At 37.2% G+C, this 56,066-nt stretch carries 57 protein-coding genes and 1 pseudogene (1 of these 58 running past the window's edge); 23 read left to right on the forward strand and 35 right to left on the reverse strand.

Annotated elements, in window-relative coordinates:
- The 3 genes from OQZ33_RS08280 to fcl form a co-directional block, all read right to left on the reverse strand.
- Positions 1–162, reverse strand: the 5' end (the start) of a protein-coding gene (locus OQZ33_RS08280; protein ID WP_265798574.1) for a glycoside hydrolase family 3 protein. Its footprint begins 1,539 nt before the window's first position; 162 of the gene's 1,701 nt are visible here — the first part of the coding sequence; it begins with the start codon at positions 160–162; its stop codon lies off the left edge, out of view.
- Between the two features lie 230 nt (positions 163–392).
- Positions 393–1,325, reverse strand: a complete 933-nt coding sequence (locus OQZ33_RS08285; protein WP_265798575.1) for a hydrogen peroxide-inducible genes activator — start codon at positions 1,323–1,325, stop codon at positions 393–395.
- Between the two features lie 65 nt (positions 1,326–1,390).
- Positions 1,391–2,317 (reverse strand): GDP-L-fucose synthase, encoded by a 927-nt coding sequence (fcl, locus tag OQZ33_RS08290; protein ID WP_265798576.1) that lies wholly within the window; start codon positions 2,315–2,317, stop codon positions 1,391–1,393.
- A gap of 116 nt (positions 2,318–2,433) precedes the next feature.
- On the opposite strand from fcl, the gene trmB reads away from it, so the two are divergent.
- From trmB to OQZ33_RS08315, 5 genes are all read left to right on the forward strand, one after another.
- Positions 2,434–3,084 carry a tRNA (guanosine(46)-N7)-methyltransferase TrmB gene (trmB, locus tag OQZ33_RS08295; RefSeq protein ID WP_265798577.1) on the forward strand — a complete coding sequence of 217 codons (651 nt, stop codon included), beginning with the start codon at positions 2,434–2,436 and terminating at the stop codon, positions 3,082–3,084.
- Positions 3,084–3,413, forward strand: coding sequence for an MGMT family protein (locus OQZ33_RS08300; protein ID WP_265798578.1), 330 nt, complete (start codon positions 3,084–3,086; stop codon positions 3,411–3,413). The genes trmB and OQZ33_RS08300 overlap by 1 nt, the downstream gene beginning before the upstream one ends.
- A gap of 82 nt (positions 3,414–3,495) precedes the next feature.
- Entirely contained in the window at positions 3,496–3,849 is a 354-nt protein-coding gene (locus OQZ33_RS08305; protein ID WP_265798579.1) for a carboxymuconolactone decarboxylase family protein, read from the forward strand.
- A gap of 166 nt (positions 3,850–4,015) precedes the next feature.
- Positions 4,016–4,264: a four helix bundle protein gene (locus OQZ33_RS24275; RefSeq protein ID WP_265798628.1), complete on the forward strand. Its 249-nt coding sequence runs from the start codon at positions 4,016–4,018 to the stop codon at positions 4,262–4,264.
- Between the two features lies 1 nt (position 4,265).
- Positions 4,266–4,853, forward strand: coding sequence for a DNA-3-methyladenine glycosylase I (locus OQZ33_RS08315; protein ID WP_265798580.1), 588 nt, complete (start codon positions 4,266–4,268; stop codon positions 4,851–4,853).
- A 6-nt stretch (positions 4,854–4,859) separates the two neighbouring features.
- Here OQZ33_RS08315 and OQZ33_RS08320 read toward each other — a convergent pair whose 3' ends face one another.
- A complete protein-coding gene (locus OQZ33_RS08320) occupies positions 4,860–5,540 on the reverse strand; it encodes a hypothetical protein (RefSeq protein WP_265798581.1) in 681 nt (226 codons plus the stop codon).
- A 46-nt stretch (positions 5,541–5,586) separates the two neighbouring features.
- The gene (locus tag OQZ33_RS08325) at positions 5,587–6,357 is read right to left on the reverse strand and encodes a hypothetical protein (RefSeq protein WP_265798582.1); all 771 of its coding nucleotides are present in this window, start codon (positions 6,355–6,357) and stop codon (positions 5,587–5,589) included.
- Between the two features lie 109 nt (positions 6,358–6,466).
- Here OQZ33_RS08325 and polA point away from each other — a divergent pair, with 109 nt between their 5' ends.
- Together polA and OQZ33_RS08335 are read left to right on the forward strand one after the other, a co-directional pair.
- Positions 6,467–9,274, forward strand: a complete 2,808-nt coding sequence (gene polA, locus OQZ33_RS08330; protein ID WP_265798583.1) for a DNA polymerase I — start codon at positions 6,467–6,469, stop codon at positions 9,272–9,274.
- An 89-nt stretch (positions 9,275–9,363) separates the two neighbouring features.
- Positions 9,364–9,702, forward strand: a complete 339-nt coding sequence (locus OQZ33_RS08335) for a hypothetical protein (protein WP_265798584.1) — start codon at positions 9,364–9,366, stop codon at positions 9,700–9,702.
- 123 nt (positions 9,703–9,825) lie between these two features.
- Here OQZ33_RS08335 and OQZ33_RS08340 read toward each other — a convergent pair whose 3' ends face one another.
- The 6 genes from OQZ33_RS08340 to pdhA form a co-directional block, all read right to left on the reverse strand.
- A complete protein-coding gene (locus OQZ33_RS08340; RefSeq protein WP_265798585.1) occupies positions 9,826–10,503 on the reverse strand; it encodes a metal-dependent hydrolase in 678 nt (225 codons plus the stop codon).
- A 47-nt stretch (positions 10,504–10,550) separates the two neighbouring features.
- Entirely contained in the window at positions 10,551–10,856 is a 306-nt protein-coding gene (locus OQZ33_RS08345; protein ID WP_265798586.1) for a YbaB/EbfC family nucleoid-associated protein, read from the reverse strand.
- A gap of 103 nt (positions 10,857–10,959) precedes the next feature.
- Entirely contained in the window at positions 10,960–12,192 is a 1,233-nt protein-coding gene (locus OQZ33_RS08350) for a serine hydrolase domain-containing protein (protein ID WP_265798587.1), read from the reverse strand.
- Positions 12,193–12,260: 68 nt separating this feature from the next.
- A complete protein-coding gene (locus tag OQZ33_RS08355; RefSeq protein ID WP_265798588.1) occupies positions 12,261–12,812 on the reverse strand; it encodes a cupin domain-containing protein in 552 nt (183 codons plus the stop codon).
- 362 nt (positions 12,813–13,174) lie between these two features.
- Positions 13,175–14,839, reverse strand: coding sequence for a 2-oxo acid dehydrogenase subunit E2 (locus OQZ33_RS08360; protein WP_265798589.1), 1,665 nt, complete (start codon positions 14,837–14,839; stop codon positions 13,175–13,177).
- A gap of 30 nt (positions 14,840–14,869) precedes the next feature.
- Positions 14,870–15,865, reverse strand: a complete 996-nt coding sequence (gene pdhA, locus OQZ33_RS08365; RefSeq protein ID WP_056849234.1) for a pyruvate dehydrogenase (acetyl-transferring) E1 component subunit alpha — start codon at positions 15,863–15,865, stop codon at positions 14,870–14,872.
- Positions 15,866–16,840: 975 nt separating this feature from the next.
- On the opposite strand from pdhA, the gene OQZ33_RS08370 reads away from it, so the two are divergent.
- From OQZ33_RS08370 to OQZ33_RS08380, 3 genes are all read left to right on the forward strand, one after another.
- Positions 16,841–17,398: a C40 family peptidase gene (locus tag OQZ33_RS08370; protein WP_056848253.1), complete on the forward strand. Its 558-nt coding sequence runs from the start codon at positions 16,841–16,843 to the stop codon at positions 17,396–17,398.
- A gap of 97 nt (positions 17,399–17,495) precedes the next feature.
- Positions 17,496–18,617, forward strand: coding sequence for a CapA family protein (locus OQZ33_RS08375; RefSeq protein WP_265798590.1), 1,122 nt, complete (start codon positions 17,496–17,498; stop codon positions 18,615–18,617).
- A 15-nt stretch (positions 18,618–18,632) separates the two neighbouring features.
- Positions 18,633–18,815 carry a hypothetical protein gene (locus OQZ33_RS08380; protein ID WP_265798592.1) on the forward strand — a complete coding sequence of 61 codons (183 nt, stop codon included), beginning with the start codon at positions 18,633–18,635 and terminating at the stop codon, positions 18,813–18,815.
- A gap of 3 nt (positions 18,816–18,818) precedes the next feature.
- Here OQZ33_RS08380 and OQZ33_RS08385 read toward each other — a convergent pair whose 3' ends face one another.
- Both OQZ33_RS08385 and OQZ33_RS08390 read right to left on the reverse strand, forming a co-directional pair.
- Positions 18,819–19,004, reverse strand: coding sequence for a hypothetical protein (locus OQZ33_RS08385; protein WP_265798593.1), 186 nt, complete (start codon positions 19,002–19,004; stop codon positions 18,819–18,821).
- 156 nt (positions 19,005–19,160) lie between these two features.
- Positions 19,161–21,206, reverse strand: coding sequence for a M13 family metallopeptidase (locus tag OQZ33_RS08390; protein ID WP_265798594.1), 2,046 nt, complete (start codon positions 21,204–21,206; stop codon positions 19,161–19,163).
- A 91-nt stretch (positions 21,207–21,297) separates the two neighbouring features.
- Here OQZ33_RS08390 and OQZ33_RS08395 point away from each other — a divergent pair, with 91 nt between their 5' ends.
- The gene (locus OQZ33_RS08395) at positions 21,298–22,230 is read left to right on the forward strand and encodes an SPFH domain-containing protein (protein ID WP_265798595.1); all 933 of its coding nucleotides are present in this window, start codon (positions 21,298–21,300) and stop codon (positions 22,228–22,230) included.
- 68 nt (positions 22,231–22,298) lie between these two features.
- Here the strand turns inward: OQZ33_RS08395 and OQZ33_RS08400 are convergent, their stop codons facing one another.
- The 4 genes from OQZ33_RS08400 to OQZ33_RS08415 all read right to left on the reverse strand — a co-directional run bounded on the left by OQZ33_RS08400 (position 22,299) and on the right by OQZ33_RS08415 (position 27,235).
- Positions 22,299–24,491 (reverse strand): carboxy terminal-processing peptidase, encoded by a 2,193-nt coding sequence (locus OQZ33_RS08400; RefSeq protein WP_265798596.1) that lies wholly within the window; start codon positions 24,489–24,491, stop codon positions 22,299–22,301.
- A 250-nt stretch (positions 24,492–24,741) separates the two neighbouring features.
- Complete coding sequence (locus tag OQZ33_RS08405) at positions 24,742–25,425, reverse strand: hypothetical protein (protein ID WP_265798597.1); 684 nt, start codon at positions 25,423–25,425, stop codon at positions 24,742–24,744.
- A gap of 29 nt (positions 25,426–25,454) precedes the next feature.
- A complete protein-coding gene (locus OQZ33_RS08410) occupies positions 25,455–26,297 on the reverse strand; it encodes an isoaspartyl peptidase/L-asparaginase (RefSeq protein ID WP_265798598.1) in 843 nt (280 codons plus the stop codon).
- Positions 26,298–26,359: 62 nt separating this feature from the next.
- Positions 26,360–27,235, reverse strand: coding sequence for a cyanophycinase (locus OQZ33_RS08415; protein ID WP_265798599.1), 876 nt, complete (start codon positions 27,233–27,235; stop codon positions 26,360–26,362).
- Positions 27,236–27,528: 293 nt separating this feature from the next.
- Between OQZ33_RS08415 and cphA the strand changes: the two genes are divergently transcribed.
- Positions 27,529–30,144, forward strand: a complete 2,616-nt coding sequence (cphA, locus tag OQZ33_RS08420; protein ID WP_265798600.1) for a cyanophycin synthetase — start codon at positions 27,529–27,531, stop codon at positions 30,142–30,144.
- A 67-nt stretch (positions 30,145–30,211) separates the two neighbouring features.
- Here cphA and OQZ33_RS08425 read toward each other — a convergent pair whose 3' ends face one another.
- Positions 30,212–30,667, reverse strand: coding sequence for a PA2169 family four-helix-bundle protein (locus OQZ33_RS08425; protein WP_265798601.1), 456 nt, complete (start codon positions 30,665–30,667; stop codon positions 30,212–30,214).
- Between the two features lie 196 nt (positions 30,668–30,863).
- Here OQZ33_RS08425 and OQZ33_RS08430 point away from each other — a divergent pair, with 196 nt between their 5' ends.
- Positions 30,864–31,553 carry a hypothetical protein gene (locus tag OQZ33_RS08430; protein WP_265798602.1) on the forward strand — a complete coding sequence of 230 codons (690 nt, stop codon included), beginning with the start codon at positions 30,864–30,866 and terminating at the stop codon, positions 31,551–31,553.
- 259 nt (positions 31,554–31,812) lie between these two features.
- Positions 31,813–32,004 carry a hypothetical protein gene (locus OQZ33_RS08435; protein WP_265798603.1) on the forward strand — a complete coding sequence of 64 codons (192 nt, stop codon included), beginning with the start codon at positions 31,813–31,815 and terminating at the stop codon, positions 32,002–32,004.
- Between the two features lie 84 nt (positions 32,005–32,088).
- Here OQZ33_RS08435 and OQZ33_RS08440 read toward each other — a convergent pair whose 3' ends face one another.
- From OQZ33_RS08440 to OQZ33_RS08500, 12 genes and pseudogenes are all read right to left on the reverse strand, one after another.
- Positions 32,089–32,823 carry a ThuA domain-containing protein gene (locus OQZ33_RS08440; protein WP_265798604.1) on the reverse strand — a complete coding sequence of 245 codons (735 nt, stop codon included), beginning with the start codon at positions 32,821–32,823 and terminating at the stop codon, positions 32,089–32,091.
- A gap of 37 nt (positions 32,824–32,860) precedes the next feature.
- Positions 32,861–33,316, reverse strand: coding sequence for a low molecular weight protein-tyrosine-phosphatase (locus tag OQZ33_RS08445; RefSeq protein WP_265798605.1), 456 nt, complete (start codon positions 33,314–33,316; stop codon positions 32,861–32,863).
- Positions 33,297–33,725 (reverse strand): hypothetical protein, encoded by a 429-nt coding sequence (locus OQZ33_RS08450; RefSeq protein WP_265798606.1) that lies wholly within the window; start codon positions 33,723–33,725, stop codon positions 33,297–33,299. Before OQZ33_RS08450 ends, OQZ33_RS08445 begins: the two co-directional genes overlap by 20 nt.
- 105 nt (positions 33,726–33,830) lie before the next feature.
- Complete coding sequence (locus tag OQZ33_RS08455) at positions 33,831–34,265, reverse strand: hypothetical protein (RefSeq protein ID WP_265798607.1); 435 nt, start codon at positions 34,263–34,265, stop codon at positions 33,831–33,833.
- Positions 34,252–34,632, reverse strand: coding sequence for a phage holin family protein (locus OQZ33_RS08460; protein ID WP_056848232.1), 381 nt, complete (start codon positions 34,630–34,632; stop codon positions 34,252–34,254). Before OQZ33_RS08460 ends, OQZ33_RS08455 begins: the two co-directional genes overlap by 14 nt.
- Before the next feature lie 53 nt (positions 34,633–34,685).
- Positions 34,686–34,952: a YtxH domain-containing protein gene (locus OQZ33_RS08465; protein ID WP_056848231.1), complete on the reverse strand. Its 267-nt coding sequence runs from the start codon at positions 34,950–34,952 to the stop codon at positions 34,686–34,688.
- 71 nt (positions 34,953–35,023) lie between these two features.
- The gene (locus OQZ33_RS08470) at positions 35,024–36,073 is read right to left on the reverse strand and encodes an AI-2E family transporter (RefSeq protein WP_265798608.1); all 1,050 of its coding nucleotides are present in this window, start codon (positions 36,071–36,073) and stop codon (positions 35,024–35,026) included.
- Positions 36,074–36,136: 63 nt separating this feature from the next.
- A complete protein-coding gene (locus OQZ33_RS24280; RefSeq protein WP_265798629.1) occupies positions 36,137–36,205 on the reverse strand; it encodes a hypothetical protein in 69 nt (22 codons plus the stop codon).
- Between the two features lie 157 nt (positions 36,206–36,362).
- Positions 36,363–36,677: a hypothetical protein gene (locus tag OQZ33_RS08480; protein WP_265798609.1), complete on the reverse strand. Its 315-nt coding sequence runs from the start codon at positions 36,675–36,677 to the stop codon at positions 36,363–36,365.
- A gap of 3 nt (positions 36,678–36,680) precedes the next feature.
- Positions 36,681–37,063, reverse strand: a pseudogene (locus OQZ33_RS08490) (sigma 54-interacting transcriptional regulator).
- 641 nt (positions 37,064–37,704) lie between these two features.
- Positions 37,705–38,484 carry an enoyl-CoA hydratase/isomerase family protein gene (locus OQZ33_RS08495; protein WP_265798611.1) on the reverse strand — a complete coding sequence of 260 codons (780 nt, stop codon included), beginning with the start codon at positions 38,482–38,484 and terminating at the stop codon, positions 37,705–37,707.
- 3 nt (positions 38,485–38,487) lie between these two features.
- The gene (locus tag OQZ33_RS08500; RefSeq protein WP_265798612.1) at positions 38,488–38,907 is read right to left on the reverse strand and encodes a cobalamin B12-binding domain-containing protein; all 420 of its coding nucleotides are present in this window, start codon (positions 38,905–38,907) and stop codon (positions 38,488–38,490) included.
- A 264-nt stretch (positions 38,908–39,171) separates the two neighbouring features.
- On the opposite strand from OQZ33_RS08500, the gene OQZ33_RS08505 reads away from it, so the two are divergent.
- Entirely contained in the window at positions 39,172–40,827 is a 1,656-nt protein-coding gene (locus OQZ33_RS08505) for a glutamine--tRNA ligase/YqeY domain fusion protein (RefSeq protein WP_265798613.1), read from the forward strand.
- Positions 40,828–41,005: 178 nt separating this feature from the next.
- Here OQZ33_RS08505 and OQZ33_RS08510 read toward each other — a convergent pair whose 3' ends face one another.
- The gene (locus tag OQZ33_RS08510) at positions 41,006–41,842 is read right to left on the reverse strand and encodes an N-acetylmuramoyl-L-alanine amidase (protein ID WP_265798614.1); all 837 of its coding nucleotides are present in this window, start codon (positions 41,840–41,842) and stop codon (positions 41,006–41,008) included.
- A gap of 114 nt (positions 41,843–41,956) precedes the next feature.
- Between OQZ33_RS08510 and OQZ33_RS08515 the strand changes: the two genes are divergently transcribed.
- From OQZ33_RS08515 to aspS, 6 genes are all read left to right on the forward strand, one after another.
- Complete coding sequence (locus OQZ33_RS08515; RefSeq protein ID WP_265798615.1) at positions 41,957–43,636, forward strand: dipeptidyl-peptidase 3 family protein; 1,680 nt, start codon at positions 41,957–41,959, stop codon at positions 43,634–43,636.
- Positions 43,637–44,056: 420 nt separating this feature from the next.
- Positions 44,057–46,498, forward strand: coding sequence for an outer membrane beta-barrel protein (locus OQZ33_RS08520; RefSeq protein ID WP_265798616.1), 2,442 nt, complete (start codon positions 44,057–44,059; stop codon positions 46,496–46,498).
- 106 nt (positions 46,499–46,604) lie between these two features.
- On the forward strand, positions 46,605–47,009 hold the full coding sequence (locus OQZ33_RS08525; protein WP_265798617.1) for a hypothetical protein: 405 nt from the start codon (positions 46,605–46,607) through the stop codon (positions 47,007–47,009).
- Between the two features lie 43 nt (positions 47,010–47,052).
- On the forward strand, positions 47,053–47,379 hold the full coding sequence (locus OQZ33_RS08530) for a type II toxin-antitoxin system HigB family toxin (protein WP_265798618.1): 327 nt from the start codon (positions 47,053–47,055) through the stop codon (positions 47,377–47,379).
- 1 nt (position 47,380) lies between these two features.
- Positions 47,381–47,737 carry a helix-turn-helix domain-containing protein gene (locus OQZ33_RS08535; RefSeq protein WP_265798619.1) on the forward strand — a complete coding sequence of 119 codons (357 nt, stop codon included), beginning with the start codon at positions 47,381–47,383 and terminating at the stop codon, positions 47,735–47,737.
- 90 nt (positions 47,738–47,827) lie between these two features.
- Positions 47,828–49,573, forward strand: a complete 1,746-nt coding sequence (gene aspS, locus OQZ33_RS08540; protein WP_265798620.1) for an aspartate--tRNA ligase — start codon at positions 47,828–47,830, stop codon at positions 49,571–49,573.
- An 81-nt stretch (positions 49,574–49,654) separates the two neighbouring features.
- Here the strand turns inward: aspS and OQZ33_RS08545 are convergent, their stop codons facing one another.
- The 4 genes from OQZ33_RS08545 to fumC form a co-directional block, all read right to left on the reverse strand.
- A complete protein-coding gene (locus OQZ33_RS08545; protein WP_265798621.1) occupies positions 49,655–50,461 on the reverse strand; it encodes a S1/P1 nuclease in 807 nt (268 codons plus the stop codon).
- Position 50,462: 1 nt separating this feature from the next.
- A complete protein-coding gene (locus OQZ33_RS08550) occupies positions 50,463–51,032 on the reverse strand; it encodes a fumarate hydratase (protein ID WP_265798622.1) in 570 nt (189 codons plus the stop codon).
- Positions 51,019–51,375, reverse strand: a complete 357-nt coding sequence (locus OQZ33_RS08555; protein WP_265798623.1) for a hypothetical protein — start codon at positions 51,373–51,375, stop codon at positions 51,019–51,021. The genes OQZ33_RS08550 and OQZ33_RS08555 overlap by 14 nt, the downstream gene beginning before the upstream one ends.
- A gap of 299 nt (positions 51,376–51,674) precedes the next feature.
- Positions 51,675–53,072, reverse strand: coding sequence for a class II fumarate hydratase (gene fumC / locus OQZ33_RS08560; protein WP_265798624.1), 1,398 nt, complete (start codon positions 53,070–53,072; stop codon positions 51,675–51,677).
- A gap of 616 nt (positions 53,073–53,688) precedes the next feature.
- Here fumC and OQZ33_RS08565 point away from each other — a divergent pair.
- On the forward strand, positions 53,689–55,287 hold the full coding sequence (locus OQZ33_RS08565; protein WP_265798625.1) for a sensor histidine kinase: 1,599 nt from the start codon (positions 53,689–53,691) through the stop codon (positions 55,285–55,287).
- The gene (locus tag OQZ33_RS08570; protein WP_265798627.1) at positions 55,288–56,031 is read left to right on the forward strand and encodes a LytR/AlgR family response regulator transcription factor; all 744 of its coding nucleotides are present in this window, start codon (positions 55,288–55,290) and stop codon (positions 56,029–56,031) included.
- Positions 56,032–56,066: the final 35 nt, after the last annotated feature.

Below are 56,066 nucleotides of genomic sequence, written 5' to 3' on the forward strand. Positions count from 1 at the left end.
GAAAAACATTTGGGCAATTTTTTCTCTACGATTAAGTTTTTTAAAAACAGAATCAACCCATTTGGGCTGATTGGCTAACATCTCTAAATAGGTAGGCTTTTGCGCATGAGCTGAATATGCAGCTATGCATAATATTACAATTAGGAATATATTCTTTTTCACGTTGTTTTGTTGTGACTGCTAAATTAATAAGTAATAAGCGAATAAAACAAAAACCAAACCAAGTAATTAATTTAATACAATAGGTTGTAGAGCAAGCTATGCAGATGATTAATGGTTTTGAATCAAAAATTTGGAAGTGAGCATTATGTAACTCTTCTCTAATTGAGTCAGCCGCTAACGGCTATTTATAGAAAGAAGATGGATATTCTAAATCAAAAAACAAGCTATGCTTAAATTCCTACAATGTCTTTTTTCTTTTTTTGCTTCATTGTTTTTGGGATAATGGCTAAAATCTCTTCTTTCAAGGCATTCAACATTCTCATCTTAATGAAGTTTTTGTGTGTAACCAAACTAATTTCCCTTACCGGTTCTGGAGATTTAAAATGACGGATTTTATTGGTTTGTTTGGCATTTAATTCTGCAATGGCCAATTCGGGCAGCAATGTTGCACCACCGTTCAAATCTACCATCCTCACCAAGGTTTCTACACTGCCGGTATTATATTCCAAACCCTGTAATCTGTTGTTTTTTGTTGATCGGCAAATGTTCAGCACCTGGTTTCTCATACAATGTCCTTCATTTAATAACCATATGTTTTCATCGTTAAGGTCTTCAGCATCTACAGCTTTCTTTTTGTAAAGCTTACTGTTCTTGCTAATGTAACTTACAAAGCTTTCGTAATACAATGGCGATTCGATAATGTTAGCATCTGTTAAAGGCGTGGCCAAAATACCACAATCCAGTACACCTGTTTTTAAATGATGAATAATATCTTCGGTAGTATATTCCCAAATGAGGAGTTTTAGTTCAGGGTATTTTTCCAGCATTGCTGAAATCACCTGAGGCAGTAGATATGGGGCCACGGTAGGTATAACTCCAATGCGCAATTCGCCAAGTACATCTTGTTGCTGGCTATTGATGAGCTCTTTTACCTTTCCACTTTCCTGTAAAATGATCCTGGCTTGTGCAATTATTTGCGCACCGATTTCAGTTGGAGATACTGGCTGTTTGCTTCTATCAAAGATTTTAACGCTTAGCAATTCCTCCAACTTTTGCACTTGCATGCTTAATGTTGGTTGCGTTACAAAACATTTCTCTGCAGCAATAACAAAACTCCTGTAAGTATCTACGGCAACGATGTATTCAAGCTGAACTAAAGTCATTATAGTTAAAATTTATTAATTTGCTCAAATATATCAATTTTAACTATCAAAAAATATAGCTTGATTTAATACCTGCTTTGAAAATCCTGGTAGGCCAATTCAATCCCCTCTCTTAATTCTATTTTATGCTTCCATCCTAAATTATGCAATTTAGTTACATCCATTAATTTACGCGGGGTACCATCAGGTTTTGAGGAATCAAATACAAGCTCACCTTCAAACTGTAAAACCCCTTTTATCAGCAACGCTAAGTCTTTTATGGTAAGATCATGGCCAGTACCAATGTTGATCAGGTTAGGCTCACTATAATTTTGCATCAGATAGAAACAGGCGTCAGCTAAATCATCAGCAAATAAAAACTCTCTCATCGGGGTACCCGAACCCCAAACCGTAACGCTTTTATGATCATTTATTTTTGCCTCGTGGATTTTCCTAATTAGCGCAGGCAAAACATGTGAATTTTCAGGATGGTAATTGTCGTTATAACCATAGAGATTGGTTGGCATTACCGAGATAAAATTACAGCCATATTGATCACGATACGCATCGCACATTTTAATCCCTGCAATTTTAGCAATGGCATATGGTTCATTGGTGTGCTCCAATGTGCCGGTTAATAGGTAATCTTCTTTTAATGGCTGTGGTGCCAATTTTGGATAAATACAGCTTGAGCCTAGAAACATCAATTTCTTAACACCACATAAAAAAGCATTATGAATCACATTATTTTGGATGGCTAAATTTTCATACAGGAAGTCTGCCCGGTAAGTATTGTTGGCTACAATACCGCCTACTTTGGCCGCAGCAAGAAATACATAATCTGGTTTTTCCGCCTCAAAAAACTCGGTTACGGCATGTTGATTTCTTAAATCTAATTCAGCAGAAGTTCTGGTGATTAAATTATCGAAACCTTCTGCTTCCAGCTTACGGAGAATCGCCGAACCAACCATACCGCGGTGGCCAGCAATGTATATTTTAGCGCTCTTTTCCAATGTGTTGCTTTTAAATAATCTGCAAAAATACAATTGATAAACTGAAAAGGAATCATTATGGCAGGAAAAACAACTCTGGATAATGTTTTAATTGTAAATTTGCCAAAAAAAAACTTTTGGGTAAAGATAAACTTAGACGTTTTGCTGAGATAGAAACTTTTGCAAACGTATATCAATTAGAGGAAGGGAAAGCGCTTAAAGGCCAATGGGCTGCTGAACATTTCAAAAATGATAATCCCGTCGTACTGGAGCTGGCTTGTGGCAAAGGCGAATACACGGTAAATTTGGCAACATTATTTCCTGAAAAAAATTTTATCGGTGTAGATTATAAAGGCAACCGCATCTGGCGTGGCGCAAAAACCGCCATTGAAGAAGGAATTGACAATGTTGCGTTTTTAAGAATTCAAATCGAGAATTTGTTGGATTATTTTGCTGAGGGAGAAATCGACGAAATCTGGATTACTTTTCCCGACCCTCAACCACAAGACAGCAGAGAGAAAAAACGCTTAACTTTCCCTGTGTTTTTAAATCGCTACAAAACAGTTTTAAAGCCAGGGGGCAAAGTAAATCTAAAAACGGATAACGACCAGCTTTATGCCTACACTTGTGAAAAAGTGGAGGAACTAAACTTGGTTGTACATAAAAATACTGATCATTTGTACACATCTGATTTAGCAGATAACGTGTTATCTATTAAAACTTATTACGAAAAGAAGTATTTGCTTCACGATAAAAATATTAATTACATTCAGTTTTCATTTGAATAATGGATACCAACTTTTACGAAATGGTGTATGAGATTGCCCGCTTAATTCCGAAAGGGAGAGTGACTTCTTATGGCGCTATCGCGAAGAGTTTAGGAGCAGCAAAATCATCGCGAATGGTTGGTCATGCCATGAGTTACGCTGGTACAGCACACCCGAAAGTACCCGCACACCGGGTGGTAAACAGTAACGGTTTGCTTACGGGGAAATTTCATTTCGATCCACCAGAACTGATGGAGGAATTGTTGTTGAAAGAAGGTGTGGAAGTAAAAAATGATAAGGTAGTGAACTTTAAAAAGGTATTTTGGAATCCGATGGATTTGGAGGAGTAGCCAATTTCAGTTTTCAGTTTTCAATTCTCAGTTTTCAAATTCCAATTATCAATCATCAAAGTTTAATCATTCAATAATTATTATGGGAAAGTTAGTAAAAGAATTTAACGGCTATCGTGAAAAAATGAACGATAGAATAATGGAAACTGCCAATACAAACATCAAACGTTTCTTCGCTTTGGATACCACTTCTTATGCCGAAGGCGCCCTCGACGTCAAAACAAAAGAAATGTTAGGTTTGGTGGCTTCAATGGTTTTGCGTTGCGATGACTGCATTAAATATCACCTGGGGAAATGCCATGATGCAGGCGTAAACAGCGATGAAATGAATGAAATCTTTATGATCGCTAATTTAGTAGGTGGCAGTATCGTTATTCCACATTATAGAAGAGCGGTAGAGTATTGGGATGAACTTTCGCTTAGTCCGAAGTCTTAAGTCTATAGTCCTTAGTCTCTTTTCGAAATGCTATATAAGATAAAAAGATAGCATGGGAAAATTTAGAGAACTAATCGTCTACAAGAAAGGATTTTCATTGTTAATGGAAATCTACTTGTTAACAAATGACTTTCCAAAAACTGAACAATAAAGTTTAGTTGATCAAATCAGAAGATCATCAAGATCTGTTTGTAGTAGTGTTGGAGAAGCATATAAAAAGAGAAGATATCCCAATCATTTCATTAGCAAATTAACAGATGCTGACATGGAGAATGGTGAAACACAAGTTTGGCTTAATGTTGCATTGGCCTGCAGATATATAACTATTGAAACATTTGCTGCATTAGATTCGAAATGCGAAGAAATTAGTAAATTGCTGAACTTCATGATTAACAATCGCGCTAAATTCGCGTAATATGACTCACGACTCTAGACTGAAGACTAAGGAATTGCAAACACGCTGCTCATGGGCAACTTCCGACCCGCTCTACATAAAATACCATGATGAAGAATGGGGAAAGCCTGTTTATGATGATAAAATATTATTTGAGTTTTTACTTTTGGAGGGAGCACAGGCCGGCTTAAGCTGGATTACCATTCTGAAAAGAAGAGAAAATTACAGTAAGGCATTTGCAATCTTTGAAGTAGAAAAAGTAGCGGCTTTTGATGATCAAGATGTAGAACGGCTATTGAACGACCCGGGCATCATCAGAAATAAGTTAAAAGTAAATGGTGCGATTACGAACGCTAAATTATTCATCGAAGTTCAAAAGGAATTTGGGAGTTTCTCTAAATATATGTGGGGCTTTATTCCTGATGGAAAACCAATCGAAAATAATGTAGAAAGGATGAGTGATGTTCCAGCAAAAACAGAGTTATCCGATGCCATTAGCAAAGACATGAAAAAGCGTGGCTTCAAATTCTTTGGAACCACAATATGTTATGCTTTTATGCAAGCCACCGGAATGGTCAATGATCATTTATTAAACTGTTGCGCGAGATAAGAGCGGCTACTTTTTTGTCGAGTTGTACGCTTTAATCAACTCAATTACCTCGCGACTATCAAACGATACACTATTCTCCACTTTAGCTCTCATACTTTCATTATCCCCCAATTTTTGCAGCAAAATCGTTTTCACGCTTGCCTTTTTATCATCATCGGTAATGGCTTTCATGGGTACTTCCTGTAACGGCCCGGCGCCTGGCTTTTCAATAAAATAACGCACAGCAGGGGCTCCGGCTGGTCGCTCTGGCGCTGCACTTCTTCCTCCACCAATACTGATTCCTCCACCCATTCCAATACCTCCAAAGCCTCCTGTTCCAGTTCCAATACCCACTGAAGGCCTAAATCTTACTTTTTTATCTTTTGTCGGTGGCATCAACGTTCCTCCTCCAAAAGCATAAAGGTTAACGGCTCCCAATTCAATCACTTTCACAAAACGATATTCAAAATTACGGCCATTAGCAAAGCCCCTACTTAGGTAGCTATCGCCATTCCAGAAAAAATTCTTTACATCCTTCGCTGGAAGTATAACATCAGCTTCGTCATTTGCACTAATCAATACAAAGAAATAATCGGTGCCTTTTATAGTACCACGGATCACCTCATCATTATTTTTAAGAATGAAATCCTGAGCAAAGGAACCTGTACTGACAGAGAGAAATAAAAGAATGCTTAATAAAATTTTCATCGTGACTATGCTTCTCACAAATAACGCTACAAATTACTGAAATGTATTAATTCAAGTTAATTTTAATGTTACCAGCATTTATATCGCTGTGTTTTTGCCGGAAGTTTAAAAACGCATCTTTCATTTTACCATAAGCATAACCTTTAGCATTCGAGAAATTTTTACCCAGGGCATAAAATTTATTAAGCACATAAGTATTAAAGAGAAAATTTTTCAAATCATTATCTGCCTGCGTATCCGAAAATACTTTAATTAAATTCTCTCGGTCAACAAAAGAAGCAATTCCTACCTTAATATTGAGGTACTGCATTTCTTCATTTATCAACTGCTTCGAATCTACAAAGACATCAGCTGTTTTAGCTATTGTTTCAATTTTAAGTAAATGTGGTGCAATTTCCCGTGCTAACATCTCTTTCGTTACCAACACCAATCCTTCAGGAATGTAGTAAAGGGAATCAGTATGGTAGGGATCAACATACAGCACCACCTGCTCTTTGGTAGAAGGATTAGTTAAGACATAACGGTCTACAATTCCAGACTTACCAGCGGTGCTCGATCTACTTGTAAAATCAATTGCAGTACCGTTCGGCCACCTAAACGAACTTTCCAATTTGGCCATGCGCAATTTCAATAAAGATCTATCTGCAAGATTAGTAAATGCACCAGTGGCGATAGGCCTTTCTACCGACGTTCCATAACCTTTGCTATAGCCTTTTGAATTTTCAAAAGTGATGTAAGTAATTAGCGAATCGGAAGGGAGCTGAGCCTTTGCAAAGCCTATAGTAAGACAAAAAATTAGTGTAGGAAATGTTTTCATAAAGCGTTTTTCATTGATGATGTTGAAAATACGTTAATTCAATAAAAGAATTTGTTTTTTGTTGAAAAACCTGGTTACGGTTATGGGGAACTTTGGTTACTTTTATCATATGAATAAAAAACTCTTTCTTTTAGATGGGATGGCGCTGATGTACCGGGCACATTTTGCGTTGAGTAAAAATCCCCGTTTTACCTCAACAGGAATAAATACATCGGCCGTTATGGGCTTTACCAATACTTTGCTTGATGTATTAAAGAAAGAAAAACCAACACATATTGCAGTGGTTTTCGACACCGAAGCGCCTACAGAAAGACATACCTCTTTCGAAGCTTATAAGGCTCATCGGCAGGCTATGCCTGAAGATTTGGCAGCCGCCATGCCTTTTGTAATCAAACTAATCACCGGCTTTAATATCCCAGTAATTACTTCCGATGGTTATGAGGCCGATGATATTATCGGAACATTGGCCAAAAAAGCTGAACAGAAAGGTTACCAGGTGTATTGTATGACGCCTGATAAGGACTTTGCACAACTGGTATCAGAAAATATTTTCATCTACAAACCTGCCCGTATGGGAAATGGAATGGAAATTTTGGGCGTGAAAGAGATTTTAGCCAAATGGGAAATAGAAAACGTGCTGCAGGTTATCGATATTTTAGGTTTATGGGGAGATGCCGTTGATAATATTCCAGGAATACCTGGTATTGGTGAAAAAACCGCGAAAGCGCTCATCAAACAATATGGTTCGATGGAAAATATTATTGCGCATTCACATGAACTCAAAGGTAAGCAGCGAGAAAATGTGGAGAATTTTGCGGAGCAAGGATTAATTTCAAAAAAATTAGCCACTATCCAGCTCGACGTACCCGTTGAGTTAGATGAAGCCAGCCTAGAACTTTGCGACCCTAGTCGCGATTTATTGGAACCACTGTTTACCGAACTGGAGTTTAGAACACTTGGCAGACGGGTTTTTGGAGATGAATTTTCGGTAACTACAGCGAGGTTTCAGGAAGGAACACAAACTGATCTTTTTGGAAATCAATCTGGAGAAGCGATTCAATATACCGATACCATTGAAGAAGAATCGGCGGAGAAACTACCGGTCAAAACGATTGAAAATACCGAACATGATTATGTTTTAGTGGAAACGGCAGCGCAAAGAGCAGATTTAATTAAGCTTTTGCTAGCTGAAAAAAGGATTTCTTTTGATACGGAAACGACTGGCACTGATGCAAACATGGCTGAACTGGTTGGATTATCGTTCTCCATAAAACCAGGCGGTGGCTATTATATTCCCGTTTCGGCAATAAGAGAAGAAGCGCAGGCGGTAGTTGACGAGTTTAGGGTGGTGCTTGAAAATGAGCAGATAGAAAAAATTGGGCAAAATACTAAATATGATATCCTGGTATTGAAATGGTATGGTGTAGAAGTGAAAGGAAAATTGTTTGATACCATGCTTGCCCATTACCTCATTGATCCGGATACGCGACATGGGATGGATGTACTTTCTGAGAACTATTTAGGTTATTCACCAATTTCTATTACCAAACTAATCGGTGCAAAAGGTAAAAATCAGCTCACTATGCGTGATGTACCTGTAATTGATGTGGTAGATTATGCTGCTGAAGATGCCGACGTAACGCTGCAGCTGGCCCATATTTTCGAACCAAAATTAAAAGAGCTGAATGCGGCGAAATTAGCGGAGGAAATTGAAAATCCATTGGTTTATGTTCTTGCTGACATTGAAAAAGAAGGTGTAAGGATTGATATTGACACCCTTATTGCCTACTCAAAAGAGCTGGAAACCGATATCATTAAATTTGAACAAAATGTTTATGATAAAGCAGGGATAAAATTCAATTTAGCCTCTCCGAAACAATTGGGAGAAGTTTTATTCGATAAACTTCAATTAGACCCTAAAGCGAAAAAAACTAAAACAGGTCAGTACCAAACCGGCGAAGATGTACTTACCGCCTTAGCAAGCAAAAGCGACATCGTAAAAGATATTCTGGATTTTCGTCAGTTGCAAAAATTGAAATCGACTTATGTAGACGCCTTGCCTTTAATGGTAAACCCAAAAACCGGCCGGGTGCATACCTCATACAACCAGGCTGTTGCCGCCACAGGGAGGTTGAGTTCTAACAATCCGAATTTACAAAACATCCCTATTCGTACTGAACGCGGTCGCGAAGTAAGGAAGGCATTTATTGCCCGTGATGAAAACCACATTCTGCTTTCTGCAGATTATTCGCAGATTGAGTTGAGGATTATTGCTGAAATTAGCAAAGAGGAGAACATGCTCGATGCATTCAGCAAAAATATTGATATCCACACCGCTACCGCCGCGAAAGTATATGGAATTGGCATTGAAGAGGTTGACAGTACGCAACGTAGAAATGCAAAGGCCGTAAATTTTGGAATAATCTATGGCCAATCTGCATTCGGACTTTCGCAGAACTTAGGAATTCCGCGGAAAGAGGCTTCTGAGATTATCGAACAATATTTCACTCAATATCCTGGCATTAAGCGCTACATGAGCGATACGATGAACTTCGCCCGTGAAAATGGCTTTGTAGAAACCATAATGGGCAGAAGGCGGTATTTGCGTGATATTAATTCTGCAAATCAAACCGTACGTGGTTTTGCAGAACGAAATGCCATTAACGCACCTATTCAAGGTTCTGCCGCCGATATGATTAAGATTGCGATGATCAATATTCACAAAGAAATGAAGGCGCAAAACCTAGAATCAACAATGACCATGCAAGTACATGATGAGTTGGTATTTGATGTATTGAAATCTGAAAAAGAGGTGATGAAAGCAATCATTCAAGATAAAATGGCAAATGCGATTAAATTGACGGTTCCAATCGTTGTTGAAATTGGTGAAGGAGATAATTGGCTTGCTGCACATTAAGAAATTTTATTCCTATCTTCATTAAAACTTCATCCCGATTAATCAATTTTATATCAACAAATAAACGAGTAAAACAAAAAATTAAAGACATGAAAAAATTATTGAGTTTAATCGCAATCGCAGCATTTGGTTTAACTACAGCATTTGCACAAACACCAGCAGCAACGCCAGCTAAAGCTAAAACAGTTGTTAAAAAAGAAGTAAAAACTACTGTTGCACCTGTAAAAGCAAGTGTAAAATCGGAAACTAAAAAGGTAGAAACTAAAACGACTACCACCGCTGCAAAAGTTAAAGCTGATGGAACACCAGATATGCGCTTTAAAGAAAATAAAACAAAAGCTGTAACGAAAGTTGTTGGTCCAACAAAAAAAGATGGAACAGCTGACATGCGTTACAAAGCAAATAAAGCTGCTGCTAAAAAGAATTAGGTTTAGTTTTATAATTTGAAAGGGTTCCTGATGTAAAATCGGAACCCTTTTTTATTTTATCAAAATTTACATAAGCCACAATTTCCAGTTAATAAAAATCTGCAAATCTGTGGCTTACTATTTTTACACTGCTATTGTCTCTCCAACTTTTGGCAACAATAAGGTTTTGCTTTCTCTCTTGAATTTTGATACAGCCTCTTCCTCATCAATGCTGATCGGAGGAAAAGTATTGTAATGAACGCCTATGATTTGATCGCAGTTAATGTACTTTGCTGCAATGATCGCATCATCAACGTCCATGGTGTAATGACCGCCAATAGGCAAAATGGCATAATCCAACTTGTACAAGTCCGCCAAGAGTTTCATCTCAATAGTTAGTGCTGTATCGCCGGCGAAATAGATTTGTTTTCCGCCTAACTCCAATACAAAGCCGGCGGGATTGCCACCGTAACTACCATCGGGATTTGAACTGCTATGCACCGCCCAAACTGTACGTAGTTTACCAAAAGAAAGCTTCTGAACACCAAAATTGATATCAGTTACCTTTTCGATTCCTTGTTCTTTAATCCATTTGGCAACTTCAACCATTGCAATCACCTCTGCACCGGTTTGGTTGGCCAGCTCAACTAAATCTGCAACGTGATCACCGTGCCCATGACTAACTAAAATATAGTCAGCCTCAATTTTAGAGGTGTCAATATCTTTCGCTAAAGGGTTTGATTTGATAAAAGGATCAAAAAGAAATTTTTTGCCATCTGCCTCTAAAAGGAAGCAAGATTGGCCGTAATAAGTATATGTCATAACGTTTATAGAAGGTGAATATAAATTTAGAAGTAGTAAAACTTAATCTATTGACCAAACATTCCGCCCAAACCACCTAACATATCTTTGGCTGAGGCTTGCATTTCTGTCGCGCTCACTTCTTCGGCGTTAGCCAGAGCTTTGTTAATTGCCGTTAATAACAATTCTTCTAACTCTTCTTTATCTGCATTTTCCAAAAATGTTTCATTGATTGAAACGCCTGTTATGGCTTTGTTTGCGGTTGCTGTAATCTTTATGGCGCCGTTCTCCACCTCTCCAAAAACAGAAATAGTATCTAAACGCTTTTTAATTTCCTCCGCTTTTTGTTGCGCTGCTAATAATTTATCGAACATGATTTGTTGTTTTTATTAATAAGTTAAATTTACCTAAAATTGTTTTCGAACGCTATTATAAAAAAACCTCGCAGGTTTTTAAAACCTGCGAGGTCTGGATTATTTAATCTTCATCGCTTCCCGGCAAGCTGCCGTTCCCATGATAAGCACCTTTTCTAATGATCGGCATACCTAAATGTTTGTATAAATCGTCAAGATGCATTAAACTTCCGTTGGTCAAATTCCCCAGAAAAATTACAATAATATTTTTGTCAAGATCGCGAACGTAGATATGTCTGAAACCGTGCCACCAGCCTGTATGATAAACTACCTTGTCCATCTTTTCCCCATCAAACATCCGCCAACCATAACCATAATTAAAGTGCCCGTTAACAGGCTTGTTGCGACCAACATAAGATGAGTCAGTACTTTTTTTGCTAAGTAATCTTCCATTTTTTAGATACTTATCATAAAGCACCAGATCATGAACAGTGCTGTAAATTCCTTTGTCTCCGACTGGTCCATCTAAAAAATTTTGGGCAACAGAATATCTAAAGCTATTGCGATCATGCCCGACTACATCAACAGGAATTTTTTCATATTCGGTAGTGCTGTAAACGTGGGTATTCTTCATCCCTGCAGGTTTGAAAATATGCTCCATCATGTATTGAGAGAAACGTTGACCTGTAACTTTCTCAATAATTGCCCCTAATACCATAAAATTGGAGTTGTTATAGTGAAAGCGATCATCAGGTTTCACGTAACGATTTGGCTTGCGTTCTGCAATAACATTCATTACTTCTTGGTTACTCACCCCTTTTTTCATATTGCGTTTTTCCTTACGCCAAATGTCATCAATGAAATAGACATAATTCATCATTCCACTTCTATGTGTAAGCAATAGTTTTACTGTAATTCCATCATAAGGAAAATTTGGGAAGAACTTTTTTACGTTATCATTTAACGAAAGTTTTCCGGCCTCAACCAGTTGCATAATAGCGGTTCCAGTGAAGGTTTTGGTAATGGAAGCAAGCTCGAATTCAGAAGAAATTTTTAAACTATCGCGATGCAAGTAATCGGCCCAACCTATCGCTTTTTCGTACAGAATTTTGCCATCTTTAGCAACGAGCATATTCCCATTGAAGCCGTACTTTTTATGTAGGTTTTGTACAAAATCGGCGATCCACTTATCACCTTTGGCAGGGTCGTAGGCGATTAGAAGGCTATCTGCTTTATCATCTTCCTTTACACGGATTTTCGCATCGGCAGCTTTTTTATCTTCCGATTTTTTGGTGTTGCAGGCAGTAAATAGGGTAACAGAGAGCGCTAAAGCTGAACAGAAATATCTAAAATTCATTAATATTAAGGATAGTGTATTTAAAACCCGAAAATTAAAGAATTTTAGACGGTTAAATAGAAAGAGTTTTAAACATTTGCGCAATTCTGGTTATACCAGCACTCAAATAAATGACCCTTGCTACCATAAACAGGATCGTTATCTGGATTTTTCACTTTTTCAATGTCTTCATCTGCCTCTGGTCGTTCTTCAGGCTTACCATATTTTATGTTATATTCAAGCCCATTTGGGTAGGCACCAACTACTGTAAAATCTTCACTTGAATTCAATTTCATGTGTGCAACTCCAGCCGGAATAACGACAACATCGCCTTTATCCAGTTCGATGCAAACACCATGATCGCCTCCAAACTGTACTTCTGCTTTACCGCAAAAAACACCCATTACCTCGTGGGTATTGCTATGATAATGTTGATAATCGAAAATACCATCAACCCAGGCATTGGTATAGCCATTTTGCGCAAAAACTTTTTTAATTACTTCTTCTGTATCATCTGGATGAATCAAAAATGCGCCCTTATATATCATTAGAGGTAATTTGGCATTGTTAGGAAAGTTTCCATTTTCTTCTATTGTATGTGATACGAGATAGGCCTCTTGTATTAATTTTTCTTTGTCCATGATTGTAGGTTTTCGTTAATTAACAAAATAAAGAAGAAAGGGTTTAGGATTACTTCAAAAGCATTATCCAATTTACTTTAAATTCATTTTCGTTCCTATAATTATAGAAAGGTACAATGGTTACGTAGGCTAATTTATGCCATTTTTGTCCACATAAAGATAACGTGGGCCAATTATTTAATTTTTGGACCACGTTGTCAATTGCATATCATTAATATCTGATCTTATTAAAATGAGATTGCCTCAGCTTAAGAAAAATAAGCTTCGCAATGACGATAAGTGAAAAAAAAGCCACTCCTGTAAAGGAATGGCTTTAATATATTGCTCAGTTCGAAAACTGAAAATGATAAACTTTAAACTACTTACGCTAACAATCTAATCGGCTCTTCTAATAAACCTTTTAGCGTTTGTAAGAATTGTGCTCCAGTTGCACCATCAACCACACGGTGATCGCAACCTAAAGTCAACTTCATCACGTTACCTGGAACAACAGTACCGTTTTTAACAACAGGAACTTGTTGAATAGCACCAACAGATAAAATAGCACCATCAGGAGAGTTAATGATCGATGTAAACTCATCAATACCAAACATACCTAAGTTGGAAACTGTAAAAGTCGATCCTTCCCAATCTGCAGGTTGTAATTTCTTAGCTTTTGCTTTACCACCAAAGTCTTTTACTTCAGCAGAAATGTGCGATAAAGATTTACCATCAGCAAAACGAACTACAGGTACTAATAAACCATCTTCAACAGCCATAGCAACACCAATGTTAGTATGTTCGTTGAAACGAATTTTATCGCCACCCCATGATGAATTGACGGCTGGATGTTTTTTCAAGGCAACAGCAACTGCTTTAATTACGATATCGTTGAAGGAAACTTTAACAGGCGCAACAGCATTGATTGCCGTACGGGCAGACATTGCGTTGTCCATATCAATACTTACGGTTAAGTAAAAATGTGGCGCTGTAAATAAACTTTCAGCTAAACGTTTTGCAATTACTTTACGCATTTGCGAAACAGGTTGTTCTGTATATTTCACCTCGCCAACAAAAGTTGGGATCACTGGCGCAGCAGCAGTAGTTTTTTCAGCAGCAGCCGGAGCTGATTCTGATTTCGCCGGTGCAGCAGCAGGTTTATAGTTTTCGATATCTTTTTTAATGATACGGCCACCTTCTGCACTACCAGCAACTTGTGATAAATCGATTCCTTTATCTTTAGCAATTTTCTTAGCCAATGGCGATGCTTTTACGCGACTATCAGAAGAACTTTCTGCCACGGGAGCAGGTGAACTTGCTTCAGCAGTTGTTGCTTGTTTTTCTTCTTTCGGAGCTTCTTCTTTGCTTTCAGCTTTTGCAGCCGGAGCAGAACCGCCTGCTAAAATACCACTTACATCAGTTCCTTCCGGACCAACAATGGCGATAATGCCGTTAACTTTAGCCGCCTCACCTTTTTCTACACCAATGTGTAATAAAGTACCAGTTGCATAACCCATCACTTCCATAGTTGCCTTATCGGTTTCTACATCCGCTAAAACATCATCATCCTTAACCTGGTCGCCAACTTTTTTATGCCATTCAGCAATAACGCCTTCAGTCATGGTATCGCTTAGCAAAGGCATACGAATTACGGTAACGCCTTTTGCTGCTAATTCTTCTTCGCTTAAACCACCACCTTGAGCAGGGGCAGCTTCTTCTTTTTTCTCTTCAGCCTTTGGTGCTTCAGCGCTTTCTGCTTTCGGAGCTTCGCCGCCTTTTTCAGCATCTAACGCTGCCTGAAAATCTTCACCTTCTTTACCAATAACGGCCATAACAGCATCAACAGGAACAGCTTCACCTTCTTTTACACCAACGTATAAAAGTGTACCATCCCAATAAGATTCCATGTCCATTGTTGCTTTGTCAGTTTCTACTTCTGCCAAAACATCGCCGCTTTTCACTTTATCGCCCACTTTTTTATGCCACTTCGCCAAAACCCCTTCGGTCATGGTGTCGCTCATTTTGGGCATTTTAATTACATCAGCCATTATATCTAATTAATTGAAATCTTTTTAAAATTAGTCCATTACGTAAGGGTAGTTCTCCGTCATATACACATCTTTGTATAATTCAGATGCTTCCGGCCAAGGAGATTCTTCAGCGAATTTAACCGCCTGATCTACCGTAGCTTTAACTTTAGCTTCTACTTCTTCAATCCAAGCTTGGTCAGCATACTTTTCTTTCAAAATAGTTTCTCTTGCCAATTCAACCGGATCTTTTGCTTTATAATCTTCCAATTCTTCTTTAGTACGGTATTTTGCAGGATCAGACATTGAGTGACCACGGTAACGGTAAGTTCTCATTTCTAAGAAAGTAGGTCCTTCACCTTTACGGGCACGTTGAATTGCTTCATCCATCGCGTTATGTACCGCAACTGGGTCCATACCATCAACCGGAGCACATGGCATATCAAAACCTAAACCAATTTTATAAATATCAGTCATGTTGGTGGTACGTTGTACCGAAGTACCCATTGCGTAACCATTGTTTTCGCAAACAAAAATTACAGGCAATTTCCACAACATAGCCATGTTAAAAGTTTCGTTTAGTGCACCCTGGCGCACCGCACCATCGCCCATATAACAAATATTAACGTTATCTGTTCCTTTATATTTTTCTGCAAAAGCAACACCAGCACCTAGTGGAATCTGACCTCCAACAATGGCATGGCCACCATAAAAATTATGTTCTTTGCTAAACATGTGCATAGAACCACCTTTACCTTTAGAGCATCCAGTAGCTTTACCATACATTTCTGCCATAATACTATCGGCACTAACACCTAAAGCCAAAGCATGAGCGTGATCACGGTAAGTAGTAATCATCGAATCGCCTTTTTGCATTGCAGATATTGCGCCTGCAACTACAGCCTCTTGTCCAATGTATAAATGACAAAAGCCACGAATTTTTTGTTGTCCGTATAATTGGCCTGTTTTTTCTTCGAATTTGCGCATAAGCAACATCGATTCAAACCATTTTAACCAAGTATCTTTATTTATTTCTACTGCACTCATTTTAGGATATTTGTTTTTTTGCGAGAGCAAATCTAATTTTTTTATTGTAATTTTTGGCACTTTTAAGTGTAAAAACATCATACACTTTCATACAATGGTACATTTAACAGTTGTTTTCTTATTAAAAGTTTTTGATACCGCCTATTTCGCTCAAATCATCGATTTTACGGAATTCAAAATCACAGTTTATCAAGCTATCGCTTTCAAATAATAGTAAAATTTAATTTTGCAAAATCCTATTAAGCCCTAATTTATTAATTTTTATTTGAAAGGCAAATACATATGCCTTTAGGTAAAAGTAGCCCCGCCATGCGCATTATCTTTTTTGTCATTTTTTATGATCAAAGGAAAGAATCTACAACAAAAAAGGATAATCGCTGCTGTCGGGCTTAAGTTGGCCTGGCTTTGTGCATGTGATTAAAGGTTTTAAACCACCCCCAACCCCTCCTTGAAAATAAGGAGGGGAGTAGGTTTATGCTAAGAATTTAATATGCTGTTATAAAATAGGGTTTGATGCACCAACCTAACATCTTCGAACAAAATACTGTTAATCAATGGAAACTCTCCTAATTTAGGAGGGGCAAGGGGTGCTTGTTTTTGAAAATTGTATTTTACCAAGAACAAATGAACCCACCAAGGTTCAAACCTGATAGAACGAAAATACTTTTATTGCTTTTGAAAGTTACTAACTCTATTATGTACTGGTTATTTAAAGTTAGTAACTTTGCAATAAAAGATTGTAGGGATAGCAGGGCTACCGGAATCGATGAAGAAAAAAACTTGCTTTTCGAAACAATTTTTGGTGTCTTATATCCGTTTCCTAACAAGCCGAAAACGTTGAAATGTTAATAACTTTCACTTTTTAACAAGTTACATTTGGATAACATTTGTATAATTAATACTTTTGGCAACCAACAATAAGCCCATGTGGTTTACGTTACTGTGTAAGTGAATACCCAAACATAACTGTATAACATGATTAAAAAATTTTTGTTTTCATCCCTAATCGCTATTTGCACGTTCTCAGCCGCATTTGCGCAAACAAAAACAAAAGAATCTGGTAAAGAATTAAACGATCCCGACAATTTAGCATCACAATATTTCTCGCAGGTAATGGGTGTTGCTGTAGATGCGACTTCAAACTTAAAATTATACAAGTTTGTTTACGAATGGATCGGAACGCCATATAGCTATGGTGGCAACACCAAAAGAGGCATCGATTGCTCGGCATTCACTAAAGCGATTTACGACAAAGTTTTCAACACTACCATCAGAAGAAATTCACGCGATATTTTTAGCATGGTAGATCCATTATCTAAAGATGATTTAAAAGAAGGCGATTTAGTTTTCTTCAAAATTAAAAGCAGAAGTATTTCACACATCGGTATTTATTTAGGAGATAATCGCTTTGCACATGCATCAAGTTCTCGTGGGGTGGTAATCAGTAACTTAAACGAACCCTATTACAGCCGCTATTTTTACAAAGGCGGACGGATTTTAGAATCGTTTAAAAAGGAATTCACAGTAGAATAAAGCAAATTACAATCTTAAATTTAAGTTTTTAGATTGAACACATACGATCCTCCTGAAGCAATTTTGGAGGATTTTTTTATACCTTATAAATTGATTAATGAAATTCTCGAGCAGCTTAATTTTATCATTTTTTGTCATATTCATTGTTTTAAGTTGTACCAATAACAAAGCACAGGTGGTTGCAGCTGATACAAAACAAGATACCATCATCAGGAAATTAAAAGATACCATTTCAATTACTGCTGTTGGCGATATCATGCTGGGCTCGGCTTTTCCTTCAAAAATTAACCTACCACCAGATGATGCCCTGAACAGTTTTCAGGCGGTTGATAGTTTATTGAAAGGCGACATCGTTTTCGGAAATTTAGAAGGGTGTTTCTTAGATTCGGGTAATTCAAATAAGTGTAATGGTGTTAACCCCAATAGTTGTTATGCGTTTAGAATGCCAGAACGTTATGCCGGTATTTATAAAAAGGCTGGCTTTAATGTATTGAGTATTGCCAATAACCATGTTGGTGATTTTGATACCAAAGGAAGAAAAAATACTGCAAAAGTTTTGGACTCTTTAAAAATCCACTATGCCGGACAGGTAAATAAACCTTTCGAAATTTTTGAAAAGGACAGCGTTAAATATGGCTTCTGTGCTTTTTCACCTAATGAAAATACAGTTTCTATTAATAAAATTGATAGTGCTAAAGCATTGGTTGCCCGCTTGAAAAAGCAGGTAGATATTGTTATCGTGTCTTTTCACGGTGGTGGCGAAGGCGCCAGATTTGAACACGTTCCACGAAAAAACGAAATATTTTATAGGGAAAATCGAGGTAATGTTTACAAGTTTGCCCATGCCGTAATTGATGCTGGCGCTGACGTTGTGCTTGGGCATGGACCGCATGTAACCCGGGCAGTAGAAGTTTATAAGAATAAATTCATCGCTTACAGCCTAGGGAATTTTTGCACTTATGGAATGTTTAGCCTGAAAGGCAACAATGGAATCGCACCCTTATTACAGCTAAAGATAAATAGTAAAGGTGATTTCCTTTATGCGGATGTAACCTCGATACAGCAGGATAAAGTTAACAGGCTAACTATCGATAATAACCACAGGGCATTTAAGCGAATAAAGGAACTAACTGATATGGATTTTATTGGACATCAATTAAAATTTGAGGACAATAAAATAGTAATGAAAGAAAATTTATCTGTTGACACTCAACCTTAGTCTCAATCTCAAATCATGAAAAAAGGATTACTTCTCCACTATATTATCGGTATAGCCGCAGCGATTTTAGTTTTAGCTGCAGCCTACTACATCAATCAAAATCCAAAGAATTTATTATCTGCAGGAATTATCATTTTAGCCGGATGCCTGGTTGCTTTTAGCCAATATCAAATTATAAAAAGCAAGAAGCAGAAATAATTTCTACGCTTCGTCTTTCGTGTTCTTCACCAAACCAATTCCAGAAACGAAGAAGATCAATCCAATTATACCGTAAACCAACAATCCTCTGGTTTGCTGACTGTGTTGTACAAATCCATATCCAGCATAAATTAATCCAATGATGCCTAAAATGGTCAATATAGTTCCGAAAGTGCGTTTAATATTCATAGTTTTAAAATTATCAGAGTAAATACAATATAAAGCGGTTTTTGTTTTATTCGTTACTTACTCCAAACAGATAAAAAAATAAAGCCACAGATTTTCAGCGTTTAAAGCTAATAATCTGCGGCTTAAGATTAATGATCTGGTTGAACTAACCTGTACTTACCAAACGCCTAACCTATTTGCTGGCGCAACATACATTTTTGCAGTTGTAGGAATATTAAAGGCCTTATAAAATGCTTCCATGTTATATACTGGTCCGTTAACTCTAAACATTTCTGGACTGTGTGGGTCTGTTTTTAAGCGAACCCGCATGCTTTCATCGCGATTTTTCATTCTCCAAACTTGGGCAAAGCCTAAAAAGAAACGTTGATCAGGAGTAAAACCCTCAATCTTGTCCATACCTTTTCCTTGCTTGGTTAATTTAAATGCATCATAAGCGATATTTAAACCACCTATATCCGCAAGGTTCTCACCTAATGTCAGTGCACCGTTTACATGTTGGTTATCTAAAAGTGTAAATTTATCATAAAACGCGGCAACCTTATCTGCTTTTGTTTTGAATTTGGCGGCATCCTCCTTTGTCCACCACTCTTTCAAGTTTCCGGCTGCATCATATTGTCTTCCCTGGTCGTCGAACCCATGAGTCATTTCATGCCCAATTACTGCACCGATAGCTCCGTAGTTAATTGCATCATCGGCGTTAAAGGCAAAAAATGGAAACTGAAGAATCCCTGCAGGGAAAACAATCTCATTAAAAGAAGGATTGTAATAAGCATTGACTGTTGGAGGTGTCATTCCCCATTCTGTTTTATCTACCGGCTTACCAAGCTTATCCATCATCTCCTTGTAAGCGTGTTTTTTCGCTGATTGGAGATTTGCAAAAAAGGTTGTTTTAGAGATCTCTACGTCATCGTATTTCTTCCATTTATCGGTGTAACCGATTTTTTTTACGAAGGCATTTAACTTCTCAAGTGCTTTCTTTTTGGTTTCGGCTGTCATCCAATCTACTTTTTTAATACGTTCTTCATACACCTTTTGAAGATTATCAACCAATTCTACCATTCTCTTTTTAGCTTCTGGTTTAAAATACTCTTCTGTGTATAATTGCCCTAAAAGGTCCCCTAGGTTAAGATCGGTGTTATTAACCATTGATTTCCATCTTTCCGTAGGTAACTGACGGCCTGTAAGCGTTTTATCAAAAAACTCAAATCTGGCATCTCTAAATTTTTGTGTTAATGAATAGGCATTTTCATTTAGAGCATCGAACTTTAATTTCTCCTTCCAAATTTGGATTGGCTGTGTTTTAATTAAGTTTGATAATGTTTGATAATATTTCGGTTGTCGAACAATAATGGTGTCTACGTTAGCGCCTAATTTGGTTAAAACAGACTTGACACTGAGATTTGGAAGCTGTTTTTGAAAATCGGAAACAGCAAACTTGTTATAATTTTTTTGAGGATCGCGTTGCTCAACAGGTGTAAAATGGCTTTGTGCTAAAGCCGTTTCGAGTTTAAGTATATCATTGGCATATTTCACGCCATTTACTGAATCGCCAGAAAGAGCAAATATTTTAGAAATGTACGCCAAATATTGTTCTCTTATTTTTTTAGCTTTTCCATCCTGATCAAGGTAATAACTTCGCTCTGGTAAATTGATGCCTGATTGATAGAAGATCAAAGCATTTTTTTGACTGCTTTTATCATCTGGCTCCACTCCGAAAACAAACAAATCACCTTCTCCATTCCTAAACCCTTCTGCAATAAAATTGATTAATTCGTTTGCATTTTTTATATTATCGATTTTGGATAACAAGGGCTTTATTGGCGTCGTCCCTAATTTTTCAATGGTTAAAGAATCCATTCCACTAGCATAGAAATCGCCTACCTTTTGTTCGGCAGTTCCTTTGGCTGCGTTGCTTTTAGCGGATTTTTCGAGTATATCCCTTAAGTTTTTTAAGTTATCGTTATATAAGGTATAGAAAGATCCCCACCCGGTTTCCGTTTTAGGAATCTGGGCATTTTTCATCCATTTGCCATTGGCATATAGAAAAAAATTATCGCCAGGTTTTACGGTAGTGTCCATCCCAGCAGTGTCAAAAAACACTGTTCGTGTATCTGTGCTACTGGTTGTTTGACGGCTTTTATCATTTTGACAGGCGGCGAGTAGCAACAGTGCCGCGGCTGGCAATAATAATTTATTTTTCATGTATATATTAATTTAGTTGCATAAATACTAAAGCTACAAAACAACCATGTAGTTTCTATGAATTTTTATAACTTCATAAAAAAAACTTATTATGCAATACACGATCTACATTCTCGGTTCCATCGCCATTATTATCTTGTTAAGCTCCTTTGTTACCGTTAAACAAGGAACAATAGCTGTAGTAACGGTTTTCGGAAAATATCGAAGGCAGCTTCGCCCTGGTTTGAACTTCAAAATACCGTTAATTGAACAGATTTACTCTCGTATTTCTATTCAAAACCGTTCCGTAGAATTATCATTCCAGGCAGTAACGCAAGATCAGGCGAACGTTTACTTTAAAGCCATGCTTCTATATTCTGTAGTTAATCAGGATGAGGAAACAATAAAAAACGTAGCCTTTAAATTTGTTGATGCAACGAATTTAATGCAGGCATTAATCAGAACTATTGAAGGTTCCATTCGTGCTTACGTAGCTACGCAAAAACAAGCAAACGTATTGGCTCAGCGTAATGAGATTGTACTGCATGTAAAGGAACAAATTGACCAGGTATTAGATGGATGGGGTTACCATTTACAAGATCTTCAATTAAATGATATCACTTTTGATGAAGAGATCATGCGTTCAATGAGTCGAGTGGTGGCATCCAATAACTTAAAGGCTGCTGCGGAAAATGAAGGTCAGGCTTTGCTAATTACCAAAACAAAAGGTGCAGAAGCGGATGGTAACGCCATTAAAATTGCCGCAACTGCAGAACGTGAGGCTGCTCAACTTCGTGGACAAGGTATTGCTTTGTTTAGAGAAGAGGTAGCAAAAGGGATGACCAATGCGGCACATGAAATGCAGCAAGCGAACCTAGACACATCGGTAATTCTCTTCACCATGTGGACGGAAGCCATTAAACAATTTGCAGAGTACGGCGAAGGCAATATCATTTTCTTAGATGGTAGCACCGAGGGAATGAACAAAACAATGAAGGAAATGATGGCTATGCAATTGAGCCAAAACCCGATTAAGCCTTCTTAATTTTTTTATATTAACGAAAGAAGCCCGAATAGATAATTCTAATCGGGCTTCTTTGTTTTGCTTTTGATTTATAGTTTTGGTGCTGTTGCAATTCCCAAATTCATCACATAATTACCAGATTGCTGCATAAAATCACCCATCACTTTTAAAGATTCATCTTCAATAAAATCAAAGGTATCTTGCTTCGTCACTTTTTCACCCTTCTTAATAGCTGGCAAGCCTCTCAACGCTCTTAATTCATTTTGTCGGGCTAAAGATTTTGCCTCCTGAGCATCACGCTCAGCCTTTAATTTATTCTCATTCAACGTTACCGATACTTCCGCATCACGTTTTTTCAGGTCAGCTATATCTTGTTTAATAAATTTAAAATCTAACGAGTTTGCTATACGCTGTTCGCTGTTTTTTATTAAACCAGCTTTAACTGCTGATAAATTAGCAACCGCCTTAAAGTTCGAACTCGGAATTACATCCCAAGGTAATGCAGATGGCTCTGTATCTTCTCCGATTTTATCCATTGGATAAAGCGATGGAAAAACAACATCCGGTGTTACACCCTTATGTTGTGTGCTGCTACCTGCTACGCGATAAAACTTCGCCATGGTTAGGTTGATCTGACCTAGATTAATATCAGCTGGATTTGCTCCGGTTGGAGAAGTACCAATAGTTTTATCTCTGGTAACTAAACCCGCGATTTTCTGAAGCATCCCTGGGTTAACTAATTTATTTAAATCAATTGACGATTGAACGGTACCTTTTCCATAACTCTGGCTACCCATAATGATTCCTCTGCCGTAATCTTGAATAGCTCCTGCAAAAATTTCTGATGCCGATGCACTTAAACGATCAATCATTACTCCGAAAGGACCATCCCATGCTACGCCAGATGTTTCATCTTCATCTACTTCAATTTTACCTCTTAAATCTTTAACCTGAACAACCGGGCCCTTATCGATAAATAAACCTGTTAATGAAATCGCTTCTACAAGAGAACCGCCGCCATTTCCACGCAAATCCATCACAATGGCATCCACTTTATCGATGTTTTTTAGTGAATCAACTAATTTTCTCACATCACGGGTAGTGCTTTTATAGTTTTTATCGCCAGAGTTTGCGGCTTTAAAATCTGCGTAAAAGGCTGGCAAAGAAATAATACCAATTTTATAATTTTTGCCATTTGAATTGATGGTTTTTACTTTCTTCTTAGCTGATTGATCTTCAAGGATAATTTTTTCCCTAACCAATTCGATAATCACAGGCTTAGAAGACATCTCTTTTCCGACAGGAATAACTTTTAACCGAACTTTTGTACCTTTTGGACCTTTAATTTTCGTAACAGTGACATCCAATCTCCAACCTACTACATCAACAAATTCTCCATCGCCTTGCGCAACTGCAATAATTCTATCCCCAGCGGTAAGTTGTTTTCCTTTAAATGCAGGTCCTCCTGGAATAATCTCCGAAATTTTAACAACTTCATTTTCGAGCTGTAACCTGGCCCCGATACCTTCAAAAGAACGAGACATTTCTTCGTTAAATTCAGTTGCTCTGGCGGGTACAAAATAGTTAGTGTGTGGATCAACTGATTCGGTAAATGCATCCATCAAAATTTGGAATACATCCTGATTATTAGTTTTCGAAGTTTGAGATTGAAGGTTTTGATAACGTTTTGTAAGTGTTTCTACGTTTTTCTCCTGTGCAGTGCCTGCCAAGTTAAGATTGATTAACTCATATTTCACTCTTTTTTTCCAGGTTTCATTTAAAGCAGTTGAAGAAACTGCCCATGGAAGTTTTTCACGGTCGTACACATATGTATCGTTTTGATTAAAATCGTACTTGGTTTTTATTTGCGCTAACGAGTATTTGAAATATTCGTTTAAACGTTTCGCATATACATTGTAAATATAAAATGGACCGCTTAAATCGCCATTCTTGAAATCGTCGTCTAAAGTAGTTCTGTATTTCTCAAATTCTTTGATATCAGAAGCAAGAAAATAATTTTTTCCCTGATCTAGGGCCTTTATATATCTATCTAAAATTAAGGATGAGATAGAATCGTTAATCTGGATTTTTTTATAATTATAACTCTCGATAAGATTTACAACTTCCTTTATTACGAGCTTCTGTTGCTCATCGGGGATTACATTAGTAACGCCTTCCACAATCGGCTGTGGCTTTGGGTCAGCATGGCAAGCCAGTACCGCCGCAGTAAAAATTACAAAAAATATTCTCTTCAACATCTCTTTAAACGATTTAAAATCCATTTCAATATTATATAGCCAATATGATACCATTTTAACGAAAAAACAAAAAAGAGACAGCATTATTACTGTCTCTTGTTAAAAGGCTATCAAATCTAGCTAAAAGCTTTTTATTTAACAATTATTAAATTTTAACGAAAAATGGAGGTAATTGTTTTGCCATTAGGCTGGTAAGTAATTCTGGAATAGAAATTTACAATTGAACTACCTTGTAACCCAAGTATGAGGTGAATGCAAAATAGTTTTGAGGAAACTACGATTTCTTTTGAGCCGTTTTATTTGCGATGGTTTCACGGGCATCGCTAATCTGACCTTTATATTGATTGGTTTTGATTGAGCTAGCTAACCATTCGGCTGTTTTCAGATCTCTTAAGGCAAGGGTAAAATCCTTTTTCTTTATTTTAACCTGTACAATTCCTAAAACCGATTCGATGTAAGAATTATTGCTTTTAAGTTGTTTGGCTAAAATACCTTGCTGGGTATAAAACCACATCGATTGTGTGTATTTACTGTTGGCAAGATAAACTTTTCCTAAAAGCTGATAGGTATTCATTAAACCGCTTCTGCTACCCATCTTCGAATAATTTTTGAGCGCAACATTTAAAAGAATCTGTTCTGCATCGCCGAAACGTCCCAATTGGTAGTGCATATTACTCATCTTGATGATGGCCTGACCATACTTGGTAAAGTTTTTAACGGCATTATATTCGAAAGCAGCTTTGCCAAATAGTGTTAATGCTTCATTAAAATCACCCTTTTTTTCTAAATCTTCAGCATCATCATAAAAAGAATTTCCATCTTCTAAATCGAACTTAGATACTGCAATAGTGATTGCACTTCCTGCATTTGGCTCCTGCATATCAGCTTTATCTATATTTTGAGCTTGTAGTTGAAATGACGCGAACAGGCTAAATAAAGCGAATAAATATTTGGACATGCAACAAAAATAATACTTTATATTCAATATTAGCTAAATACCTGTAAATTAACATCGAAAGATGCCCAAACCATATAGGGATGTGAATCGCAATGGTAGATTTCGCCTGAAGATGTGATGCCAATTACCCCAGCGAAACCATCATATACTTTGAGTTCCAGGAAAGTTTTATCACAGGCCTCTTTTAAGCTAAAGCCATCCGTTACCCGGGTAACAATTTTTGAAGCGGTTGCATTGCTTACAATATCCTCACCTATTCCAGTGCAAGAAATGCCCGCATATTGATTGGCGTAATTCCCTGCTACTGTAGCCGAATCGCTTACCCGGCAAGGAATTTCAAAGCCTTTACCACCAGTTGAAGTACCGACAGCAAGATTGCCATCATCATCTAGCGCTACACAGCCCACCGTGCCTAAATTATTTTGTTGATTTAGCTTTTCTTCGTATTCTGCTTGGCGTTGTTTAGTGATTGGACTGAAAAATTCATGACCATTTTTTCGGGCAAAGTTTTGGGCGCCACTGCCACTCAAAACACGGTCATCATAATTCAAGAGATCTTTAGCAATGTAAATAGGATTCTTTACATCTTCCACATTGATCACGCCACTAAACTTTTCAGTTTTTCCATCCATTAAAGATGCACTCAACCTAACCTTCCCATCGCTTTGGATCTGCGAACCAATGCCAGCATTAAATAGTTCATTATCTTCCAATAATGCCACGGTATAAACTACAGTTTCTAAAGCGGTATGGGTTTTTAAATATTGATAACCAAGCGTAACAATTTCTGCTAAGGCATCTTGCTTTGCTTTCTTTGTTTCTTGATTGGTTGATGACTCACTAAAAAAGCCACCGTGTATAATTAGTTTCATTTTATTGGTATCAAGATTTTTTATTCAGCATCGAGAATGAAAACGCTCAACTAAATACTTATTTAACCTACCGGGATCACTTTTGGATGATGGATCACCAAACTATGGTCAGTTAAGTCGTACACATCACCATCGCACATTACATGTACAACCATATTTTTTATCGATACAGGCTGCCCCATTTCTACGTCTGTTAAATTGGTATCGGCCATTTGGCGGCCATCTACCAAAATTACCATCCCAGATCCTATAGCTTCCATTACATGTCCATCTGAAATAAAAAGACCCGTATCTTCGCCCAAACCTATACCCAAGATACCTGGATTACTGGCTGCAGCGTATAATAAACGTCCAATCCTTCCGCGTTGAACAAAATGCGTATCCACAATTACATCATCAATAAAACCTAAACCACCAGTAATTTTAACTTCACCTTTTAATAACGCATCCTTGCTACTTCCCTGGTAAATCATGTTTTTTGAACTTGCTGCCGCTCCTGCAGACGTGCCTGCAATTACAACTGCTTCGTTTTTATATTTCTCTAAGAGAATTTGATGAATTTTTGTTCCTCCGAATATTGATGAAAGTCTTAATTGATCGCCACCAGTAAAAATAATAACCTCAGCAGCTGCAATTCTTGCATAATTTTCATCAGAGTTTGCTTCCTCACGATTGGTAATATTTAAGACACCAACATTATGAACATCTAATTGCGCATAAGCTTTGATATATTCTTCGCCAACTTTCTCAGGCATTAAAGAAGCAGTAGTAATAATTTCGAAGCGTGATTCAATATCTTTAACTGATTCGGTAGTGATTCTCTTTAAAATCCCACGCTCAAAAAAATTCATGTTCTCTGGTAAACCGAATTGCGTTTCTGCAAAGCTGCCCGTGTTTATTGCTCCACCAATGATGATAAGTTTGCCTCTTGGAACCATTCTTTGTGTATTAGTAATGTATCAAAAAGCCCAAATATATCAGCTTAAGATAAAAAACACGACTTTTTTTGTCAATAATTACTTAATTGTTAACATTAGTTGAAATAAATCTTAATAAATTGGCTATTCTTTTCGCTGAAATAAAACAAATAGCGTTTTATTTTGATTTAGCTATTTGTGGTGTCAATTTCCAAAATAAATGTATAATTTACAATCATCAATTTTATTCCTTAAAATTGATTTAAAAAGGCCATCCCAACGCTAGATTAACTAAAAAAACGACAAAATATTACATGAAGATATCGAACATACAAGTATTAAGAGGGCCAAATATCTGGTCTATTAGCAGAAAAAAACTTATCCAAATGCGCCTGGATTTAGAGGAGCTGGAACAACGGCCAACTAATACAATTGAAGGTTTCAGTGAGCGCATTGAAAAACTATTGCCGAGTATGTTTACACATCGATGCTCCAAAGGTGTGGAAGGTGGTTTTTTCTCCAGAGTAAAAGAAGGCACTTGGATGGGCCATGTTATTGAACATATTGCATTGGAAATTCAAACCATTGCCGGCATGGAAACAGGATTTGGGCGTACACGCCAAACTAAAACCGAAGGAATTTACAATGTCGTATTCAGTTATCTGGAAGAGAAAGTCGGCGTTTATGCAGCAGAAGCGGCAGTTAGAATTGCTGAAGCGCTAATTAACAATGAAGAGTATGATCTGGAACATGACATCAGAAGGATGAAAGAAATCCGTGAGCTTGAAGCTTTAGGTCCAAGTACTGGGTCAATTGTTCAGGAGGCGGTAAGCAGAAATATTCCATGGATCCGTTTAAATAAAAGTTCGTTGGTGCAATTGGGTTACGGTAAAAATCAGGTTCGTTTTAGAGCTACCATGACCGAAAAAACCAGCAGCATCGCTGTGGATATAGCCAGCAATAAAGAAGAAACTAAACGTTTATTAACCGAGGCAGCCATTCCAGTGGCATCAGGCGTTACAATCGCTAATCCTGATGACCTGGAAGCTTCAGTAAATAAGGTTGGTTTTCCTTTGGTTTTTAAACCACTCGATGGAAATCATGGCAAAGGCGCAACCATAAATGTAAAGACAATGGAGGCCGCTAAAGCAGCTTTCGAGTATGCCAAAACTTATTCTCGCCGTGTAATTATTGAGAAATTCATCACCGGCTATGATTTTCGTGTTTTGGTAATTGACCATAAAGTAGTTGCCGCAGCACAACGCGATCCTGCCCATGTAAAAGGTAACGGGATTCATACCATTCAAGAATTAATTGATAAGGAAAATGAAGATCCTCGTCGTGGCTATGGCCATGAAAACGTATTAACAGAGATTTCTGTAGATCGTGACACCCTAGATTTACTTGCTAAAAAAGAATACACACTGGAAACCATTCCAGAAAAAGGCGAGGTGGTTTACTTAAAATCGACTGCAAACTTAAGCACAGGAGGAACATCGATTGATGTGACCGATATTGTTCATCCTCAAAATATTTTCATTTGCGAAAGAATTTCGAGGGTGATTGGCTTAGATATCTGTGGAATTGATATCATGGCGCAAAACCTGACACAACCACTTACGGAAAATGGTGGGGTTGTATTGGAAGTGAATGCGGCACCGGGCTTCCGGATGCACCTGGCTCCAAGTGAAGGATTGCCGCGAAATGTAGCTGCTTCAGTGGTTGACATGCTTTATCCACAGGGCAGATTATCGCAAATCCCTATCATCGCTGTAACCGGCACGAACGGAAAGACCACCACCACTCGTTTGATAGCTCACATTATTAGAAGTAATGGTAAGCGGGTTGGTTTTACTACCAGCGATGGAGTTTACGTTCACAACACGATGTTGATGAAAGGTGACACAACTGGACCAATAAGTGCAGAATTTATTTTAAAAGACCCGACTGTTGAATTTGCTGTTTTAGAAACTGCCCGTGGCGGTATCTTGAGAGCCGGATTAGGGTTTAATGCTTGCGACATTGGCGTTGTTACTAATATTCAGGAAGATCATTTGGGTATTTCCGATATTCATAACCTGGATGATTTAACCCGTGTAAAAGCGGTAGTTATCGGAGCCGTTCGCCGAAAAGGTTGGGCAGTATTAAATGCTGATAATGGTTATTGTGTAAAAATTGCCAGAGACGCCCGTTGTAATGTGGCTTACTTTAGTATGGATGAAAACAATCCAGTTATTAAAGATCATTGCAAAAAAGGTGGAATTGCAGCTATTTACGAAAATGGATTCATCACCATTAAAACGGGTGATTGGAAACTAAGAGTTGATAAAGCCACGCATATTCCTTTAACATTCGGCGGATCGGTTAACTTTATGATCCAAAATGTTTTGGCAGCAACCCTTGCGGCCTACTTGTGGGGCTACAAACCTGAAGATATTCGTTTATCATTAGAAACCTTCATTCCGTCGGCGGCACATACCCCTGGAAGAATGAATGTTTTCAGATTCAAAGACTTTAAAGTTTTGGTAGATTTTGCCCACAATCCTGATGGATTTAACGGCGTGAAGGCTTATTTACAAAGCGTAGAATCAACAGAGCATGTAGGTATTATTTCTGGAACTGGCGACAGAAGAGATGAGGACATCATCGAAACAGCTCGTATCTCAGCACAAATGTTTGATAAAATCTACATCTGCCAGGAGAAATATCTACGAGGAAGACTGCAGCAGGAATTGGTTGATTTGTTAGTGAAAGGAATTCAAGAAGTTGATCCAAATAAAGAGATAATCATCAATAACAAAAGCACAGAGTGTTTACAAATAGCGATTGATAATGCAAAGAAAGGTTCTTACTTAACCATTTTAAGTAACACGATTGATAATACCATTCAACGGGTTACCGAACATTTAGACAGGGAATTGGAAGCGTAACCAGATATAAAAAATAAAACCACCTGATAAATTATCGGGTGGTTTTTCTCATTTGACTAAAGCTAACTTACGCTTGGGAATCGCGTAATCTTTTGATTTCATCGTGTGAAACTCTTAAAGCCGCTTTCTGATCCGAAATCAATTCCCTGATATTTGCCGGAAGGTCTTCTTCTTCCAGAGCCATTTTATATGCATTCTGAGCTGCATCTTCTCCAAACTCACAATTGTTTAGCACCGTTTTGCGATCGTGACCTGTAAATAAGGCTTTAACATCCATCCACGCTCTGTAAATTTTTCCAGAATTAGTTGTTCCTGTTTCAATGTCTTCACCAAATGCAGCTACTTCTGTTGCCAAAGCCATTTTATATTTCTGGCTCTCCTCAATCATACTTAAAAATAATGATTTCAAATCTGCATCGCTATCTTTCAGTTCTGTACGGGCTTTTTCATAACCTTCGATACGGTCGTTATTAATTTCAATTAGGTCGTTTAATACCTCTGCGGTTGCTGTTGTAGTTTTCATGTTTTTATTGATTTGATGTTATAATTTCAACATGGCTCAAAAGAAAAAGTTTGTCATTTTTCAAAAAACAGCATTAAATCTGTTTTGGAATTTCAAACGATTAAACTTTAGTCGCAATTTTTTTACTGAAACACTAATCACAAAACATAGGAGTATTTGATTTTATAACTGCAAATTGCATATTAAACTTAACACGATGATGGCTATTTTTCAAAATCCCCTTGATGGCGGCACCATCTATACGGAAACCAATTTGAACAACTTGTTTCCCGAACCACTTAATGCTATTACAAGCTGTTTCTTTTTATGTATCGCTATATTTTGGACTTTCAAAGTTTGGGGTAAATTTAAACAACATACTTTTCTCAGTCTTGCTTTAGTTTCGCTTTACATCGGAGGAATTGGAGGCACCACTTATCATGCTTTTAGGCGGTGGCCAATTTTTATCATGATGGATTGGATGCCGATAATGCTGCTCTGCCTTTCTGCTGGCGTATATTTTTTAGCCAAATTAACTAAATGGTATTTCGCTGTACTTATCATATTGCTATATGCCTTTTTCCAGTTTTATGTACGAAAACTATTTGCTGATGGCGATTTCCAGATTTTTATCAATATTAACTATGCTTTAATGGCTGCGTTAGTATTATTTCCAGTTTTTGGCTACTTGTTAAAAACAGGTTGGAGAAACGGAAAATGGGTGGGTTTTGCTTTATTGGCATTTATTTTTGCACTTACATTTCGGATAGCCGACAAATGGGAAATATTACAAATCGGCACTCACTTTCTATGGCATAGCTTTGGAGCAGTAGCAGCGTTTTGTATGCTCAAATACATCTATTTAGTTAACGTAAAAGATCCCAGACCTAATAATAATATTCTTTGAATGTGTAAAAAGTATATCTTCGCTTTACACTAAACATAATGTTATAAATGAAGAAATTATTGATTTTGGCTACGCTGATGTTTAGCCTGAATGGTGCATCGAATGCCCAAAGTATATTGAGTAAAGTGGTTCGGCTGCCGCGGCTTCTGGTTTAGATATTAACAGTTTAACATCTGGGATATTAGGAAAACTTACTCCAGCGTAAACCTTAACGCCTGCACAAAAACCAACAGTTACCTCACTAGTTAAAGATTTTTTAGTGCAAAAAGCAACAGCCTTAGCTACTCAAAAAACCAACCCTACTGCAGCAAAAACAAAAGTTGGCAAACTGGTTTCTGGTTTAAAATCTAATTTAGGAACGATTTTGACGGTAGCACAGTTATCGAAGTTTACTGCATTAAAACCTGCAGCACCATCAGCAACAAATGTATTATCGCAGTTGTTTTATTAAGGTTTTACAATCTAAATATTCAAGCCGCAGATTCGTAATATGAATTAAATCAATTGCGAATGTGCGGCTGTATTTATTAATCTATTAGCTTTTTCTACCCATAGCATATAAAATTCCACCGTATAGATGTTTTAAAAACATATAATCTGTCCAGGTTTCTTTGGTATGCCCCATTGAAGTATAAAAAGATTTACCCCCATCGTAATCATGATACCAACTAAATGGATGAAACTTTCCGTTTTTACCGCCATTATATGAATTTTCATCAATGGTTAACAAGACGTTGATACCCGGGTTGATATCTTTAAAGTTGTAAAGTTCGTCCTTGTGCATCCAAACCGAATCCTGAAGAAAACGGGTTGCTGCATGTTTACGGTCTTTAACAATAAATCTAGCTTCCTGAACCGCTGGGTGACTAATAAAGTAAGCTCCAGCCAACTTGCCATACCAAGGCCAATCGTATTCTGTATCTGTTGCGGCATGGATTCCTACATAGCCGCCGCCAGCCTGAATATAATGCTCAAATGCAACCTGTTGCTGATCATCCAAAACATCGCCAGTGGTATTTAAGAAAATTACGGCCGCGTATTTTTTAAGATTATTTTCAGTAAACTGTGCTGCATTTTCGGTGGTGTCAACTAAAAAATGGTGCTGATTGCCAAGTTTTGTAATTGCAGTTTTCCCATCACTTATGGAGTTGTGCCTAAAGCCTTTTGTTTTCGAGAAAACTAAAACTCTTTCTATCTTTTTATCGATGGAGAAACTTTGAGTGAGAAATATTAAGGTAACTAATACGCAAAAAGGAATAATCTTCTTCATAGCAATGGGTTTGGTTAGGGTCGTTTCAGTTGTAAAATTAAGAAAGTTGTTTGATAATTTCTTTACATCTTTCTTCAACTTGATTACAAACCGGCCCAAAAAGGTCGTTATCCCAATACGGATCTGTTACCTCATCCTCTGCTAAGAAAAGTTTAACCTTTTGGCGCTCATCATCTGTTCTAGCTAAACGCTTTACATCTGCTAAATTATTGCGATCCATAACCAAGATCAAATCATATTGGATAAACATATTGTGGTTAAACTGTTGCGCTCTTTGACGGCTAATATCATAACCCAAAAATTTAGCAGCAGCCACGCTTCTATTATCTGGCGCTTTTCCTATATGCCAATCGCCAGTTCCCGCCGATGCAATTTCCCAATTTAGACCTTTTTGCTTTGCAAGGTGTTTCATAATGCCCTCAGCCAAAGGAGATCGGCAAATATTCCCCAGGCATACCATCAAAATTTGTAAATTATTGGGCTTTGTAGACATATTCAAAAGTATAAACGGTGCCACCGGCTGATGTGGTAGTTGTCGTTCGGGTTAATTTATTACCCTTTAATGTGAATGGCGATTGTGGTGAAGAGGAAATGATGATTTGCTCGCCTTCCCTGGTCCAAGTTACTGGTTTACTATTCGGATCATAAAATAAATCGCATAACGCACCATTCGAACCTGATGTAAATATGCCTTTGTCAGAAAATGTTAGTATAGTGGTCGCAGCACAACTTTGAGGCCCCATAAGCTCTAAATAGTTTGTACTGGTTTTGTTTCCGGATGTCATTGCCGGGCTTACCGTAACCGATTCAACACGCCAATTTTTACTGGAAAGTTTCTTATCCAAATCCTTTTTGCAAGAAAGTGTTAAGCAGATGGCGAGCAAGAGTATTAATTTTTTCATAAATTTTGTTTCATTGGTAACGATTGATAGCATCATTACGCTACACCTAAAAGTATGAATTTTTTAAAAAAATAAAGCCTCATATTTCAAATATGAGGCTCAATATTAATAGGTTTCACTATCTGGCGGTATGCCATAATCTATAAATTTCTTTGATTTCTGTTCCTTCTTTTTTCCAAACCAACCTTTAACAGAGTTAAAGATCGCTGATAAATGCTCAGCATCTAATGATTTTCCTACTTTTCCTGACACTAAACCAACAGCAGCTTTAGTTAAAAAGCCAGCACTTCGGAAAATTGTTTTGTTCATAAACATTGGCAACAGGAGCGACATTGCTGTGCCACTGATGTTCAACTTCTCATCAGCCTTAAACAAATTGCTTGGTGTTGCAAACTTCTTGATGAGTGCACCGAGTGTAAACTGTTTTAAAAAGATCTTACCATCGTTTTTGAGCATGTTTTGTTTAAGTGTATATTCCACTTTCAACTCCAACTTAGCTGCTTGCAAATCCTCTAAAGTTCTGATGTTATACTTTCTCATCTTCTTCCTCCTTATCTGCAAGTTTGTCGAAATATTTTGTAATGGCTACATTAATAATAGCTTTTTCAATGTATTTGTCTTTAGTTAAATAAACGATAACCGCTAACAAAAGATATATCCCCGATACACAACCAAATCCTCGTGTATAACTTCCCAAAACATCTGATAAGAAAAGAGCCAGAGTTACACTGCCAAATAAAAATGCCAATATAAAACATACAATTACAGCAGTATTTGTAACTAAATCGGCAAATATTTTTGATACCTTTTCTACAAGGTAAAGTCTTGTATATTCAACTCTTGCTTCCAAAAAGCCTTTGGCGTCTTCAACAAGGTCTTCAATACTTTTTTCTTTATTTTCTTGCATAGTTTTAGATGGAATTTAAATGGGCGCCCGAAGCGCCCAATTATTTATTATTATTATGCGTGTTCAACGTCGTCACTGTACTCGTCTTCAACACTTCTTAATTTTGTTTTAATTGAACTAACAACTTTATCCTTTAAACTTGATAAGTTATTAATCTCATCCGCAGCCTTATCTTTAATAGAATCTCCAAGATCTTTTAACGATTGGCTTAATTTGTCACGGGTTTCGTCACCTTTATCTGGTGCAAATAAGATACCTAAAGCGGCACCAGCAGCTAATCCTGCTAAAAGAGCAACTACTACTTTTGAGTTATCATTCATAATTAATTATTTTAAGGGTTTAACATTCACAATATAAGAAATACTATATTACATTATTGTTAAGCTATAAATTATAACTCATTAAGCTCATTATTTGTTTTAATTCTTTCCAATCTTTCTGATGCGAGCGTACTGGTTTCGTAAATCTTAACAAGCAAAATAAAATAAGATAATAATAGCGGACCAAAAACGAGTCCTAAAATTCCAAATAATGGGATACCAATAATTACGCCAATTACTGTGATTATGGGGTGAATGTTGCCAACTTTTTTTGCAATGATGAATCGAAGTACATTATCGATGTTAATGATAACAACAAAGCCGAAAATTAGCATTGCCCACCCAGCGAAGTTATTTCCGTTTGCAATTTGCAGGATAGCCGCTGGCACAAAAACTACAGGCGGCCCCAGAATGGGGACGAAAGATATGAAAGTGGTAATTACCCCCCAGAATATGGGATCTTTGTAACCCAAAATGTAAAAAGATAAACTTACCAACGAACCCTGTACCAGACAAATTAAACCCTGCCCCAATACGTTTGCATAAGTTGTATTTCGCATTTCATCGCCAAAACGCAGTGCATTTTGTTCTCTAAGAGGTGCGTATTTAATTAAAGATCGCTCAAAAGTTTGGCGTTCGATGAGCATGAAGTATAGTAAAAAGTACATCACTAAAAGGCTTAGTATAATATTTACAGCACTTGAAATTAAGGAAGGAAATAACTCTGTTGCCCAATTCCCCAGCCGATTTAATCCATCTTGAATCACATCTTGATTGATATTAAAGGGAACTAAATGCTGAAGTTTAACTAATATATTTTTAAAAAATATTTCGTTGTTTCTAAGCTCTGATATTTTACTAATTACCATGCTGCTTAACGCATAAAATGGTAGCACAATCAGTAAAATACTGATCACGATTAGAAAAATAGCTACTAACCTTTTATTCCATCTTTTCACTTCAGCGAGGTGAATATAAGCTGGCCGCATGATGGTGTATAGTACTAAAGTACTCAGAATTGCGCTAAAAATTGCTTGTAAAGAATACGCAATTAAAAGTCCAAGCGCTATAATAATAACGAGGTTGATGTTATTGCGTTGCTTAAATGAAAATACCGACATAAAGTGATGTTTGGTATTCTCTTAATAGCAAAAAGTTGGGTTTTGTTTTAGCCTATGAAAAGATTATTCCTGATCTTCAATCTTTATCTCCTTGATTTTATTGTATAGCGTTTTTCTATCGATGTTTAAGATTTGGGCTGCTTTTGTTTTATTGAAATTTGTTTCTTTTTAAAACGCTAAGAATAGTGTCATACTCTGCTTCTTGCGCAGCATTTTTCAAGTCCTTGGGCTTATCGCTATGCTTTGATTTAATTTGTTTGAAAACCTTTTCGCGATCGAAATCCCCGGCCTAGTTTGAAAGCTCCAAAAGCAATACATCAACCTGAATTTCATTTCCATCAGTTAACAATGAAACCCCGCGGATTACATTTTTAAGTTCCCTTACATTTCCTGGCCAGCTGTAATTGAGGAAACAATTTTTAACGCCTTCACTAAAACCCATAATGTTTTTATTAAGTACTTGATTTGCCACTGCTAAAAACTTATCGGCAAAGATTAGGATATCATTTCCTTGTTTTTTTAAGGAAGGGAGATGGATAGAAAATTTATTAAAGCGATGGTATAATTCCTCTCTGAACGTCCCCTTACCAATATTGTCGGCCAAATTTTAGTTTGTAGACACAATAATTCGGACATCTAAATCAATTTCTTTAGTACTGCCAATACGTTTAACTTTTCTTTCTTGTACCGTTTTGAGCAAGATGGCTTGAATTTCGTAAGATAAGTTACCTATTTCAACTAAGAATAACCTACCTCCATCTGCTCAAAGTGCCCAATTTTAGTGTAGAGCACACCGGTAAATGATGCTTTCTCATGACCAAAAAACCCACTCCCGGCAAATTCTTTAGTTAACGAACCGCAATCCATCGCTACAAAGGGCTTATTTATTCTCAAACTATTTAAATGGATTGTTTTGACTACACACTCTTTCCCAGTACCACTTTCACCTGTTAAAATAATGTTATAAGATGTTGGCGCAATTAACTGAATTTGTTTAGGAAAGTGGCCGAAACCTCGCTTTGACCATTATTATATTCGGTGTAATTTACATAATCAGATTTTGTTTCATGTTTTTTTTCCGGGCCTGCCTTTGTTTTCGTTGAGGGCTCTTTCTGTCTCAAAAAGCTTTATTGCTGGTATTTAAAATCTCATCAGGATATAGCGGTTTTGTCATATAATCGTAGGCCGCTAATTTAATGAGCTCGACCGTTAATTTGATATCTGAGTATCCGATAATGATAATCACGCCGGAATTGGGTAATTCTCCTTTATTTTATTAAAATCCCCTTCCGTCTGTATCGTCCAGGCGGTAATCGCATAAAACCAGTTCAAACTCTTCATTCGTCATTATATCTAACGCAGAACCGCTGCTAATGGCGTTTGCCACCTAAACCCCAGTCCTTGTAAGAAACTTAGATAATAATAAACCAATGTTTACTTCATCATCTATCAGAATCTTTTTTTCGTTAGCATCATCTGTTTTTACACTATCTAAAGCTCTATAATAATCGGGAGAAAGAATGTATTTAAGGAGCGTAGAATAGTATTACACAATTACTCAAAATAAATTGATTTGGGAAATATTTTCTACACTTATTTTAATGCACTATCGAATTAATCATGCAATTTTACTACTTCCCGAGGAAGTTAGCTTTCCGCTTTTCTAGAAAAGCGGAAACGCCTTCTTTGAAATCGGAAGTCTCAAAACATTTTCCAAACTCTTCGATTTCAACATTGTAACCATTACTCCCGGTAAGGGATGCATTTACTGATTTAATTGCCGCAGCAATGGCCAGAGGCGCACGTTGTTTTATCAGGTTCAAAATTTCTGTCGATTTGCTAATGAGATCAGACAACGGCACAGCGTAATTAACAAGCCCAATTTTTTCCGCATCAACAGCGTTGATTAAGTTGGCCGTGGTAATTAATTCAATAGCTTTGCCTTTACCAACCAATTGCGTTAAACGCTGTGACCCCCCGTAACCCGGAATCAGGCCTAAAGTAACTTCTGGCAAGCCTAGTTTAGCCGTATCCGCCGCAACACGCATATGGCAAGCCATTGCCAGTTCCAATCCGCCGCCTAAAGCAAAACCATTAATGGCTGCAATAAATGGTTTCGACGAATTTTCAATCGCATTAAAAACATTTTGCTGACCTGTTCGTGCTAACTCCTCACCTTGTTTACTGCTATAATCTGAAAACTCTTTAATATCTGCTCCGGCAACGAAAGCTTTTTCGCCAGAACCAGTTAAAATTACCCCTTTTACCTCATCAGTTTCTCCCGCAAATTTTATCACCTCGGCTAATTCATCCAAAGTATCTTTATTCAATGCATTTAAAGCCTTTTCCCTGTTGATGGTAACGTATAAGATGTTCTCTTTTATTTCTGATATTAGATTCTGATATGCCATAACTTAAAAATTTCTATTTTCTAAAACCCAATTTTTAATATACTCTACAATGCTTGCCATAGTTGTTCCAGGAGGAAATAATTCTCCAACACCCAACTCAGAGAGTTTTTTTCGATCACCTTCCGGGATAATTCCTCCACCAGTTAATAATACATCATCAAGTTGTTTTTCTTTCATAAAGTGAATAATTTTTGGAAAAACCGTCATGTGGGCTCCAGATAATATGGAAATTCCAATGGCATCAACATCTTCCTGCAAAGCCGTATTTACCACCATTTCTGGTGTCTGGCGCAGGCCGGTATAAATCACTTCCATTCCTGCATCACGAAGTGAAGTGGCGATCACTTTAGCCCCTCTGTCATGACCATCAAGGCCTACTTTGGCAACCAGAACGCGTATCGGTCGGTTTAATACTTTGCTCATACTGAATATTAAGTTGAGGTAAATGTATCGAATTTTCTTTTATGGAAATAGGGTTTAGGGAAATGGGAATGGGAAACGGGAAGTAGGTGAGAGGCACAAGGCCACCTATTTCCAATTTCAACCTCGATTGAATCAAATAAGAAATAGAAACAAGCGCCCAACCGATTTCCAATTCACTATTCTCCAGTCCCCTAATCTATTTTTTAATCATTACCTAATTCCGCTCAATCTTTTTACATTTGCATTCCTAATTTACAGGTTTTTATGAGTGAAGAGAAGTCATTGAACTTTATTGAAGAAATTGTTGAGAACGATCTGAATAGTGGCAAGTATAAAACATTGGTTACGCGTTTTCCGCCAGAACCGAATGGATACTTACATATTGGCCATGCCAAAGCGATATGCTTAAACTTCGGACTAACACAAAAATACGGCGGTTACACCAACCTTCGTTTTGATGATACCAATCCGGTTACGGAAAAAACAGAATACGTAAACAGTCAGCAGGAAGACATCAAATGGCTGGGTTTTAATTGGAAAAATGAATTATACGCTTCAGATTATTTTGATCAATTATACGCATTTGCAGTTAAGCTTATCGAAAAAGGTTTAGCTTACGTTGATGAAAGTACGGCAGATGCGATTGCAGCTTTAAAAGGCACACCTACAGAACCTGGCCAAGATAGCCCTTATCGCAATAGAAGCATAGCGGAAAATCTTGATATCTTCGGAAGAATGAAAAGCGGCGAATTTCCGGATGGCGCTTACACCTTGCGGGCGAAGATCGATATGGCTAGTCCGAATATGTTAATGCGTGACCCAATTGTTTACCGCATTAAACATGCAGAACATCACCGCACGGGCAACAAATGGTGCATTTACCCCATGTATGATTTTGCGCATGGACAGAGTGATAGTATAGAAAATATTACCCATTCAATTTGTACCTTGGAGTATGTTTCGCACCGTGAACTATACGATTGGTTTATAGAACAGTTAGAAATATTCCCATCTAAGCAATATGAATTTGCTCGTTTAAACCTTACTTCCACAGTAATGAGTAAACGCAAGCTGCTGCAACTGGTTAATGAAAATTTGGTTAACGGATGGGACGACCCACGCATGCCTACTATTTCGGGTTTACGCAGAAGAGGCTTTACGCCAAAAAGTGTACGTGAATTTTGCGAACGTATTGGTATTGCGAAACGTGAGAATTTAATTGAACTAAGCTTGTTGGAGTTTTGTATCCGTGAGGATTTAAATAAAACTGCTAACCGAGTGATGGCGGTTTTAGATCCCATTAAATTAATCATTACCAATTATGAAAAAGGTACTGAAGATTTAATTGGCGAAAACAATCCAGAAGCTGAAGATCACGGTGGTACTCGTGTGATTCCGTTTAGCAATGAGCTTTGGATTGAGCGTGAAGATTTTATGGAAGTTCCAGCGAAGAAATGGTTCCGTTTGGCACCTGGGGCAATGGTTCGTTTAAAGTTCGCTTACATTGTGAAGTGCGAAGATTTTGTGAAAGATGAAAAGGGAAACGTTACAGAAATCCATTGTACTTATATTCCTGAATCGAAAAGTGGAAATGATACCAGCGGGATAAACGTAAAAGGAACCATCCATTGGGTGAGTGCACAACATGCAAAAACAGCAGAAATTCGTTTGTACGACCGTTTGTTTACATCCGAAACCCCAGATGCTGAAGAAGGTGATTTTAAGGACTATTTAAACCCGGAAAGTTTAACGGTTTTACCGACTGCATATATCGAGCCAGCCCTTGCTGATGCAGATTTAGATAGCCGTTATCAGTTTATTCGTAAAGGATATTTTTGTCTGGATAAAGATTCAACCGCAGATCAATTGGTTTTCAATAGAACGGTGACACTAAAGGATACTTTTAAGAAGCCCAATTAATCAACGCTTTTTTAACCACAAATCAACACGGATGAGCACAGATTCATCCGTGTTTTTTTTATGCTTATTGCAATTGAAAATTTCAAAGGAAACGCAGAATAAAAGTGTATCCACTCCTTTGCAAAGTTTAAATGAAATAAGGCTGCCGACACGAGCAACTTGCATTTTTGCGAATGTCTTAATACTTTGTATAAACATTGTACAGCACCAAAATATCAACTGGTGTTAAAGTCTTAGTAATATCAGTTTGAATGAAATGGATTTTAAAGGCTTCGATTGCTGCAGGTAAGTTTGCAGTACTGTAACCAATGTATTTTAGCGCTTTTTCTGTATCGAAATCTGCCGGTGGATTCTTCAGCACATCATCATACCAAAAGCCAAATCCTTTATCCGCTAGCTTTTTCCAGGGGAAATTTCTTGGATCATTTTTACGACCAGGTGCAATATCGGCATGGCCAATGAAGTTCGCTGTTGGAATATTATAGGTTTTCTTCAAGGTCGCAAGTAATTTAAGCAAGCTGTTAATTTGTGCATCTTGCCAAACATCGCCAATACCATTATTATCTAATTCAATACCGATGGATGAAGAATTCAAATCCGTATCCTTACCCCATTTGCTTACGCCTGCATGGTTTGCACGAAGATAATCATTAACCATGTGTACAACTTTCCCATCTCTACTGATTACATAGTGAGCGCTTGTTCCTGCCCTGGTAGAGTGGAAGGTTTTGATGGTTTGGTTTAAACTATCTTGAGCCGTGTGATGGATAACTACAAAGTTGGGTTTGCGTATGCCAAAGTTTACAGAACCAACCCAGGTTTGATTTGCTGCACTTAAAGAATCGTAAAGCTGCCTTGCGGGTGGAGTGCTGCTGATAATTTTCGAGAAATCTTTGGCTTTCGTTTTATAAACTTTTTCAGTTGCTGTATATTTATTAGATCCACACGAAGAAAGGAAAACTATAAGTGCCGTAACTAAAACTGGAGAATATTTAGGGAAGTTAAATGATGACATGTTTTGATTTTGTTGATTGTTGAAGTTACAAAGTTATGGGAAACTATTTCCAATGCATCAAACTTTATACAATGCTTTTAAATTTTACTAATTTAGCACCCATATCTATTAAATATGAACAAATTATACAAATCTACTATATACTTTTCGCTCGCAATTACTGGAACATTGTTCCTGTCGGGTTGCACTGGTAACACCAAAAGTAATACCGATAATGGTATCGTAGTAGAAAGAGATAGCTTAAATGAATATGTAGCGCAAAGACTTCCAATTTACGAACGCGTTAAGCTAACAAGTAACATTAACGATTTAAGCGTTAACGATCGAAAAATTTTGCCTTTGCTTATTCAGGCGGCAGAAATTATGGACGACTTGTACTGGAAACAAGCCTATCCGCAACGCGACAGTTTGATGGCCACAATTAAGGACGAAAAAACCAGGGAATTTGTAAACATAAATTATGGTCCGTGGGATAGGCTGAACAATGAAAAACCTTTTGTTGCTGGTGTTGGCGCCAAGCCAGAAGGTGCTTCTTTTTATCCTTACGGGATCACGAAAGAAGAAATTGAAAAATCTGACTTGAAAGATAAATATGGCGCATATTCGGTGATTCAAAAAGATACTGCAGGTAAATTAATCACTGTTCCTTATCATGTTTTATTTGCTGCCGAATTGCAAAAAGCAAGTTCGCTTTTAAAACAAGCTGCTTTAATTGCCGAAGATGCAGGCTTAAAAAAGTATTTGAATTTAAGGGCTGATGCTTTAGTCACTGATAATTTTACCGCTAGCGATTATGCCTGGTTGGATATGAAAACCAACGGACTTGACATCATTATTGGCCCGATTGAGAATTATGAGGATAAACTTTTTAATGCCCGCACCAGCTATGAAGCTTATGTTTTAATTAAAGACAAAGAATGGAGTAAGCGCTTAGCTAAGTATGTAAAAATGCTTCCTGAACTGCAAAAAAACTTACCAGTTGCAGCCAAGTATAAAACAGAAACGCCGGGAACAGAGTCAGAATTGAATGCATATGATGTCGTTTATTACGCAGGAGATTGTAATGCCGGTTCGAAAACCATTGCTGTAAATCTGCCTAATGATGAAAAAATTCAGCAGGAAAAAGGCACACGCAGATCACAATTGAAAAATGCGATGCAAGCTAAATTTGATAAGATCCTTGTTCCTATCTCTAAAGAATTAATTGATGCTGACCAGCAAAAATATATCAAGTTTGATGCTTTTTTCGCCAACGTCATGTTTCACGAGGTAGCTCATGGTTTAGGCATTAAAAAAACGGTTACTGGAAAAGGCTTTGTTCGTGAAGCGCTGAAAGAACAATACAGCTGGCTTGAAGAAGGCAAAGCCGATGTTTTAGGTTTATATATGGTAACAGGTTTACTAAAAAAAGGTGAGTTATCTGGCGATATTAAAGATTATTACACCACCTTCATGGCTGGGATTTTAAGATCAGTAAGGTTTGGCGTATCTGAAGCACATGGAAAAGCCAATATGCAATGTTTCAATTACTTCCAACAAAAAGGTGCTTTTGAGCGTACCGATAAAGGAACCTATAAAGTTAACTACGAAAAGTTTGCCACCGCAATGAATGAATTGAGCGCATTCATCATCACTTTGCAGGGTAATGGAGATAAAGTTGCTGTTGAAAAAGCGCAAAAGGAAAAAGCTGTAATTTCCTCAGAATTGCAAAAAGATTTAGATCGCTTAACCAGAAAAAACATTCCTGTTGATGTTGTTTTTGAACAGGGTGTAGATGTGTTGGGTGTAAAATAAAAATTCATTTTTAAAGTTGACGCCGCAGATTTGCAGATTTTTCTGTTCATCTGCGGTTTTTTTATGCAACGCTCTTCGTTCATTAAGCCTGACAGAAACGAAAATCCTTTTAAATTAATTACGCTTTCGTTTACAGTAAACAATCAATTTAAAAGATTGTAGTGGATGGCAGGGCTACTGTTGCCACCTAATTCTGCCTTTGACTTTCTAACATTAAATGGTCAACAGAAATACTTCATTCTTACTTTTTTTCTTCCTCATGTAACCTTTTTTAAAAACCATCGTCTTACTGATAACTAAACAACGGAAACCGTTCGTTTCCCAAGCTAAACTTTAAATAATAAGGCAAAATAAAAGGGCGTCTAACCAGTCGCGTGGAATTTCTTTGTCCTGATTTTTTAAAAACTAATACCCATAAAAATGAAACTTTTTTACAAAATATCATTCCTCATTTTCGCTGCGTTTTCAGCGTTATCTGTTAATGCACAAACCGATACGAAATTTAATATTACAGGAAAAATTGTTGATGAAACAAAAAAGCCCGCTGACTTCGTAACTGTTGTTCTTTACAAAGCAACTGATTCGAGCATTGTAAAAACTGCCCTGACAGATCAAAATGGCAGTTTCGGTTTTTCAGTTTCAAGCAAAGGAAATTACTTTTACAAAGCCAGTAATATGGGTTATAAAGTTTACAAAAGTAAAGTAGAAACATTGGGCGATGATCAACAAATTGATTTTGGTACCGTTCAACTGGTATCTACCACTCAAAATTTAAAAGAAGTAACTGTTGCCGCAGACGTTCCATTAGTAGAACGCAAAATGGATAGAACGGTAATGAATGTGGCCAGCAGTTCTATCGCTTCTGGTTCTACCGCACTCGAGTTATTACAGAAAGCGCCTGGGGTAAATGTAGATCAGAACGACAACATTTCGATGCAAGGTAAACAAGGCGTACTGATTCAAATAGATGGGAAACAGACTTACATGAGTAGCGGCGACGTAGCTAATTTGTTGAGAGGAATGCAAAGTTCGGAAATAGAAACTATCGAATTGATTACGAATCCATCAGCTAAATATGATGCCGCCGGCAACTCTGGAATTATCAATATTAAAACCAAAAAAAATAAAGGGGGTGGAACAAACGGAAGTTTAACCGGGGCTTTGGGCAGGGGGAAAAAATTTAGATCTAGTGCAGGCGGCAGCTTAAACCATCGTACGAAATCATTAAATCTGTTTGGAAACTATAACTATTACCAGAGAGACCGAGAGACTTTTATGGAGATAGACAGGATTGCAAATGTTTCGCCTAGCAACCGTTACTTCTCTCAACGCAGTGATTTTAGCAAAAAAAATCATGGACAGAATTTTAAAGTTGGCGCAGATTATTTCATCAATAAAAATAATACGCTTGGTGTTTTGGTAACAGGTTACGAAGGAAGTAATATCGAAAACTCGGTTAATGCAACCCGAATTGGTGGTTCGTTTACCCAACAAGATTCTTCGGTTTTGGCCAATAATGTGATTAGAAATAAGTACAACAACCTATCCTACAATTTAAATTACAAATCTGTTCTTGATACCGCAGGGCAGGAAATTACCATTGATTTGGATTATGGAAGATATAAAGGAAATGATGATGCAGATTATGTAAGCGACTACTTTTTTAATAACGGTAGCCTGATCAGGCCAACAGTAGTTACCAGAAACATCACACCATCGGTTATTAATATCAAGGCTTTCAAGGTTGATTACGCATTGCCTTTGAAAAAACAAATGAAGTTAGAAGCGGGTTTAAAAAGCAGTTGGGTAACTACCGATAACAATTTAATTGCTGAGCAATTTTTGAACAACAATTGGCAAAACAATGCTTTGCTTAGCAACCAATTTGTATATGATGAAAATGTAAATGCAGCTTATGTTAATTTTAATAAACAGTTTAAAACAACCAGTATTCAGCTGGGGTTGAGGGCAGAACAAACCAGCTCGAAAGGCAATTCAATTACGACCAATAAAATTATAGAACGAGAATATCTTGATTTTTTTCCAAGTGTTTTTATTAACCAAACATTGAACAAGAATAATGATATCAGTCTTTCCTACAGTCGTAGAATCGACCGACCAAGTTACGATGCTTTGAATCCTTTTGTTTACTTTTTAGACCAATATACTTACAGCCAGGGCAACCCATTTTTGAATCCGCAGTACACCAATAATATTGAATTCACTTATTTGCTTAAGAAAAAGTATTCGGCCACATTGAATTATAGTAAAACTACCGATGTGATTACAGAGGTAATTCTTCCGGATAACGAAAAGCAGGCGCTGTACCAAACCAATCAAAATATCGCCACTCAAAACGCATATTCATTGGTATTAAATGCTCCTGTAAATTTTACTAAATGGTGGAGTAGCAATAATAATTTAAACATGTTTCACATCAGGTTTAAAACGCCCGACATTGCCGGGCAATCGTTAGATAATAAGAGTACCTCTTTCCAGTTTAAATCGCAACATAGCTTTAAAATTCAGCCAGGCTTAGCAGCCGAACTTAATTTCAGCTACGATAGTCCGGTTACTTTTGGGGTGATGGAAATTAGAACACGTTACGGCTTTGATGCGGGGATAAGCAAAACATTTTTAGCGAAAAAGGCAAGTTTAAAGCTAGCTGCTAACGATATTTTCAATACGCAGATTAATAATATCAGAAGTGCATTTCCTGGACTTTATTACACTCTTTATGGACTGAATGATAGACAATCGGTAAGTTTAACGTTTACCTACCGATTTGGTAAAAACGAGATAAAACCTGCCCGTAATAGAAGTACAGGTTTGGAAGCCGAACAAGGCCGGATGAAAAATTAATTTGAGATGATTAAGCCACCAACATATTGGTGGCTTTTTTTGTGGAATGCCTTTTATGCTTTCATCTAATGTTTGAAAACAAAAAGCAAACCTTTAACTTCATGCCATGGAAACGGATTTAATTATTTCAGCAATTGATGCCTTACATAAAAAAGCAGATCAGGCCATGCAGTTAAAAGATGGCGATACTTATTTCCAAGTATTTGATCCTTCTTTTCAATTTACCGGATCGGATTATAAAACTTTAAATCTTCGTGATTATAAGGCTGAGATCCAAGGTTTTTTTAGGCGAGCAAAAAGCATAGAAACGAGCCATTACCGCATTAAATCATCTATAGAAAATGAAATTTTTACGGAGAAAATTGCCCGGAAGTCGGTAATTTTTAAACCTAACTTATTGGTTTTTTCGAAAAAGCAAACCATACAAACGGAAGAAATTTACCAATGGAGAAATTTAGGCGGCGAATGGAAGGTGATTGCCGTTGAGGTAGTTTTGGAAGAAAAGTATTAATAGATTTAGCTAAGGTTTTCAAAAAGAAAACATATATTTGTAAATGAACGTTATTGCTAAAGGTACTTTATTGCATTATATCGCAAAATATCCATTAGCGGAGCATTCAATTTTAGCTTGGCTACATGATTTTGAAAAATATACTTTTGATAATTTTAATCAATTAAAGGAGGTTTACAAAAACGCTAGCTTAGTTGCAAATAATAGGATAGTTTTTAATATAAAGGGGAACGACTATCGATTAGTTATTTCCATGAATTTTAAAAGAAAAGCTGCTTATATTATATGGTTCGGTACGCATTCTCAATATGATAAAATAGATGTTTCAATCATAGCCTTCGACATTAATTTAGCCCTTAAGAAAAAATAGGATGAATACAGTAAAAGTTTTAAAAACAGAGTTAGATTACACAACAGCGTTAAGCCGCACCATTGAGATCTTTCATGCAGAAGAAGGCACTCCAGAGGCTGATGAATTGGAATTGCTTTTACTTTTGGTTAGTGACTATGAGAATAGAAATGTTAAACTTCCAGAACTTAACCCTATCGAGCTTATAAAGCTTAAAATGGAAGAACAAGGGTTAAAATCTAAAGATCTTGAGTCTATCATTGGTTCAAAAGGACATGTTTCTTCTATTTTATCGGGTAGAAGAGAATTAACCTTAAAAATGGCTCAAAAACTGGTTCGCTATTTTCATTTGCCAGCAGACATATTTCTGCCAGCATAATGGTATTTGTTGCAAAAAAATCCTTAAATCTTCTTTAAAAAACTTTAAAACAAATTCGGTATTTTTGCCGCTTAATTTAGATTACAATATATGTTAAGAACAGTAACTTGTGGTGCACTTACCCTCAATAACTTAGGAGAAAGTGTTACCCTGTGTGGTTGGGTACAAAAATCGAGAGATTTGGGCGGCATGACTTTTATCGATATCCGCGACCGTTATGGTATTACACAACTGGTTTTTAACATGGATGATAACCGTGAACTCTGCGAAGCAGCACGTTCGCTAGGTCGTGAGTTTGTAATTAAAACTACCGGTACCGTTGTAGAACGCAGCAACAAAAATCCAAAAATGTCAACAGGTGATGTAGAGATTAAAGTTTCTGCATTAGAAATTTTAAACGCTGCAAAATTACCACCATTCATGATTGATGATGAAACTGATGGTGGTGATGAACTGCGCATGAAATACCGTTATTTGGATTTACGTCGTAACCCGGTTCGTAATAATCTGGTTTTACGCCACAAAATGGCACAATCTGTTCGCCGTTATTTAGATGGTTTAGATTTTATTGAAGTAGAAACACCTGTTTTAATTAAATCTACGCCAGAAGGAGCAAGAGATTTCGTAGTGCCAAGCCGCATGAACGAGGGCGAGTTTTATGCACTGCCTCAATCGCCACAAACATTTAAGCAATTGTTAATGGTTTCTGGTTTTGATAGGTATTTCCAGATTGTTAAATGTTTCAGAGATGAAGATTTAAGAGCCGATCGCCAGCCAGAGTTTACCCAGATTGACTGTGAAATGTCGTTCATCGAACAGGAAGATATCTTGAACACTTTTGAAGGCTTAATTCGTACGCTATTTAAAGAAGTTCGCAACTACGATTTACCTGAAGTTCCACGTATGCAATATGCAGATGCGATGCGTTTATATGGGTCTGACAAACCAGATACGCGTTTCGACATGCAGTTTGTAGAGATGAACGACTTAGTTAAAGGTAAAGGTTTTCCTGTTTTTGATAACGCTGAATTGGTAGTTGGCATCAATGCTAAAGGTGCTGCAAGTTATACCCGTAAACAGTTAGACGAGTTAACTGATTTTATTAAAAAACCTCAAATTGGTGCCACAGGATTGATTTATGCCCGTCATAATGATGATGGAACTATAAAATCTTCGGTTGATAAATTCTTCAACGAAGAAGATTTAAAACAGTGGAGCGAAGCTTTCGCGACAGAAAAGGGCGATTTGCTTTTAATTTTAGCAGGTTCGACAGATAAAGTACGCAAACAATTAAACGAACTTCGTTTAGAAATGGGTAATCGTTTAGGCTTACGTGACAAAAACACATTTTCTGCCCTTTGGGTATTGGATTTCCCGTTATTGGAGTGGGATGAAGAAACGGAACGTTACCACGCCATGCACCATCCATTTACTTCCCCGAAGCCGGAAGATATTGCTTTGTTAGATACCGATCCGAAAAACGTTCGTGCGAATGCTTACGATATGGTGATCAACGGAACTGAAATTGGCGGCGGTTCTATCCGTATTCATGATAGAGCATTGCAGGCTTTAATGTTTAAACATTTAGGTTTCAGTGCAGAGGAAGCTCAAAAACAATTTGGTTTCTTAATGGATGCATTTGAATTTGGCGCACCTCCACACGGTGGTATCGCTTTTGGTTTCGATCGTTTGACTTCGATTTTTGCTGGTTTGGATTCGATTCGTGATGTGATTGCTTTCCCTAAAAACAATTCAGGAAGAGATGTGATGATTGACAGTCCGAGCACTATAGACGATAAACAATTAAAAGAATTGAAAATCAAAACTGATTTGTAGACGTAATCCATTACAATTACAAAATACTATAAACAAAAAATGCGCTGATAACTTCAGCGCATTTTTTGTTTATTGGAATTCTTATCCGTAAATATCATTCAGCATTTTTGCCAGGCGAACACCACCTTTAAGCAGCTGCTGATTTAAGGTTTCTACCCAATCAAAATTGTAGCGGTAACTTAGTTTGGAATCTGGCTTAGTAGTTTCATAAATTTTATTACAAACCAGGTAAGATTCATAAACATTTTCTTTCAAACTGGTATTTTGCCAGTTGTACAATTGAACTGCAGAAGGATGGTTAATTGCTTTTGCATACTCTGTATAACTCAGTTGTTGGTACTCAATTAACTGTTCATCCCAAACGCGGTGCAAGTTCGATTTTTCGTTAAACCACAAAACAGAAACGCGGTTTCCTCCCAAATCTTCCTTGCGGGCAACATGCATGGGTTGACATAAATCGCCGGCCATGTGCACTAACATCCGCAATGCTAATTTTTTTTCATCAGCTGTGCTGCCCGGTTTTTTTAAAACTGCAGTTAATTCAATTATTTTGTTGTACAGGTTGGGAGATTTCTCCGTTTCCAAGAAATTGAAAATCCCTTCTTTGTTTTGTCCGCCTGGCAAGTTTACGAAATGCCAGTTGTATAGATAATTAAAGGTAGAATCCGACTTAATAAAATCGCCCCAATTTGCAGACATGGCCAAGGTTTCTGAACCTAAAATGGCTTGAATCGCTTTGCGGGTTTTAGCCTTTAAATAACTATCGGCAATTTCACCTACAACTCTATGCCCAATCATTCCCCATGCATTAACTTGAGTTGGTAAATAAGCCAACAATCCAACAGCTGCGGCAATAATTAACTTTCTTTTAATTGATTTGAATTTCATTTTATAATTCTTTTTGTACGCAGGTAACTTTTTCTTTTAGTGATAATAAGATTTCCCGCTGATCGCTCATACTTTCCAGAATCAAGCTATCGGGAGATTTTCTTTTAATCAGGAAGTTTCGTTCGTACCTGCCGATGCGATAACAGCCCGAAATTTTTTGTTTGTAATTGGCATGTGTGAAGGTTGCTCCAACAATCAGCGTATCTCCTTTAACAGCATAAATTCCCTTTGCGTATTCTTTCCAAATGCCATTATTATAGCAGGAATCTTCGTAAAAGTTAACTTTGCTATGGGTTTCAAAGTCGATGTAAACTGAATCACAGCTAAATCTAAAATGATGTTTGGTGTAGTTACTCAATTTATTGCTGTAGGCAACAGAATCCTGATTCCAAACACCCTGCATAAAATCTTCGCCTTTGCCTTGAATGTTAGGCAAACGAGAGCAGGAGCTTAAAATACTCAAAAGGTAGAAGGCAAAAGGTAGAAAATAGAGATGCTTCAATTGAATAAACCATTTAATTTTTCCCATTGGATTAAACATAATATTAGAAAGCATACTATTTAAACTCATTCGGAGGGAATTGACTTGGAAAGCTTTTTTTCGCGTTAACCGTGTTGCTAATTAAGATAAACAAACCGACAGCAAAACACATCCCGGAGAAAAAACTGATTACCCCACCGATGGTATAGTAACTTGTGGTTTGGGTCATCGAAAAACTTCCTGATCGCACAAGGTAAGGCATCAAAAGGCTGTAAAATCCAGTTAACACTAACGATAACCCCGAACCGATAAGCAATAATATAGAATCGGCCTTTACTTGTTTCGAAATATAATAACAACAAGCAATGAAGATTATTAATGGCGAGATAATGGAAACAAAGCCGAATAATGATGTCAAAATTGATTCCCCCATGTTTTTATATTTTGAATTCCAATTTGCACCATGCAAACTGAGTTTTTAATTGCTGTATTTAATTAAATAAACCCTTGCCTACGGCAGGCAAGCGATTGAAGCGGAAACCTTTTGATTAAACTATAAGGTCTTTAAGACCTTATAGGTTTGAAAACTTGTAGCAAAAGCGGGGCTATCGAATCCGAAGAATGAATGCCCTGCTTTTCTAAAAACCCCAAACCCCTAAAGGGGCCATTACTTTCCATCACCTGAACTATAGAAAGAAGTTTCTCCCCACTGGGGAGACTAGGTGGGGCTTATTATTTCAAACTTCCAACCATATCTTCCGGACGAACCCACTCATCAAATTGTTCGTTGGTTAACAATCCCAGTTCAACTGCTGCTGCTTTCAATGTTTTATTTTCTTTATGTGCTTTCTTTGCAATTTTAGCTGCGTTCTCATAACCTACATGCGGGTTTAAAGCAGTAACCAACATCAATGAGTTTTGTAAATGTTTCTCAATTTCTGGTAGGTTTGCTGTAATTCCCTCTGCACATTTAACAGTAAACGAAACGCAAGCATCGCCAATTAAACGAGCAGATTGTAAAACGTTTGCAGCGATTAAAGGTTTGAAAACATTCAATTCAAAATGACCAGACATTCCACCAACTGAAACGGCCACGTCGTTACCAATCACCTGAGCGCAAACCATAGTCAACGCTTCTGGCTGGGTTGGGTTAACTTTACCTGGCATAATTGAAGAACCCGGCTCGTTATCAGGAATAACAATTTCACCGATGCCGCAACGAGGACCAGAACTTAACATACGCACATCATTAGCCACTTTCATCAAAGCAACAGCGGTACGTTTTAAAGCACCGGAAAGTTCAACCATTGCATCATGCGCCGCCAAAGCTTCGAATTTATTTGGTGCCGTAACAAAAGGCAAACCGGTTAGTTCAGCAATTTTTTGAGCGACTAAAACATCGTAACCTTTTGGCGTATTTAAACCTGTACCTACAGCCGTTCCACCCAAAGCCAATTCAGCAACCATAACCAAAGCATTTTTAATTGCCCTGATGCTGTTATCGATTTGCTGAACATAACCTGAAAACTCTTGACCTAAAGTTAAAGGCGTAGCATCCATAAAGTGCGTACGGCCAGTTTTAACGATGTTGCTAAACTCTTCCACTTTCGTAGCCAAAGCATTGCGCAATTTCTCTAAACCGGGAATGGTATTTTCTACCGTTAATTTATAGGCCGCAATATGCATTGCAGTTGGGTAAGTATCGTTAGATGATTGCGATTTGTTCACATCATCATTCGGGTGAAGCACTTTCTTATCATCGGCCAATGCACCACCATTAATTACGTGAGCACGGTTTGCAATCACTTCGTTTCCGTTCATGTTACTCTGCGTACCAGAACCAGTTTGCCAAATTACCAATGGAAATTGATCGTCTAAATCACCGGCAATAATTTCATCACAAGCCTTTGCAATGAGTTCGGCTTTCTCGGCAGAAAGTACCCCAAGCTCTGTATTTGCTAAAGCTGCAGCTTTTTTTAAATAGCCGAAAGCATGAATAATTTCTTTAGGCATTGAACCTTCAGGCCCGATTTTAAAGTTATTGCGTGAGCGTTCGGTTTGTGCACCCCAGTATTTGTCGGCAGGCACTTGCACCTCGCCCATGGTATCGTGTTCTATTCTGAAACTCATTATATTTTGATTTTTGTTGTCGCAAATTTAAGTTTTTTGCCTATAAAGCAAGGTATTATCTTCGATATTTACTGAGGTATTTCCTTCGGGTTAATTACAGATGAGGAGATTTCACTGAATAGATTTTGGAAAGGTGCTGAAGTGGTTCTTGGGGTAAGTTCGGCCCCGCTGATTTGCTGCAATCTTTTTGCTATTCTGTCATGCTGAGGCACGAAGCAGGTGTTTCATCGCTTGCAGATGCTTCGTGCCTCAGCATGACATGATATTCAGGGTTGCTGCAAACAAAAAGTATTTTCGCTGCCATCGGGTTTAGTTGGTTGAGATACTACAATGAACAGCCTTTCCAGGATGCAGGTTTTGGCTAAAGCCTGAAATGTATATCTTGTGTTTTGTTGGTTGAAACGAACGGAAAATAATGGAATGCTACACATACTTTCATTTATGTAAGACTAATCATTTGTTTTAAAAACACTCGCTATTTATTACCGTTCGGCTTTAGCCAACAGAATCTAAATTCTGCTCCAAACCATTCAAATACTAAGTTGCTAGTTTCATTTACTATTTTGGCACTTTGTAAGTCAAGTTTTAAGCAGAGGTTTATGAAAATATTTATTTTATGAAAAAGATAATCTTCATACTATTCAACTTAATAATTGGTGTTTGTACCGCTAATGCTCAAGAAGGCATTGACTTTTCCCGCCAGTATAGTGCCGGCAGAAAATTACTCATCTGTGTTGACAGTTCAGCCAGAAATATCTATTACGATAATAAATTTCCCAATCAACCCAACACATCCTTTAGCTACTTACCCGAAGTAAATAAGGTAAGTATCCAGATTTATTTTAAAAAAACAGACAATATAGACCAGTATCGATATACCATTTTAGCTGATAATAAGCCAATATTAGTAAATCAATCTTTCGACAAATCTCAATTAAAAGATTACGATGCGGGGGATCAGGAAATTTTCAGTTTTACACGACTTGGCATTTTTTCTGTGAAAGGAAAGGTAATCACAACATTACTCTATAGTATCGAAAAACCTTTGGATGTCTATAAATCTGTATTTTATGGTAAAGTAATACCTAAAGCAGAAATGAAATTCTTTTCAAAAAGGGTTGAATTTGAACACGGGTCAGGCTATGAAACCAATATTAAAGAAAGAACAAACTTTATTTTTGGCAAAAAAGATTTAGGATTAACAGTTATAAAAAACAAATCAGATGAAGATTATCTTTATTACACCTCTATCAGCGATAAACAAACAAACAAAATTGTTTTTAGTTCCAACGCTTGGGAGTATGGCCACTTTATCGAAGGGGAAGGTGAATTTTCTCCGTACGTAAAAATAAATAAAGACGTTTTCAAAAAATCGGGAGAATATGAAATAATTATTCAGCCACTTATTAAGTGGAATCTTCCTATGAAGGAAAAAGAAAAATTTATAACTAAACATAAGATTTCTATAAACTTTGAAGAAGAGAAATTTTTCTCTACCAAACAACTCATTACTTCCGGTTTATTATTTCCGTTAATAGCCGGTGCAATAACAGGCGGTTTAGCAGTTTACTTCAAAAACCAGCAAATCAAGAAAAAAGTTGCAGCAGAAGCCAAACAAAAAGAAATCGCCCAACTCCAGCTCAACTCTGTTCGCTCTCAACTTAATCCACATTTCTTATTCAATGCCTTGGCTGGAATCCAAAACCTGATGAACAAAAACGAGATTGATAACGCTAATCGTTATCTAAGCAAATTTGCCCGCCTTACCCGAAATGTTTTGGATAGCAAAGAACTCATCAGCTTAATTGAAGAAAAAAAACTTTTGGATGATTACCTACAAATGGAACAGTTGCGATTCGGGTTTCGGTATAAGATTAATGCTTCAGCAGATTTAGACACCGAGAATATCGAAATACCAGCAATGTTATTACAACCATTTGTAGAAAATACAGTTAAACATGGTATTGCCGAAAAGGGAAATGATGGTGAAATTGCCATTAGTTTTGAGAAGCAAGTTTCAAATTTAGTTCTTAAAATAACAGACAATGGCAGCGGTTTTGATACCGCTCAAACATATGATGGCTTAGGCTTGGCTTTAAGCAAAAATCGGATATCTTTACTGAACACAGTTTACAAAGACACCCCTTTCATTTTAAACATTCAATCTGATACAAACGGAACGATGATTACAATTACTTTATCACAATGGTTATAAATGAGGGCGATTTTAGTAGATGATGAACTGGCAAATTTAGAGAACCTACAGGTTTTGCTGAGTAAGAATTGTCCCGATGTTAAGGTTGTGGCCACTGCTAATAATATCGATGACGCTTTTGAAAAAATTAATCTTCATCGCCCTGATTTACTTTTTCTCGATATCCAAATGGGTAAAACCACCGGTTTTGATTTGTTAAACCAGCTTGGTGATAAAACCTTTGAAGTCATTTTTGTTACGGCTTATGATAATTATGGGATTCAGGCGGTAAAATTTGCCGCCCTGGATTATCTGCTCAAGCCAGTAGACCCTGATGAATTAGTGGCTGCGGTTTCAAAAGCAGAAAACCGAATTGCAAATAAAATGAGTGGAGAGCAACTCAATTTTTTGCTCAATCAAATTAAACGTAGCGAACCTGCTGTTCCTAAAATTGCATTGCCACAACAGCACGAAATCCGTTATGTTTCTGTTGATGATATTGTACGTTGCGTTGCAGATAATACCTACACTTTTTTTCATTTATCAAGTAGTGAGAAAATTTTAATCTCAAAACCACTAAAAGAATATTCTGATTTATTAAAACCACAAGGTTTTGTGAGGTCGCACCAAAGCCATTTAGTGAACCCTAAATTTGTAAAAAGCTGGCTGAAAGAAGATGGTGGAACTTTATTGATGAACAACGGCGATAAAATTCCGGTTTCGAAACCGAACAGAGAAATCGTAAAAGCTATTTTAGGGAAATAAGCTAGCGCAAATTATATTTCGGGAGGTGAGGACAT

It is taken from the genome of Pedobacter sp. MC2016-05 (assembly GCF_026239735.1).
GTDB lineage: Bacteria > Bacteroidota > Bacteroidia > Sphingobacteriales > Sphingobacteriaceae > Pedobacter.

Excerpts from the sequence above, each read along its gene's own strand:
- OQZ33_RS08285 (WP_265798575.1), bottom strand. The coding sequence starts at position 1,325 with ATGACTTTAGTTCAGCTTGAATACATCGTTGCCGTAGATACTTACAGG.
- OQZ33_RS08300 (WP_265798578.1), top strand. The coding sequence starts at position 3,084 with ATGGATACCAACTTTTACGAAATGGTGTATGAGATTGCCCGCTTAATT.
- OQZ33_RS08305 (WP_265798579.1), top strand. The coding sequence starts at position 3,496 with ATGGGAAAGTTAGTAAAAGAATTTAACGGCTATCGTGAAAAAATGAAC.
- OQZ33_RS08315 (WP_265798580.1), top strand. The coding sequence starts at position 4,266 with ATGACTCACGACTCTAGACTGAAGACTAAGGAATTGCAAACACGCTGC.
- OQZ33_RS08320 (WP_265798581.1), bottom strand. The coding sequence starts at position 5,540 with ATGAAAATTTTATTAAGCATTCTTTTATTTCTCTCTGTCAGTACAGGT.
- OQZ33_RS08325 (WP_265798582.1), bottom strand. The coding sequence starts at position 6,357 with ATGAAAACATTTCCTACACTAATTTTTTGTCTTACTATAGGCTTTGCA.
- polA (WP_265798583.1), top strand. The coding sequence starts at position 6,467 with ATGAATAAAAAACTCTTTCTTTTAGATGGGATGGCGCTGATGTACCGG.
- OQZ33_RS08335 (WP_265798584.1), top strand. The coding sequence starts at position 9,364 with ATGAAAAAATTATTGAGTTTAATCGCAATCGCAGCATTTGGTTTAACT.
- OQZ33_RS08340 (WP_265798585.1), bottom strand. The coding sequence starts at position 10,503 with ATGACATATACTTATTACGGCCAATCTTGCTTCCTTTTAGAGGCAGAT.
- OQZ33_RS08345 (WP_265798586.1), bottom strand. The coding sequence starts at position 10,856 with ATGTTCGATAAATTATTAGCAGCGCAACAAAAAGCGGAGGAAATTAAA.
- OQZ33_RS08350 (WP_265798587.1), bottom strand. The coding sequence starts at position 12,192 with ATGAATTTTAGATATTTCTGTTCAGCTTTAGCGCTCTCTGTTACCCTA.
- OQZ33_RS08355 (WP_265798588.1), bottom strand. The coding sequence starts at position 12,812 with ATGGACAAAGAAAAATTAATACAAGAGGCCTATCTCGTATCACATACA.
- OQZ33_RS08360 (WP_265798589.1), bottom strand. The coding sequence starts at position 14,839 with ATGGCTGATGTAATTAAAATGCCCAAAATGAGCGACACCATGACCGAA.
- pdhA (WP_056849234.1), bottom strand. The coding sequence starts at position 15,865 with ATGAGTGCAGTAGAAATAAATAAAGATACTTGGTTAAAATGGTTTGAA.
- OQZ33_RS08370 (WP_056848253.1), top strand. The coding sequence starts at position 16,841 with ATGATTAAAAAATTTTTGTTTTCATCCCTAATCGCTATTTGCACGTTC.
- OQZ33_RS08375 (WP_265798590.1), top strand. The coding sequence starts at position 17,496 with ATGAAATTCTCGAGCAGCTTAATTTTATCATTTTTTGTCATATTCATT.
- OQZ33_RS08380 (WP_265798592.1), top strand. The coding sequence starts at position 18,633 with ATGAAAAAAGGATTACTTCTCCACTATATTATCGGTATAGCCGCAGCG.
- OQZ33_RS08385 (WP_265798593.1), bottom strand. The coding sequence starts at position 19,004 with ATGAATATTAAACGCACTTTCGGAACTATATTGACCATTTTAGGCATC.
- OQZ33_RS08390 (WP_265798594.1), bottom strand. The coding sequence starts at position 21,206 with ATGAAAAATAAATTATTATTGCCAGCCGCGGCACTGTTGCTACTCGCC.
- OQZ33_RS08395 (WP_265798595.1), top strand. The coding sequence starts at position 21,298 with ATGCAATACACGATCTACATTCTCGGTTCCATCGCCATTATTATCTTG.
- OQZ33_RS08400 (WP_265798596.1), bottom strand. The coding sequence starts at position 24,491 with ATGGATTTTAAATCGTTTAAAGAGATGTTGAAGAGAATATTTTTTGTA.
- OQZ33_RS08405 (WP_265798597.1), bottom strand. The coding sequence starts at position 25,425 with ATGTCCAAATATTTATTCGCTTTATTTAGCCTGTTCGCGTCATTTCAA.
- OQZ33_RS08410 (WP_265798598.1), bottom strand. The coding sequence starts at position 26,297 with ATGAAACTAATTATACACGGTGGCTTTTTTAGTGAGTCATCAACCAAT.
- OQZ33_RS08415 (WP_265798599.1), bottom strand. The coding sequence starts at position 27,235 with ATGGTTCCAAGAGGCAAACTTATCATCATTGGTGGAGCAATAAACACG.
- cphA (WP_265798600.1), top strand. The coding sequence starts at position 27,529 with ATGAAGATATCGAACATACAAGTATTAAGAGGGCCAAATATCTGGTCT.
- OQZ33_RS08425 (WP_265798601.1), bottom strand. The coding sequence starts at position 30,667 with ATGAAAACTACAACAGCAACCGCAGAGGTATTAAACGACCTAATTGAA.
- OQZ33_RS08430 (WP_265798602.1), top strand. The coding sequence starts at position 30,864 with ATGATGGCTATTTTTCAAAATCCCCTTGATGGCGGCACCATCTATACG.
- OQZ33_RS08440 (WP_265798604.1), bottom strand. The coding sequence starts at position 32,823 with ATGAAGAAGATTATTCCTTTTTGCGTATTAGTTACCTTAATATTTCTC.
- OQZ33_RS08445 (WP_265798605.1), bottom strand. The coding sequence starts at position 33,316 with ATGTCTACAAAGCCCAATAATTTACAAATTTTGATGGTATGCCTGGGG.
- OQZ33_RS08450 (WP_265798606.1), bottom strand. The coding sequence starts at position 33,725 with ATGAAAAAATTAATACTCTTGCTCGCCATCTGCTTAACACTTTCTTGC.
- OQZ33_RS08455 (WP_265798607.1), bottom strand. The coding sequence starts at position 34,265 with ATGAGAAAGTATAACATCAGAACTTTAGAGGATTTGCAAGCAGCTAAG.
- OQZ33_RS08460 (WP_056848232.1), bottom strand. The coding sequence starts at position 34,632 with ATGCAAGAAAATAAAGAAAAAAGTATTGAAGACCTTGTTGAAGACGCC.
- OQZ33_RS08465 (WP_056848231.1), bottom strand. The coding sequence starts at position 34,952 with ATGAATGATAACTCAAAAGTAGTAGTTGCTCTTTTAGCAGGATTAGCT.
- OQZ33_RS08470 (WP_265798608.1), bottom strand. The coding sequence starts at position 36,073 with ATGTCGGTATTTTCATTTAAGCAACGCAATAACATCAACCTCGTTATT.
- OQZ33_RS08495 (WP_265798611.1), bottom strand. The coding sequence starts at position 38,484 with ATGGCATATCAGAATCTAATATCAGAAATAAAAGAGAACATCTTATAC.
- OQZ33_RS08500 (WP_265798612.1), bottom strand. The coding sequence starts at position 38,907 with ATGAGCAAAGTATTAAACCGACCGATACGCGTTCTGGTTGCCAAAGTA.
- OQZ33_RS08505 (WP_265798613.1), top strand. The coding sequence starts at position 39,172 with ATGAGTGAAGAGAAGTCATTGAACTTTATTGAAGAAATTGTTGAGAAC.
- OQZ33_RS08510 (WP_265798614.1), bottom strand. The coding sequence starts at position 41,842 with ATGTCATCATTTAACTTCCCTAAATATTCTCCAGTTTTAGTTACGGCA.
- OQZ33_RS08515 (WP_265798615.1), top strand. The coding sequence starts at position 41,957 with ATGAACAAATTATACAAATCTACTATATACTTTTCGCTCGCAATTACT.
- OQZ33_RS08520 (WP_265798616.1), top strand. The coding sequence starts at position 44,057 with ATGAAACTTTTTTACAAAATATCATTCCTCATTTTCGCTGCGTTTTCA.
- OQZ33_RS08525 (WP_265798617.1), top strand. The coding sequence starts at position 46,605 with ATGGAAACGGATTTAATTATTTCAGCAATTGATGCCTTACATAAAAAA.
- OQZ33_RS08530 (WP_265798618.1), top strand. The coding sequence starts at position 47,053 with ATGAACGTTATTGCTAAAGGTACTTTATTGCATTATATCGCAAAATAT.
- OQZ33_RS08535 (WP_265798619.1), top strand. The coding sequence starts at position 47,381 with ATGAATACAGTAAAAGTTTTAAAAACAGAGTTAGATTACACAACAGCG.
- aspS (WP_265798620.1), top strand. The coding sequence starts at position 47,828 with ATGTTAAGAACAGTAACTTGTGGTGCACTTACCCTCAATAACTTAGGA.
- OQZ33_RS08545 (WP_265798621.1), bottom strand. The coding sequence starts at position 50,461 with ATGAAATTCAAATCAATTAAAAGAAAGTTAATTATTGCCGCAGCTGTT.
- OQZ33_RS08550 (WP_265798622.1), bottom strand. The coding sequence starts at position 51,032 with ATGAGTTTAAATAGTATGCTTTCTAATATTATGTTTAATCCAATGGGA.
- OQZ33_RS08555 (WP_265798623.1), bottom strand. The coding sequence starts at position 51,375 with ATGGGGGAATCAATTTTGACATCATTATTCGGCTTTGTTTCCATTATC.
- fumC (WP_265798624.1), bottom strand. The coding sequence starts at position 53,072 with ATGAGTTTCAGAATAGAACACGATACCATGGGCGAGGTGCAAGTGCCT.
- OQZ33_RS08565 (WP_265798625.1), top strand. The coding sequence starts at position 53,689 with ATGAAAAAGATAATCTTCATACTATTCAACTTAATAATTGGTGTTTGT.
- OQZ33_RS08570 (WP_265798627.1), top strand. The coding sequence starts at position 55,288 with ATGAGGGCGATTTTAGTAGATGATGAACTGGCAAATTTAGAGAACCTA.